We start from the raw sequence: 57164 nt of genomic DNA on the forward strand, positions 1-57164 counted from the left end.
ACCGCATCTGGACGCTGCTGCACGGCGAAGTGGAGCGTGCACAGGTAATCGAGAAGGAGGAAGCACATGTCTAGCGCACTCGCGTCACCGGAAGCTCCCGTCGCAATCGATCCACCCGGGACCTCGGCTCCGTCGCCCGCTTCCACCCCACCGCAGCCGGGTGCCGTCCAGCGTGCCGGCGCGGCACTGCGTCCGATCGCCTGGCGGATCCTCAAGCCGTCCGTCGCGATCGTCGCCTTCCTGGCACTCTGGGAGATCGCTCCCCGGGCCGGTCTCGTCGACGAGGTGTTCCTGCCCCCGTTCAGCACGGTGGTCGAGGCGTTCTTCGATCTGGTCAAGAGCGGTGAGCTGTGGCAGCACGTGTCCGCCAGCCTCTCCCGGGCCCTGATCGGGTTCTTCGTGGCGGTCGTGATCGCGATCCCGCTGGGCATCGCGATCGCCTGGTACCGGCCGGTGTCGGATTTCCTGAACCCGATCCTGGAGCTGTTCCGCAACACGGCGGCGCTGGCGTTGCTCCCCGTGTTCATCCTGATCCTCGGCATCGGTGAGGAGTCCAAGATCGCCCTGGTGATCTACGCGTGCACCTTCCCGATCCTGCTGAACACGATCTCCGGTGTGCGGACCGTCGATCCGCTGCTGATCAAGTCGGCGTCCTCGCTGGGACTGTCGCCCGTGCGCCTGTTCCAGAAAGTCGTGCTGCCCGCCGCCGTTCCAACCATCTTCACCGGCATCCGCATGGCGGCGGCGTCGTCGATCCTCGTGCTGATCGCCGCCGAGATGGTCGGGGCCAAGGCCGGCCTCGGCTACCTGATCACGGCCTCCCAGTTCAACTTCCAGATCCCCAACATGTATGCGGGCATCGTCGCCATCTCGGTTCTCGGGCTGACGCTCAACGCCGTTCTCGTACTGATCGAACGCAGGCTGTCCCGCTGGCGGGTCTAGTCACTTACCGGAAAAGAAACTCCACATGTCACAGGATTCCCAGTTCCACCTCAACGCGTTTCTCATGGGTGTGGGACATCACGAGGCGGCGTGGCGCCATCCTCGTACCGAGGCGCACCGCGTTCTGGACGTCGCCCACTTCCAGGAACTCGGCCGGATCGCGGAGCGGGGCAAGCTCGACTCGGTGTTCTTCGCCGACGGCCTCGCCGTCGGACCGCGGATCAAGCACAACACACAGGCGATCTTCGAGCCCGTCACGTTGCTGTCGGCGATCGCCGTCGCCACCGAACACGTGGGGCTGATCGCCACGGCGTCCACGAGTTACTCCGACCCGTACAACCTGGCACGCAAGTTCACGTCGCTCGACCACATCAGCGGCGGCCGGGCGGGGTGGAACATCGTGACCTCGGCCGGTGCGGACGAGGCTGCGAACTTCGGCGTCGACGGCATCCCCGCACACAGCGGACGGTACGAGCGCGCAGAGGAATTCGTCGACGTCACGCTCGCCCTGTGGGACAGCTGGGAGGACGGCGCGGTGGTGCTCGACCCGGAGACCGGCGTGTTCGCCGACCCCGGCAAGGTTCACACCATCGACCACGACGGACCACGGTTCCGGGTCAAGGGCCCGCTCAACTCGCCGCGCTCCGCCCAGGGGCGGCCGCTGCTGGTGCAGGCCGGATCGTCCGAGAGCGGCAAGGAGTTCGCCGCCCGGTACGCCGAGGCCGTGTTCACCGCGCAGCGCACCCTGGAACAGGGGCAGGAGTTCTACCGCGACCTCGAGGCGCGTGTCGTCAAGCACGGCCGCAATGCCGGCGACCTGAAGGTGCTGCCCGGCATCGTGCCGTTCATCGCGGACACCGAGGAGGAGGCGAAGGCGCTCGAGCAGTCGTTCACCGACCTGATCTCGCCCGAGTACTCGCTGCGGCAGCTGTCCACGATGCTCGGTGTCGACCTCACCAAGCATTCCCTGGATGCCCCGCTTCCGCCGCTTCCTCCGCTGGACGAGATCCAGGGCAACAAGAGCCGCTACCAGCTGGTGAAGGATCTCGCGGCGGACGGTTCGCTGACCGTCCGGCAACTGATCGGGCTGCTCGGCGGCGGACGCGGGCACCGCACGTTCGCCGGAACCCCCGAACAGGTGGCCGACGAGCTGCAGACGTGGTTCGAGCAGGGCGCGGCCGACGGTTTCAACATCATGCCGCCCTACCTGCCCGGCGGACTGGACGACTTCGTCGACCGTGTCGTCCCGATCCTGCAGCAGCGCGGACTGTTCCGGACGGAGTACACCGCGACCACCCTGCGCGGTCACTACGGTCTCACGGACGTCGGTAACCGGTTCGCGGGCGCGGTCGACGAAGCGAGCGCATGAGCGGCGAGACCGGTCTGAAACCTCTCGTCACCACCGTCTTCGTCCCCGCCGCGATCTTCGGCATCGGCCAGGGGGCCGCAGCCCCGGTCATGGCACTGACAGCCCGCGAACTGGGCGCGTCCGTGGCCGTGTCCGGGCTGATCGTCGCGGTCGTCGGGCTCGGCGCCGTCCTCGGCGACCTGCCCGCAGGCCGGATCGTCGCCAGGTTCGGGGAGCGGCGGTCCATCATCGGCGGCAGTACCGTCGGCGCCGCCGGAGTGCTGGTCTGTCTGCTCGCGCAGACACCCTGGATGCTGGGCGTGGGGGCACTGCTGACCGGGCTCGCGAACGCCGTGTGGGGGCTGGCCCGCCAGAGCTACCTGGCCGACGCCGTGCCGATCGGGCTGCGTGCCCGGGCGATGTCGTCGTTCGCGGCGATGTGGCGGCTCGGCTTCTTCGTGGGACCGCTGCTCGGCGCCGCCGTGATCCTGGTGGTCGGCGCCCGGGGCGGATTCATGGTGCAGTTCGTCGGCGTCGTGCTGTCCGGGTGGCTGATGTCGAGGGTCCCCGACCCGCCGAGGCGCCACGCAGGCACCGCCGGTACCCACGCGACGCTGCCGTCGATTCTGCGCCGGCACCGGAAGCTGCTGGCCACGCTCGGCGCCGGGTCGCTCCTCATGGGTGCGGCCCGCGCCTCGCGGGAGGCGGTGCTGCCGCTGTGGGCTGCCCACCTCGGACTCGACGCCGCCCAGGTCAGCCTCGTCTTCGGAGTCGGAGCGGCCGTCGATCTGCTGTGCTCGTATCCGGCCGGACACTTCATGGACCGGTACGGACGCCGGTTCATCGCGGTGCCCTCGCTTGTGGTGATCGGGGCGTCCTACCTGGCGTTGCCGTTCTCGCACGACCTCCTGTCGATCGGGGTCGTCGCCGTCGTGATGGGCATCGGCAACGGGCTCGGCAACGGCGTCATCATGACGCTCGGCGCCGACATCGCCCCACCGGCGACGCGCGCCGAATTCCTCGCTGCCTGGCGGCTCACCCACGACACCGGCATGTTCGCCGGACCCTTCGGCGTCGGCGCGCTCGCCGCGGTGGTCCCGCTCGGGGCTGCCGTCGCCGCGATCGGGGGAGCGGCGCTGGTCGGCGCAGGTCTCCTGTTCCGGTTCATCCCGGTCTATTCCCCGTGGCCACCGCCGACCGCGTCGGAGCCCGGGTCCTCACCGCTCGAAAAACAGGAAGCATAGGTACATTCGTTTCATGCGCTTCGGATTGTTCGTTCCTCAAGGTTGGCGTCTGGATCTCGTCGGAATCGATCCCTCGGATCAGTGGTCGGTGATGCGCGACTTCGCGTTGCGCGCCGATCAGGGTTCGTCCTGGGATTCGCTGTGGGTCTACGACCACTTCCACACCGTCCCGGCACCGACCGAGGAGGCCACGCACGAGGCGTGGACCCTCATGTCCGCGTTCGCGGCGGTCACCTCACGGGTGCGTCTCGGCCAGATGTGTACGGCGATGAGCTACCGCAACCCGGCCTACCTCGCGAAGGTCGCCGCCACCACCGACCTCATCTCGGGCGGACGCGTCGAGATGGGTATCGGCGGCGGCTGGTACGAGCACGAGTGGCAGGCGTACGGATACGGATTCCCCTCTGCCGGTGTGCGTCTCGGCCGCCTCGACGAGGGCGTGCAGATCATGCGTCAGGCCTGGACCAACGGCATCGCGACCCTCGAAGGCAAGCACTACCAGGTCGACGGGGCCATCGTCCGCCCACTTCCGTTGCAGGAAGGCGGCATCCCGCTGTGGATCGCCGGTGGCGGCGAGAAGGTGACGCTGAAGATCGCGGCAAAGTACGCGCAGTACACCAACTTCGACGGCACACCCGAGGGCTTCGCGCAGAAGTCCGAGATCCTGCGGAAGCACTGCGACACCGTCGGTACCGACTTCGACGCCATCACCCGCTCGGCCAACTACAACGTCGCGATCGGCACCACCGAGGCGGAGGTCGAGCAGCGGTTGCTCACCCTGAAGGACCGCCTCACCCCCCACGTCGGTGCCGACGCCGCCGAGGGTGCCCTGGGAGCCTTCCGCGGAATGCCCGGTGTGGGAACGCCGGAGCAGATCGTCGAGAAACTGTCGGGGCTGAAGGCGCAGGGCATGTCCTACGGCATCTTCTACTTCCCGGAAGCCGCGTACGACACGTCGGGCATCGAACTGTTCGAGAAGGAGGTTCTGCCCGCGCTGCGTTGATCAGCAGGCCGCCTCACCGGGCATAGAGTGGCGGGCATGTTCGTCGTCACCCTCGCCGCCGACACACTGTGGTTGAGCCCGCCGGTCGTCACCGACGTCGACGAGATCTGCGCGGCGTGCAGCGACGCGTCGATCGCCGAGTGGACGACGATGCCCGCGCCGTACACAAGCTCGGACGCCGAGCAGTTCGTGCGGCAGACGGTGCCCTCCGGGTGGGCCGATCGCAGTCCCACCTGGGCGCTGCGCGAACGCGAGGACGGTCCCGTGCTGGGGATGATCGGTCTGATGGCGCGGGACGTGACGGCGGCGGAGATCGGATACTGGCTGTCGCCGGCGGCACGGTCGCGGGGCCTCATGACGACCGCGGTGAACCTGGTGTGCGATTTCGCGTTTCGGCCGGACGGCATGGGGCTCGAACGCATCGAATGGCGCGCGTTCGTCGGCAACGTCGACTCGGCGGCGGTCGCCCGCCGGGTCGGCTTCCGGTTCGAGGGCGTCCAGCGCGCCGGACTCGTGCAGCGCGGCGTCCGGCGTGATTCCTGGGTGGCCGCCCTGCTCGCCGGCGACCCCCGGCAGCAGGCCGAAGGCTGGCCCTAGCGGCCGATCAGCGCAGGCCCTCCGGAAGGTCGTGCTCGGACACCGCGACCCGCTGGTCGGGGCTGGTCCGGATGTGCTCGGACTCGGGGATCCGGCTCTGCAGGAAATCCCACTCGACCTGATCGATGGCGTCCTCCGCGCGGGAACGCACCGTCGCGTCGCGGGTGCCCCACGCGATCGGCATCGGGCTGACCATCTCCCACATGTCGGCGTCGTTGTGGGTGCTGCGGTCGTTCAGGAGTGCGACGGACGGCACCCTGTCGCCCACCCGCTGATTCTGACCGGTCCGGATCGGAACGTTGCGGGTGACGAGGGCGTACGACGCCCGGCCCGCGGAGGGCTTCGCGACGTCGATCAGCGACAGCAGGGTGACCGCGCGGGGATGGACCTCCGAGACGACCGCAGGCACCAGCGGGCTCTTCGCGTACAACTCCTCGATGCTGCCGACTTTCTTCGGCACCCAGAACGCCACCCACACCGACGTCAGCGCGGCGATCGCCACGACGACACCGAGGATGATCGACCAGGGGTGGGCGAGCAGGATCAGACCGGCAGCGGCGGCCGCGAACAGCAGCGCCACCACGATCGCCGACACCTGCAGGCGTCGCATGTCGGCGAACGTCTGGTTGACAGACTTCGCGTAGGCCCGGTCGACGGTGAACTCGAAATGTCGCACGGCCCCAGCTTAGAGCTCCCGGTCCGGTGGCAGGCGGTCACCCGATGGCCGGGCCCAGCAGATCGTCCGCGTCGGTGATCCGGTACGCGTACCCCTGCTCGGCGAGGAAGCGCTGCCGGTGGGCGGCGTACTCGGCGTCGAGCGTGTCGCGTGCCACCACCGAGTAGAAGTGGGCCTGGCCGCCGTCGTGCTTGGGTCGCAGCAGGCGGCCCAGTCGCTGAGCCTCCTCCTGGCGGGAACCGAACGTGCCCGAAACCTGGACGGCGACAGACGCTTCCGGCAGGTCGATCGAGAAGTTCGCGACCTTGCTGACGACCAGCGTCTGGATCTCGCCCGCCCGGAAACGGTCGAACAGTTCCTCGCGCTCCTTGTTCTTGGTCGACCCCTTGATGACCGGGGCGTTCAACGCCTCACCCAGTTCGTCGAGCTGGTCGAGGTACGCGCCGATGATCAACGTCGGTGCGTCGGTATGCCGTTCCAGGATCGACTTCACCACCGCGATCTTGGTGTGCGCGGTGGAACACAGCTTGTACCGCTCGTCGGGTTCGGCGACGGCGTACGACATCCGTTCGGCGTCCGTCAGCGTCACCCGCACCTCGACGCAGTCGGCGGGCGCGATCCACCCCTGCGCCTCGATGTCCTTCCACGGTGCGTCGTACCGCTTGGGTCCGATCAGCGAGAACACGTCGCCCTCACGGCCGTCCTCGCGCACCAGGGTGGCGGTGAGGCCGAGGCGTCGACGGGACTGCAGGTCGGCGGTCATGCGGAACACCGGGGCGGGCAGGAGGTGCACCTCGTCGTAGATCACAAGACCCCAGTCGCGGGAATCGAAGAGCTCCAGATGCTTGTATTCGCCCTTGGTGCGCCGGGTGATCACCTGGTACGTGGCGATCGTGACCGGACGGATCTCCTTGCGCTCGCCCGAGTACTCGCCGATCTCCTCCTCGGTGAGCGACGTGCGCGCGATCAGCTCACGCTTCCACTGCCGTCCCGCGACCGTGTTCGTCACCAGGATCAACGTGGTGGCCTTCGCCTTGGCCATCGCCGCCGCACCGACCATCGTCTTACCCGCACCACAGGGCAGGACGACGACACCGGACCCGCCCGCCCAGAACGAGTCGGCGGCCATCTCCTGATAGTCGCGCAGGTGCCACGTGCCGTCCGCGGACCCGGGGGACGTGCCGTCGAAGTCCAGGTCGATGGCGTGCGCCTCGCCGTCCACGTACCCGGCGAGGTCCTCCGCCGGCCAGCCGACCTTGAGCAGCAACTGCTTGAGACGGCCGCGCTCGCTCGGGTGGACCACGACCGTGTCGTCGTCGACGCGCGCACCGAGCATCGGGGCGATCTTCTTGTGCCGGGTCACCTCGGTGAGGACCGCGCGGTCCAGGCTGACCAGCGTCAGACCATGGGCCGGGTTCTTCACCAGCTGCAGGCGCCCGTACCGGGCCATCGTGTCGACGATGTCGACCAGCAACGGCTGAGGCACCGCGTACCGGGAGAAGTTGACCAGCGCATCGACCACCTGCTCGGCGTCGTGTCCGGCGGCGCGCGCGTTCCACAGGGCCAGCGGGGTGATCCGGTAGGTGTGGACGTGTTCGGGCGCGCGCTCGAGTTCCGCGAACGGCGCGATCGCCTGGCGGGCGTCGTTCGCGCGTTCATGATCGACCTCCAACAGCAGGGTCTTGTCGGATTGGACGATCAACGGTCCGTCGGTCACGGAAGCCTCCTCGAAAATGCGGTGCCGGATGTAGCCAGCCTGTCCATTGTCCTGATCTGAGCGACACCGCGCCACGTCGCGGCCTCCGACGCGGCCCGATACCTGCACATCCGGGGCGGTCGGGGCCTAAATTGAGGGACAGCCGGATGGATCGACCCAGAGACGAGGCTCGCGATGACCCAGCCCCCCGACGACCCCAACCGTCCCGATCCGAACATCCCCGGCGAACCGCCGAACAACCCGCAGCAACCGTACCCGCAGGGCGGGCCGCAGCAGCCGTACCAGCAGGGCCAGTACCCCCAGCAGCCGTACCCGCAGGGGCAGTACGCCCAGCAACCCGGCCAGTACCCGCCCGGCCAGTACGGGCAGCAGCCCGGCCAGTACCCGCCGCCGAAGAAATCGCGGAAGGGGCTGTTCATCACTCTCGGCGTCGTCGCCGTCGTGATCCTCGCCGCTATCGCCGCGTTCGCTGTGTTCGCCGTGAAGAGCGCCGACAAGAATGCTCTCGACGTCGGCGACTGCCTCTTCTTCGAGTCCGCGTCGACGACCGCGGCCGACACCTCGCACGAGAAGCGGGACTGCTCCGACAGCGAGGCCACGTACGAGGTGGCGCAGAAGAACGACGGCGACGTCCAGTGCGCGGAGGACTACTTCTCGTACACCCTCGTGAGCGAGGACGAAGACGTGCAGACCACGCTCTGCCTCGTTCCGAACATGCTCGAGGACTCCTGCTACCTGCTCGAGGACGACGGCCGGATCGTGCCGTCCGACTGCACCGAGGCGCAGACCGTGAAGGTCGTCAGACGTGCGGACGGCGAGAACGACGAAACCCTGTGCAACGAGTTCGACAGCGCATTCCCCATCGCGTTCTCCGAACCCGAGCGCACGTACTGCATCGAGGTCAATCTGGGCGGCTAGCCCCAGTGAGTACTTATTAACCGCGGGACGTCAACAAGTACTCACGGGGAGTTAAATTCACGGGAATCGAGTCCGTTGAACTGCACGTTCCCCTTCGTTAGCGTTCGAGATCAATCGAAATCACTGCGCGCGGGGAAGGTGGGAACGATGGCGCGAACCCAGCCCGACACCCGGCGTGGTGCCGGCCGTTCCGGCGCCAGCGCGGGCACGGTGCTGCGCACCGTCCTCGACCGTGGGCCGATCGCGCGCAGCACGATCGCGCGGGGCACCGGGCTCTCACCCGCGACGGTGACCACCGCCAGTGCGCAACTCGTCGAACGCGGCCTGCTGCGGGAACTGCCGGAGATCTCGGGTCCCACCGGTCTGGGACGGCCACACGTCCCGGTGGACCTCGACGACACCCGCTTCGTCGTCTACGGCATCCACCTGGCGATGACCCACGTGACCACCGCGTTGCTCGACCTGCGTGGGCAGGTGGTGGCCCGATCCCGTGATCCACATTTCGGGCTCGGACCGGCCGAGATCCTGCGGAACGCCGTGACGACCCTCGAGGCGCTGGCCGCCCGGCACGGTGACGTGTCTGTCCCGATCGGCGTCGGTTTCGCGGCCGGCGGCTGGATCGACTCGGAATCGGGTGTGGTGCGTGAGCATCCGATCCCCGGGTGGAACGGATACCCGGTCCGGGCGGATCTCGAGCACCGCACGGGTCTGGACGTCCGGATGGATTCGCACGCGCGGGCCCTCATCGACGCGGAGGTGTTGTTCGGGGAGCCGAGGGCGCGAGACAGTGTGGTGCAGCTCTTCGTCGGGAACGTGGTGGACGCCGCGTTCGCGACCGGAGGCGTGGTCCACCACGGCCCGCGCGCGGCGGCAGGCGCGGTGGCGCACGTGCCCGTCGAGAACAGTGTCGAGGAGTGCGCCTGCGGGCGTACCGGATGCGTGCAGGCCACCCTGTCGGATCGGGTGCTGGTGCGCAGGGCGATGCAGCTCGGCACCATCGAGCGGCCGATCTTCGGCGACCTTCTCGACGCGGGTCGACGTCGGCAGCCGGCGGCACTGGCACTGTTCGAGGAACGGGCGCACGGCGTCGGGGTGGTGGCAGCCCGGCTGCTCGATCTGTTCAATCCGGAGGTCCTGATCGTCTGCGACCAAGGCGTGAGCCAGATTCCGGGTACTCTCGACACGGTTCGGCGAGCAGTCGGGGAGTCGTCGGCGACGTGTGACGACCCGTCGCAGTCGGTGTTGTCCACCAGTTTCCCCGGGCGGGCACTGCCGGTATCCGCCGGTTCCGTGATCCTCGCGGAGCTCTACCGGGCGCCTCTCACCAGCTTCGTGCGGCCGTTGGCCGGCATATCGTGACATGTATCACACATCCGGAGTTAATTCGGTGGGAAGCAATGTTGACGTCTATTACGCTGGATCGCAAGGATATTGGTGTGAACACCACCATGGCGGACAGTGTGCGTACAACCTCGTGTCGCTCCGAGTCCTGTTGTCGCCGCACGCGACCGGGTCGCATCTGACGTCTCCGCGCTGACTTCGGCGGACGCTCGAAATACCTTTCCGTTCTTCCTTTCTCGCTCCTCTGTGGCACTCGACGAACTGTCCGATGTGCCCGACCGGAGATCACATCCTTCGAAGGATCAATCATGTCCAGTTCACTCGTGTCTTCCGCCGGGTATCGGCGCCTCACGCGCGCCGCCTTCGCCGGCGTCGTGGCGCTCGGGCTCGCGTCCTGCTCGTCCGGTCCCTCCGGCGGGTTGTCTCTCGATGATGCTGTACCCGATCAGGTTCCGGACGGAACCTCGCTCAGCGTGTCGATAAAGACCACCCGGCTTCAACTCGAGGCGACCGACCAGCTCGCGGACCTCCCGTTCACCGTGTCGGACTGGCCGGACGTCAGTGCCGGTCCCGACGTGATCCAGGCCTTCCGGGGCAACGCGGTCGATCTGGCCACCAACGCCGCGATCCCGCCGATCCAGGCGCACGCCACCGGGCTCGACGCGAAGATCGTCGCGGTCCGGGAGAAGGAACAGCCGCAGTACCTGCTGGCCACCGCTCCCGGCTCGGACATCACGGAACTGCCGGACCTGCGGGGCAAAAAGATCGCGTTCTCACCCGGGCAGGCGCAGGGTGTCGTGATCCTGCGAACGCTGAAGGCACAGGGTCTGACCACCAAGGACGTCCAGCTCGTCGAGCTCCCCAGCCCGCAGTTCCTCACCGCGCTGCAGTCGAAGCAAGTGGACATCGCGCCGCTGTCGGAGCCGACGGTGACGAAGTACCTGAACCAGTACGGGCCGGACGGAGCCAAGGCGCTGGCTACCGACGCCGTGGACGCGCTCACCGTGCTCTGGGCACCGGTGGAAGTCCTCCAGGACCCGGCCAAGGCCGCGGCGATCAAGGCGTTCATTCCGTTCTGGGCTCGCGGGGAGGTCTGGGCGTGGGAGAACCAGGACGCCTGGATCCAGAAGTACTACGTGGAGAGCGAACAGGTATCGGCCGAGGACGGTAAGCGCATCGTCGCCTCCGTCGGGCAGCGTCCGGTCTACCCGGCCAACTGGGACGCCGCCGTCGAATGGACGCAGGACACCGTCCAATTGCTGTCCGATGCAGGGTACTTCAGTGAGTTCGATGCCGACGAGTTGTTCGACCGGCGATTCGAGACGATCGCCGCCGACGCTGTTCCGGCCGAGTACCGGGGCGGTGTGCAGCGATGACCAGCACTCTCTCCGCGCCCGCACCGGCACGCAGTGTCGCCCCCGAGGCCCCGAGGCTCGGCGTCGCCGATCGGCAGATCCGCCGACTCGGGCTGCGCAAGGCGTTTCCGTTCTCCCGGCTGGCCGGTGTCCTGCTCCTCCTCGCGGTGTGGGCAGTGGGAAGTCTCACCGGCTTCATCGACGCACGAAAGCTGTCCGCGCCGTGGACCGTGGTCACCACGGCCGTCGAGCTGATCTCCACCGGCATCCTGCAGGAACACGTCCTCGCGTCGTTGAGCCGTGCCGCCATCGGTTTCGCGTTCGGTGTGGTGATCGGGACGGCCCTGGCCGTCGTCGCCGGTCTGACGCGTTCCGGTGACGCCCTGATCGACGGGCCGATCCAGCTCAAACGCGCCATCCCGACGCTCGGCCTCATCCCGCTGCTGATCCTCTGGCTCGGCATCGGCGAGACGTTCAAGATCGTGATCATCGCGCTCGGTGTCGTCGTCCACATGTACATCCAGACGCACAATTCGTTGACGTCGATCGACAACCGGTACGTCGAACTCGCCGAGGTCCTCGGGTTGTCCCGGGCCACGTTCATCCGCAAGGTCGTACTGCCGGGTGCGATGCCGGGATTCTTTCTGGGACTGCGCCTCTCGGTCACCGGCGCCTGGCTCACCCTCATCGTCGTCGAGGGAATCAACGCGGTGACCGGTTTGGGAAAGATGATGTACAACGCGCAGAACTACGGACAGTCCGACGTGATTCTCGTGGGGCTCGCGGTCTACGGCATCTTCGGTCTCCTGTCCGACTCCGTCCTCCGCTACATCGAAAGGCGGTCCCTGTCATGGCGCAAGACGCTCGCCGGCTAGAACCCGCCGCCGTGCAGGTGCGATCCCTCGTCCGCGGATTCGGCGACAAGACCGTCCTCGACCGCCTGGACCTCGACATTCCCGAAGGCCAGTTCGTGGCCCTGCTCGGAAAGAGCGGGTCCGGCAAGAGCACGCTGCTCCGCGCGCTCGCCGGCCTCGACTACGACGTCGAGGGCCGCGGCGGAACCCTCACCGTGCCCGAGGAGGTGTCGGTGGCATTCCAGGACTCACGGCTGCTGCCGTGGCTGAAGGTGCTGGACAACGTGACGCTCGGACTGGGCCGCACCGGCACGAGCAGGGGAGCGGCGGCGCTCGCGGAGGTCGGGCTCGCGGGCCGGGAGAAGGCGTGGCCCAGCGAACTGTCCGGCGGTGAACAGCAACGGGTGGCGCTGGCCCGAGCGTTGGTCCGCGAGCCCCGACTGTTCCTGGCCGACGAGCCCTTCGGCGCTCTCGACGCGCTGACCCGGATCAAGATGCACGCCCTCCTACAGGAGTTGATCCGTCGCCACCGCCCGACCGTCCTGCTCGTCACACACGACGTCGACGAAGCGATCGCGCTCGCCGACCGGGTACTCGTTCTCGATCGCGGGCAGATCGTCGTCGACGAGATCATCGACATCCCGAAGCCGAGAGCGCTCGGCGACAGCAAGTTCCACGAGTTTCGCACCACGCTGCTCGGCGCCCTCGGCGTCGAGGTAGCGGCACAGTAAGGGAGTTTCACCATGAGTTCGTCACCCCAGCGCCGGCTGCATCTCAACGCATTCCTGATGGCGATCGGACACCACGAGGCCGCCTGGCGCCTACCCGAGAGCGATCCGAACGCCAATCTCGATATCAAGCACTACATTTCGTTGGCGCAGACCGCCGAACGCGGAAAGTTCGACTCGGTGTTCCTCGCCGACAGCCCGGTGCTGTTCAGCAATCCGGAACGCAGGCCGAGCGGCAAGCTGGAGCCGACGATCATCCTGACGGCGATCTCCGCGGCCACCGAGAAGATCGGCCTGATCGCGACCGCGTCGACCAGCTACAACGAGCCGTACAACCTGGCGCGGCGGTTCGCGTCCCTCGACTTCGTCAGCGGTGGACGCGCCGGCTGGAACATCGTCACCACGGCCGGCGCCGATGCGGCACAGAACTTCGGTCTCGACGACACCCCCGCGCACCGGAGCCGGTACGAGCGGGCAGCGGAATTCGTGGAGGTGTCCACCAAGCTGTGGGACAGCTGGGAGGACGACGCCATCGTCGCGGACAAGGACGTCGCGATCCATGCCGACTCCGCCAAGGTGCACGTCATCGAACACGAGGGCCGGTTCTTCAAGGTGCGGGGACCCCTCAACGTGCCGCGGTCGCCGCAGGGATATCCGCTGCTCGTGCAGGCCGGGTCGTCCGAGGACGGGAAGGATTTCGCCGCCAGGTACTCGGAGGCCATCTTCACCGCCCAACCCACCCTCGACGAGGGGAAGGCGTTCTACGCGGACGTCAAGGACCGTGTCGCGAAAGTGGGCCGGGACCCCGAGCAGGTGCTGATCCTGCCCGGCATCGTGCCGGTCATCGCTGACACCGAAGAGGAGGCCCGCGAACTCGAGGCGGAACTGGAGAGGTTGATCTCGCCGGAATACGCCCGCAAGCAGCTGGCGCAGCGGTTCAATCTCGAACCGGAGCAGCTCCCGCTCGACGAGGAACTTCCCGAGGACTTGCCGTCCGAGGACGAGATCGAGGGTGCGAAGAGCCGGTACACGCTGATCGTGGACCTCGCCCGCCGCGAGAAGCTCACCGTCCGGCAGCTGATCGGGCGACTCGGTGGTGGTCGCGGTCACCGCACGTTCGCGGGCACCCCGCTCCAGGTGGCCGACACGATCGAATACTGGTTCAAAAACGGCGCCGCCGACGGATTCAACATCATGCCCGCGGTCCTTCCGTCCGGGCTGGAGAAGTTCGTCGACTCCGTGGTTCCGATTCTGCAGGAACGCGGACTCTTCCGCACCGACTACACCGAGTCCACACTGCGCGGGCACTACGGATTGCCGCGGCCCGCCAATCAGTTTGCGGTCGAGAAGGATTCCACGCTGGTGTCTGCGCAGTGACGACGGAAGTTTCGGGGGAGAACGTCGGCTGGCTGCGGTACCTGTTCGGGTACTGTCTGCGCCAACGCCGCAATCTCGTTCTCGCGTACGGGGCGGCGGCGGTGGCGGCCGCCGCCACCGCCACCATCCCGCTGGCCGTCCGGCACGTGATCGACAACGCCGCGGTCGACACGAATCATGCACTGGCGCCGTGGATCGCGGTGCTCATCGCCCTCGCATCGCTCCGTTTCGCCGCCGCGTACACGCGTCGGTACCGCTCCGGGCAGCTGTCCCTCGGAGTGCAGTACGACCTGCGGGGCGACGCCTTCCGGTCCCTGCTGCGGCTGGACGGCGTCAAGCAGGACGGACTGCAGACCGGGCAGGTGGTCAGCCGGTCGATCTCGGATATCACGCTGATCCAGATGCTCCTGCAGTTACTGCCGCACATGGCAGGGAACCTGCTGATGTTCGCGATCTCCCTGGCCGTGATGGCCGTGCTGTCGCCGATCCTCACCCTGGTCGCTCTCGTCGTCCTGCCTGCGTTGTGGTTCATCTCGATGCGCAGCCGCGTCGACCTGTTCCCCGCCAACTGGCATGCCCAGGAACAGGCGGCGATCGTGGCCGGGGGAGTCGAAGCCGCCGTCACGGGGGTGCGCGTCGTCAAGGGATTCGGCCAGGAAGACCGCGAACTCGAAGACCTCGAGAAGCGGGCAGGGGACCTCTTCCGTTCCCGGCTGCGCGTCGCACGGCTGACCAGCCGGTACAACCCTGCACTGCAGGCGGTCCCGATGCTCGGGCAGGCGCTCGTCCTGGCACTCGGAGGATGGCTGGCGCTGCACGGCACGCTGTCGCTCGGCACGTTCGTCGCCTTCACCACGTATCTGGCGTCGTTCGCCTCGCCCGTGCGTCAGCTCGCCACGCTGCTGACCGTGAGCCAACAGGGCCGGGCCAGCGTCGAGCGTGTCCGCGAGGTGATCGACAACGCCCCGGCCGTCACGACCCCACCCGGCGCCGTGGACTTGCCGGGCGGGCCCCTCGAAGTGGTGTTCGACGACGTGGCGTTCGGATACGACCCGTCGAATCGCCTCCTCGACGGACTGTCCCTGCGGATCGCACCCGGGGAGACGGTGGCGGTGGTCGGCGCCGCCGGATCGGGGAAATCGACTCTGGCCATGCTCGTTCCGCGGTTGTACGACGTCGACGCGGGTGCGGTCACCGTCGGGGGGATCGACACCCGTCGGCTGTCGCTCGGCTCGCTGCGCTCCGCGCTCGGCGTCGTCTTCGAAGACAGCTACCTCATGTCCGAAACCATCCGCGCCAACGTGTCCTACGGCCGGCCGGATGCCGACGAGGCACTGGTGCGTGAGGCGCTCCGCGTGGTGCAGGCGGAGGAATTCGTCGACGCACTGCCGGACGGCCTCGACACCGTCGTGGGGGAGCAGGGGGTGACGTTGTCGGGTGGGCAGCGGCAGCGGATCGCCCTCGCCCGGGCATTGGTGACCGATCCGCGGATCCTGGTGCTCGACGACGCGACATCGGCGGTCGACGCCCGCGTCGAGGCCGCCATCCACCACGAACTGAGCGTCGCGACCAGCGAGCGGACCACGCTGATCATTGCGCATCGCCGGTCGACGCTCGCGTTGGCCGACCGCATCGCGGTCCTGGCGCACGGGCGCATCGTCGATGTGGGCACGAGTGCCGAACTCGACGAAAGGTGCCCCCTGTTCCGCGCCCTGCTGTCGAGCGCGGACGACGTGACCGCTCCGGACAGGTCGAACGAGCCGCCGGACGTCGACGGTGTCACCGCCGAACTGTGGCGCCGGGAAGACGGCGACGAGGCATCCGGGGTGTTCGATGCCAGAGCCGCAGCGGCTTTCGCGACCGCGGCCGCGGGTGCCAGTGGACCCTCACGCGGAGGCGCGTCGGGCGGAATCCTCTCGTCGGCGCCGCCCAGCCCCGAAGTCATGGCTCGGCTCGACGACCTGCCGCCACTCACGGGAGATCCCGACGTCGCCGCGGACGAGGCCCGGGCCGCCGACCCGGCGTTCGGACTCCGCTCACTGCTGCGGCCGCTCCTCCTGCCGCTGGTCGCCGGCTTGGCGCTCGTCGGGCTGGACGCCGTCGCGCAGATCGCGGTGCCGGTCCTCGTCCGTACCGGGGTGGATCGGGGAGTGCTGCAAGGCGCCCGCGACCTGCTGCTGCTCGCGGCGGCCGCGACCATTCTGGTGGTGCTGCTGGACTGGGCCGTCAACATCGCCCAGGCGCGGGTGACCGGGCGGACAGGCGAACGGCTGCTGTACACGTTGCGGGTCAAGACGTTCGCGCAGCTGCAGCGGCTCGGGTTGCAGTACTACGAGCGAGAACTGGCAGGCCGGATCATGACACGCATGACCACCGATGTCGACAGCCTGTCCAACTTCCTGCAGACAGGTCTGGCGACGGCGGTGGTGAGCGCGCTGACGATCTCCGGTGTGCTGGTGGCACTCCTGGTGATCGACGCGGAACTGGCCCTCGTGCTGGTCCTCGTGGTGCCCGTCCTCGTCGCGGCCACGGTGGTGTTCCGCCGAAAGTCCGTGCCCGCCTATGCCGAGGCCCGCGATCGCGTCGGGATCGTCAACGCCTACCTGCAGGAGAACGTGACGAATATCCGCGTCACCCAGGCATTTCGGCGCGAGAACTACAACGCGGCCCAGTTCGCCCGTCGGGCCTGGGACTTCCGTGAGTCGCGGCTACGGGCTCAGCGGTACATGGCCCTGTACTTTCCGTTCGTCGAGTTCCTGTCGGTGGTCGCGACCGGGCTGGTGCTCGCGGCAGGGACGGCGCGGATCCACGGCGGAACCCTCACCGTCGGCACCCTGATCGCCTTCGTGCTCTACGTCGAACTGTTCTTCGCTCCCGTACAACAGCTTTCACAGGTGTTCGACGGCTACCAGCAGGCCGTGATCGGACTCGGTCGACTGCGGGGGCTGATGAGGACGCCGACCACCACGCCGCAGGCAGGCGATCCGATCGTCCTCGACCGCCTCCAGGGCGGCATCGTGTTCGACGAGGTCCACTTCGCGTACGAATCCGGCAAGGGAGAGGCGCTGCGGGGAATCGCGCTTCGCATCGAACCGGGCGAGACGGTCGCCCTCGTCGGTCAGACCGGCGCGGGCAAGTCGACCGTGCTCAAGCTGCTCGCTCGGTTCTACGACCCCACGCAGGGTGCGGTACGCGTCGACGGCATCGACACCCGGTCGCTCGACCTCGCGTCGTTCCGGCAGCGACTCGGTGTCGTTCCGCAGGAGCCGCACCTGTTCGGCGCCACCGTCCGCGACGCCGTCGCCTACGGGCGCCCGGATGCGACCGACGCGGAGGTCGAGGCCGCCAGCCGTGCCGTCGGTGCCCACGAGATGGTGTCCGGGCTCGCCCTCGGATACCTGCAGCCGATCGGGGAGCACGGGCGCAACCTGTCGGCCGGACAACGCCAGTTGCTGGCACTCGCCCGCGCCGAACTGGTGGACCCCGACATCCTGTTGCTGGACGAGGCCACGGCGTCACTGGACCTGGCCACCGAGGACCGCGTCCGGCTCGCGACCGAGAACCTGTCCCGGCGGCGCACCACCGTCGTCGTGGCGCACCGATTGAGCACCGCGGCGCGAGCCGACCGGGTGGTGGTCCTCGACGGCGGGCAGGTCGCGGAAGTCGGAACACACGACGAGCTGCTCGACCGGGGTGGTGTCTACCGGGAACTCTGGTACGCCTATGCGGCTTCGCCGCCCGTGAGTACTTATCAACCGCCGGGGGGCTGTTTCAAATTTCCGGGTCGGGGTGTCCGCGTGCCGCGGCGCCCCGACCTGATGTTTCTTGGATAATGTGTTGGTGGCCAAGGGGTATCGACCGGTGAATCGTGATCAGCAGTTTTTGTTGCCACCGGACATGCGGGAGTGGGTGCCGCCCACGCATCCGGTGTGGACGGTGATCGAGATCGTCGACACCCATCTCGACACCAGCGCCTTTCACGGCTCTCGCCGCACCGGAGGCGCCGGGCGCGCCGGGTACGACCCGGACATGCTGGTGACCCTGCTGATCTGGGCGTGGTCGCGGGGGGTGCGGTCGTCGCGGCAGATCGAGCGGGCCTGCTCGGAGGTGGTGTCCTACCGGGTGATCTGCGCCGGCGACACCCCCGATCACGTGACGATCTCACGGTTCCGCAAGGACAACCACACCGCCTGCGAGGCCCTGTTCACGCAGGTCCTGATCCTGGCCGCACGGTTGGGTCTGGGCCGACTCGAGACGATCGCGTTGGACGGGGTGAAGATCGCCTCGAACGCATCGAAGGACGCCAACCGCACCGAGGACGGGCTGCGCCGGGCAGCCGAGGCCGAGGCCGCGCGGATCGCCGCCGCCGCGGTGGCCGCGCACGCCGCCACCGATGACGCCGAGGACGACCTCTACGGCGAGGACGATTCGGGCCCGGGACAGGTGCCGGCGGAGTTGGCCGATCCCAGCACCCGCTCGGCCCGGATCGCCGAGGCATTGGCCCAGCTCGACGCGGAGAAGGACGCCGAACAGTGCGAGCGGGAGGGGAAAGCACAGGACTATCTGGCCCGGCTCGACGCGGGCCAGACGGTGATGGGCCGGGTGCCGGTCGGGGCCGAGGTCGCCGCCGCCGAGCGGCGTCTGGCCGAGGCGGTCGCCGCCCAGCAGGCGGTGATCGAGCGGTTCCAGGGTGGCACCGCGGCCGGGGGCGGGGGCACCCGGTTCGCACCGAAGCCGGTCGACGAGCACCACCTGGTCCGGCGCCGGCGCACCGAACTCGACACCGCCCTCCGCAAACAGGGTGAGCGCGCCGCCGCCGCCGGGCAGCGGCGCCGCAACACCACCGACCCCGACTCGCGGTTGCAGCCGCTGCGCGGCGGCGGCTGGGTGCAGGGCTACAACTGCCAGGCCTTCACCAGCGAGGACGGGTTGATCCTGGCCACCGGGGTCGGGACCGGCCCGGCGGACTACGACTATTTCCCCGAGATGGTCGACAAGGCCGGGGCGGCCGCGCACCTGATCGACGCCACCCGACGTGGGAAGGAACCGACCGGCACGAGCCCGGAGGAGCTGATCGGGGTGATGCTCTTCGACGCCGGCTACTGCTCCCGCGAGAACCTCACCGCGCCGGGCCCGGACCGGTTGATCGCCACCGGCAAATCCCGTCACCTCGAGGCCGCCGCCACCGCTGATCCGGTCACCGGACCGCCACCGCCGCAAGCGGATCCGATCCAGGCCATGACCCACCGGCTGCGCACCGAGGCCGGTATCGCCACCTACCGCAAACGCTCACCCATCGCCGAAACCGTGTTCGGGCACGCCAAACACAACCTCGGATTCCGCCGCTTCACCAGCCGCGGCCTCGACCGCGCCCGCAGCGAATGGGCGTTCCACGCCACCGTGCACAACCTCGGCAAGATCCTCACCCACCTGACCGGAGGCACCCCGCTCCCGGCCACCCCCTGACCCGGCGGGGGCCACCCCGCACCGGCACCCACCGCGGCACGAGACACCCGCACCCGGACCGCCCTCACTCAATTCCGCAACAGCCCCCCGGACGTTAATAAGTACTCACGGGGCCGGAGGCCATGCTCAGGCGCCGATCGACGCCTTCATCATCGGCAGCATGGCCCACAGCTGGTCCTGCCAGTAGCCCCAGCTGTGGGTTCCCGTCGCCGGAAAGTCGTAGTGCGCGCCGATGCCGAGGGTGTCGAGCCGCACCTGGAAGGCACGGTTCTGGGCCAGCGCGATCGCCTCGAGGCCCATGCCGGTTCCGACGTTGAAGACGTCGATGGCGGACTGCGGCTGATCGTGCGGGCCGGGGAGGCCTGCGCCCGCCGAGATCCACATCGGAAGCCCGCGGAGCAGCGGGGCGGCGACGAACGGATCGTTGCGGAGCCACGCCGGATCCCACGGCGGACCCCACATGCAGTCGGAGTTGTAGCCGCCGGAGTCGAGCATCGCCAACCGAATCGCCTCACGCATGCCCGGCGCCGACAGGTTCAGATACCCCGACATCGACCCGGCGAACGTGAACTGGTTCCGGTGGTAGGCGGCGAGGATCAACGCCGCGTTGCCGCCCATCGACAGTCCGGCGATCGCGTTGCTGGTGCGGCTGATGCCGTAATTGTTCGCCAGGAAGTCGGGCAGGTTCTGGGTGAGGAACGACTCCCACTTGTACGTGTAGGGCTGACCGTTGGTGTTGCTGGGCGCGTACCAGTCCGTGTAGAAGCTGGACTGTCCGCCGACCGGTTCGACGACGGTGATCCCGTGGTCGGACAGCCACGCGGCGTTGGTCTCGTGCTCCCACCCGCTGACGTCGTTGGTCGCGCGGAGGCCGTCGAGGAGATAGAGGGCCTTGTTGCTGCCGTTGTTCGCGAGCCACATCCGCACCTTGATCTGCCCGACCCCGCCGGGTGCGTCGACCCAGTGCTCACGCAGACGGCTGTACGGGTCCGCGGAGGCCGTCCCGCCGCCGACGAGGACGAACGCCAGCGGCAGGATCACCACGGCAATCATGAGCCGGACGACGCCTTTTATCCAACTTTGTGACGGCTTCGTTGCTGTGACAATCACGGTTCTGCCTCCTGGTAGTCGTCCCCGGCCAGGTACATATCAGCATCACGTTATTGCGCGCCCCGAAATTCCTCGGCGTTTGCGCAGAATCGTTATCTGACCCGTGAGTAGTTGTTAACCGCCCGTGGTTAACAAGTACTCACGGGTCAGTCGACGCGGGCGACGGACGTGATGCGGTGAAGGGTGAACCGCCGGACCGCGCCGCTCGCCGGGTCGAACGCGTCGAGTTGACCGCCGCCGACGCTCACGGGATCGACGATGCGGTGCGTCGCCACGCCCTGCGCGTCGACATAACCGATGGTCACGCTGGTGCGTTCCCGCGCCGCCGCGTTGAGCAGGGCGATGGTCGCGGCGCTGCTGGCCCGCGACCCGTCGGAGCGGATGCTGCCGGATCCCCGGGCCGACGCGGCCAGGTCGCCCGCGCGGAGGGTCCGGACGACCGCGTCGAGTTGGGCGTCCGTGGCGACGGCCGGGGTGCGGCCGGCGGGAGCCTTGCGCCGGGTCACGACCCGGGCGCCGCGGGGACGCAGGTCGACCAGGGCTCCGGACGAGTCCTCGCCTGCGGGCGCGAAACCGGCCGCCCGCAGTTCGCCCAGAACTTCCCGCAGCGGTGCCTGCGACACCGCAACCGTCGGAGCCAACGCGCGCAGGGCCAAAGTTGCAGCCACCGGCGACGCCAGGACCTCCGCGAGCAGGGTGGGGTCCTCGCAGCGGACGAACGACGCCGCGACCCCCGCCCGGAGCCGCCCGTGCCGCCTCGCGACGTCGTCGATCAGATACGACAGCGACTGCGGGACGGGTGTGCGCGACCGGGTCGCGAAGAGGCTGTGCAGTTCGGCCGCCGTCATCCCGACGTCGAGGGCACGCCGGACGCTGTCCTCGCTGATCCGGTACATCGACGCCGCACCGGCGGACTCGATGTCCGCGACCAGGGTGATCTGCTCCAGCAGGTCCGGAGTCAGCGGGCCGGGGGCGACGACGGTGAGGTCGGCCTGGACGAGGACGTGGTCGACGGGTTCGGGCAGCGACGCGTGCATCTCGGCCTCGGCGTCGCCGCCGTGGAGCAGTGCGCGTCCGGGTGAGCTGAGCGCTCCGCGGGCGACGAGTCCGAGCGTCGCGGCCTCGTCGAGGGTGCGTTCGACCGCGTGGACCCGCAACCGGGCACCCCAGCGGGGGCGGCGCCACGCCAGCAGTCGGCTGACCTCCGCCGGATCCGCCGAGTGGCCGCTGCCCAGTTCCGCCAGCAGTCCCAGGATCGCCTGCCGGTCGCGCGGCGCGGACGGCGCGCGCACCTCCTCGGACAGCGCGGCGACCGGTTTGTCGTTGGCATCGCGCATGCCGATGAACCACGCCATGCGCGGAAGTTCCAGCCACGCGGCGGCCAGAGCGTGCCACCGCCGGGCGACCGGCGCGGTGAGCCAGTTGTCGACCGCGGTGGTCGGGGCCCAGTAGTTCTCCCCGCTGTCGGACGTCGGCGCCGGATCCGGGGTGCCGCTCGCGATCAGTCCCGCAGCGGAGAGCAGTTCGACGAGCAGGCTCAGCCGGTTCTCGTCGATGCCGGACGTCTTGGCGATCCGGCGCAGTTCGCGGACACCGAGCCCACCTGCCCGCAGGGCGGGCGCCGGGATCTCGCCGAGAGCCTTGACGACGTCCTCGCAGTGGCGAACCAGTTCCAGCGCCTCACCTGCCGCGGCGGCGTTGATGTCGGTCGGCTTGTGCTTGCGGCCCGTGACGGTGGGAGCGGCCAGCGACGTGGGGTCGAAGACGGCCTCCCCGCGCAGGACCTGCCGCACCTGATAGGGCAGTTCGACGGTTTCGTCGTCGATCCACCGCAGCAGCCCGGCGGCGAGGAGTCGCTGCACGGGACGGTCGGGGGGTGTTCCCGGGGCCGCGTCCCGGGTGCGTCCGATCGAACTCGACTTCGACAGGGTCTCCAGGATGTCCCGCTCGACGCTCTGCAGTCCGGCCAGCGCGGCCGTGATGCCGGGTTCGTCCAGCGTCTCGTCGGGTTCGGCGCTGCGTCCGACCCGCCACGGGATGGTGGCCACGACAGCGGGAACGATGCGCAGCGACGTCTTGTCCCCCCAGACGATCCCCACGGACCGCAGGCCGTCCAGCGTGGCGTCGACGGTCTTCTTCGTCGCCCGCGACCCCACTGCGTCCTGCAGCGTGGCCCGCGGCACGGCGACCTCGTCGGCCCGTTCGAGCGCCAGGAGTTCGAGGATGCCGAAGTCCAGCGACGTCAGGTTGTCGGCCGCGCGGGCCACCGATGCCCGCTGTTCGGCGCGGCCGGCGAGGACGACGATCGTGGCAGGCGGTGGAACCGCCAGGTCGGGGCGCTTGCGGAGCAGATCCGTCAGTTCGGCGTCGCTGCGCGCGGCCAGCCAGTCCGCGAGGGTCGCGGCTCCGCGCGGGGAGGCAGCGGTGCCGTTGGTGCTCGCGGTGGCGTCGTCGGTGTCGGTCATCGACTATCAGATTAGAGACCTGGGCTGTACGTCGCCGAATGCTCCTGTCAAAATGGCACCGTGGCTAACAATTCGAAGAAGCAGTACGTGGATCCAGGGTGGCCCGAAACCGCCGATGGAGATAGCGCCGTGACCGAACTGTCGTCGAGCCGTGCGGGCGGATTGTCCCCGTTCGGCGAGGACACCGAGTTCCCGCTGCCGGCGGACTCGCTGCCGTACGCGCATCCGCACACCGTGATCAACCGCTGACCCGACGACACAAGAGGGGCCCTGCACCGGATCGGTGCAGGGCCCTCTTCTGTGAGTCGCGGGGGATTACTGCGGGAGCAGTCCCTTGTTCGCGTCGATGAGCTGCAGGATCTGGGGATCGATCGCGATGCCCTGAGCCTTGACGGCCTCGATCGCGTTGTCGACGGCACCGGCGTACTGCGACGTGCCGTTGGTGCTGGGGACGCCGCCCGTGAGGTCGGGGAGTGCCGGCGCCGCGGGGGCCTCGGGCACGGTTGCGGGGGCGGTGCGCTGGGTGGGTGCGCTGCTCAGGCCGAGGCTCGAGGAGCAGGACGGCCATGCGCCCCAGCCCTGGGAGTCGAGGACCTTCTCGGCGACGACGATCTGCTCTTCACGCGAGGCCTGGTTGGCGGTGGCCGCGTACTGGGTTCCACCGTGTGCGTTCCAGGTGCTCGGGGAGAACTGGAGTCCGCCCTGGAAGCCGTTTCCGGTGTTGATTCCCCAGTTTCCGCCGGACTCGCACTGCGCGAGGCGGTCCCAGTCGGAGTCGGGTGCCGCGTTCGCGGTGCCCGAGAAGGCTGCTCCGGCGACGCCCATGATGGCGCCGGTGACGGCGACCTTGGCGACGGTGCGGCCGGTGTTGGTGGGCTTGCGATGGCGTCCGCTCATAGTGGTCGAGATCCTCTCCACACGCGCCTGCGAGGTCAGCTGTCGGGTTCGGGCTGAGAGGTCGCCCGGCCTCGCCTCTCCTGGCTGGAGAGGGTCTGGCTTCACCCCAAGATCCGAGTGTGCGAAGCACATTCGGGCCGGTGTCCGTCTGAGAACTTGCGTTCCCTGGAGGACTTTGGGTCCCCCGTCCTCGTCCCTGGAATGCTTCGTCGGGACTCCGGTACCCGCGGGACGAGGTTTGGCGCGGCGGGCCGGATGTGACCGATGTTTCCTCGGCCGGTGACGACGGTAACGGGCCGAGGCCGCAGTGTCACCATTTGATAACGCGGAGTGTCTTCGCCTGTTGCGGGGCCTCATTGGGCGCGCAGGGACTCTTCCCAGCTAGTGGCGACGAGACGTGCGTATCGCCGAGCCGTTGCCCTTCCGTTACCGGGCCGTTATGTGAGGAAGCTCACATCACTGGGGAGCGTCGACGATGTCCTTGCCGAGGGGCATGAGCGAGATGGGGATCATCTTGAGATTTGCGACCGCGAGCGGAATCCCGATGATCGTGATCGCCATGGCGATTGCCGTCACGACGTGCCCGATCGCGAGCCACAGACCGGCGATGACGAACCAGATGACGTTGCCGATCAGCGAGGCGACACCGGCCGTCGGCTTGTCGATGACGGTCTTCCCGAACGGCCACAGCGCGTAGACGCCGACCCGGAACGACGCGATGCCGAACGGGATCGTGATGATCAGGATGCAGCACAGGATTCCGGCGACGAAGTACCCCAGCGCCAGCCACAGACCGCCGAAGATCAGCCAGATGATGTTGAGCAGAATTCTCATGATCGTCCCATCGGTCGGTGGTCGGGTGTGTCAGCGCGAGCGTCTGCCCTGTCTGAGCGCCGCGACGATTCCGAGGAGGAAGCCGATCGGGCACGCGAGGGCGATGAGATAGAGAACGAGGCCCGGTTCGGAATCGGAGAGCACCGGGGTCAGGAAGATCGCCACGATCGCGACGAAGCCGATCGCGAAGAGGGCGAGTGCGACGCGCAGGAGTCCGTCGCTCCTCCGGGGTGTGTGAGGAGTGCTCGGAGGAGTCGGTTCGTGGGCCACACCAGCAACGATAGTGCCTGGAAACCCGGATGTCGGAGGGGGTCTCTGCAAGGTAGACTGTGGGCACTGCGCGTCCCGCACCAGAGGTGGGGCGCGCTGTTTTGCATACCAAGTGCAACCAACTGCACTCCAAGTGATGAGCGGGTGAACGCGGTGCCGACCGGCAAGGTGAAGTGGTACGACGTCGAAAAGGGCTTCGGCTTTCTGTCGCAGGAGGAGGGGGAGGACGTCTACGTGCGTTCGTCCGCTCTTCCCGAGGGCGTCGAGGGCCTCAAGGCCGGCCAGCGCGTCGAGTTCGGCATGGCCGCCGGTCGACGCGGCCCCCAGGCTCTGAGCCTGAAGGTGCTCGACCCGGCGCCGTCGCTGCGTCAAAACGCCGCGCGCAAGGAGCCGTCCGCCAAGAAGCACACGCCGGACGAACTCCACGGCATGGTCGAGGACATGATCACGCTGCTCGAGGCGAAGGTCCAGCCCGATCTGCGCAAGGGCAAGTACCCCGACCGCAAGACCGCCCAGCGCATCTCCGAGGTGGTCCGCGCCGTCGCGCGCGAGCTCGACAGCTGATTCGACGGACAACGAAAAGGCCCCTGCGCTCCGGCGCAGGGGCCTTCTTCGTGTGTCGTGCTAGGCGGTCTTGATCGACCAGGCTGCCCGGGCCTTCGTGAGCCCCTGCTCGTCGATGACGGCGGACGGCAGCTGGATCTCGACGCCTGCCAGCTGCAGGTCTTCCGAGGAGGGCACGGTCACGGCGCGGGTCTCACCGGCGCGGTGGGCCTGTTCCTGGACGACGACCTGTCCCGATGCGTCCTGGTAGACGACGAGCATGCGCCACGGCGCGTCGACGATCTCCTGCGGCAGCGACAGCTGCAGCGAGGAGCCGGGGGGCACGTCGAGCTCGGCGAGGTCACCGGTTGTGCAGTCCTCGAGATACAGGTTGCAGTACGCCAGCGGGGGGATCTGCTCGGCCCGGTTGTGGGCGAAGGCCGTGATCTCGGGCAGGCGGGGCGAGGAGTTGCGGACCAGTGCGTACAGGACTCCGACGAAGGCCACCAGGACCACCATCAGCCCCACTGCAATCAGTGCCAGGATCTTCTTGGTTCGCGCCTGCATTCTCACTTACGTCACATTTCCTGTCGATCGGTCGGCCCGGTGGGTCGAGTGGGGCTCGGTCACTTCTTGTTCGGCCAGGTCGGGACGTTTTCCGCCGAGCCCGGGCAGGAGGGTGCTCCCGCGGTAGGTGAGGACGGTCTGGACGAGCCCGATGGTCATGACGGCAGAGACCACGGAGAACCCGATCCAGTATTCGGTGGGCAGGAGGACGCCCAGCGCGCCGCCCACCACCCAGCTCAGCTGGAGGACCGTCTCCGACCTACCGAATCCGGACGCGATCGATTCCTCGGGCAGGTCGTGCTGCAGCGACGCGTCCAGCGACACCTTGGCCAGGGCGCTGGCCGCCGACGCGACGAGGGTGGCCAGGGCGGCGGTCAGCAGATTGTCGGTGATCGCGGCGAGGACGGCGATGATCCACACGGCACCCGTGCAGCGCAGCACGATGAGGGCGGGGCGGCCGAGTTTGATCCGGGCGCCCGCGGCGTTGCCTGCGAAGTTGCCGATACCGGCGGCCGCGCCGACCAGGCCGAGCATGGCGGCCTGCACCAGCGGCTCGTGGTCGGTCTTCGACTTCGCGACGAACGCGATGTACAGCGTGAGGAACCCGGTGAGCACGCGGATGGTGCTGTTTCCCCACAACCCGGTGATGACCGCGCGGCCCAGCGGCTGCCGGCGTCTACCGGATTTCGCGGTGGCCGCGGCTTCGGCCTGCAGCACCCGGGTGCGCCCCAGCGCCTCGGTCGGGTGCTCGTCGCCGTGGTACGTGAGGGTGGCGGGTACCTCGCCCTCGGTGACCTCGACCCACGACGGGATCCGCATGCTGAGGTACGCGCCCAGGGCGGTGATGACCGCCGCCAGCCACAGCGCGCCGACGGACCCGGTGGCCATGGCGAGACCACCCGCGAGGGCGCCTGCGCCGATGGTTCCGCCGAGAAGTCCGAACACGGTGAGCCGGGAGTTGACCCGCACCAGGTCGATCTCCGGTGGCAGCACACGTGGAGTGACCGCACTCTTGAGCACCGAGAACGACTTGCTGAGCACCATCATTCCGAGCGCGGCCGGATACAGCACCCAGCTGTCGAAGTTGAAGACGAGAACGATCGCCAGGATCGTCCGGAGACCGAACGACGTGGCCAGTGCGACGCGACGGCCGTGCTGAAGCCGGTCGAGCATCGGACCGATCAGCGGAGCGATGACGGCGAACGGGGCGATGGTGATCAAGAGGTACAGCGCGACCTTCGTCTTGTCCTCGCCCGTCGCGGCCGAGAAGAACAGGGTGTTCGCCAGGGCGACGGCGATGGCCGCGTCGGTCGCGTTGTTGGCCATCACCGCGTAGGTCAGTGCGGTGAGCCCCGACTTGTCCGCACCGTCCGCCTTGGCTGCGCGATGGAACGTCGCGATGCCCTTGTTGGTGAGTTCCCGGCTGCGCATCGCCGCGACCCGGGTGACGGTGAGCTTGCGCGGCATCGGCGGCGCCTTGGGGGCGTCGGCCCGTTCCTCGTCGGAACGGGGACGCTGCCCGCCGCCGACCGGATGGAGGGGAGGGAGCGGTGTGCGTCGACCTCCCGAGCGGGCGGCGGGCGGGTATTTGTCGTAGCCGGGATGAACGGGGGGCCCGGAATTCTCGTCAGGAGCCCGACCGCCGTCAGGCTCGTAGGGTTCGCGCGGTCCGGTCACTCCCTAATTCTGTCCTAGTCGGGAGACATGCGACCACAGCAACCCCGGCCAATGCTGGTCAGATCGGCCTGTCAGGGAACGAACCGCACCTCGAACATGCGCGGCCAGTACTTTCCGGTGACGAGGAAGTGGTCCGTTCCCGGGATCTGCGCGATGCCGTTGAGGACGTCGACGTCCCGCGGGCCGGGCGGGAGCGCGTCGCGGAGGACCGTGGCGTCGATCTCCGCGGTGACCCGCCCGTCCGAGGGATCGATGCGGACGAAGGTGTCGGTGGTCCAGACGTTCGCGTAGACCGCGCCGTCGTCCGCGCATTCGAGTTCGTTGAGGCGGCCCAGGGGGTTTCCGTCCCGCACCGCCTGCACGGTGCGCCGTGGTTCGAACGTGACCGGGTCGCGGAACGTGAGGGTGGGTGAGCCGTCGCTCGTGACCAGTGCGTCGGGCAATGCGCAGATGCCCCACCCTTCGCCGTCGAACGGGACCCGCCGCTGTTCGGCGAGTGTCGCGCGATCCCGGGCGACGGCGACCCCGTCGCGCCACGTCAGCTGCCAGACCGTGTCGCCGCTCACCGTGATGCCCTCGCCGAACAGGGGCGACGGCAGGTCCGCGCGCGCCCGGACGGTGCCGCTGGCGAGGTCGGTGGCCTGCACCCAGGACTCACCGGGGCGGCCGGTGCCCTCGAGCAACTCGGTGCCGTCGATCTCGAGTCCCTGGGTGAACGCATTCGGGTCGTGGTCGAGGGTGCGGAGGATCTCCACGCGAAGGTCCGCGCCGGACGCGCCCGCCGCCACGGGACTCTGCGGGGAGCACGCGGTGACCAGCCACGCCACCGCGAGCAGGGCTGGGACGAGGTGCCTCCGGCCGGTCATCGGACCAGCATGACAGCCCAGGTGGGCACGCACTTGCGGTGGTGCGGCAAACTGGTGGTGTGAGTGTTGCTTCTTCCGACGAGCGCGCAGTGGCGCGTCCCGTACTGACCGACGCCGTCGAGCTCGCCCGAACCGCCTTGGTCGAACTGCAGGAAGGGGGAGTCGGCGACTACCTGGGCGTCACGGCCGAGGACGCGTGCGCCGCGACTCACCGTTTCGTTGCGGACCTTCCGGGCTACCGGGGCTGGCAATGGGCGGTGGTGGTGGCTGCCGATCCCGAAGCGGACCATGCCACCGTCAGCGAACTCGCCCTCCTCCCCGGACCCGATGCGCTGGTCGCACCGGAGTGGATTCCGTGGGACCAGCGCATTCGCCCCGGCGATCTGTCCGCGGGCGATCTGCTGGCACCGCCGGCCGGTGACCCCCGCCTCGTCCCTGGCTATGTGGCGACGGGTGACCCCGAGATCGACGAGGTCGCCCTCGAACTCGGCTTGGGCCGCAAGCAGGTGATGAGCCTCGAAGGTCGCGTCGACGCTGCCGAACGCTGGCACGACGGCGACTACGGCCCCGATTCCGAGATGGCCAAGGCCGCGCCGTCGACGTGCGGGCTGTGCGGCTTCTACCTCCCGCTCGCCGGTTCGCTGCACGCGTCGTTCGGGGTGTGCGGCAACGAGATGGCCGCCGACGGGCATGTGGTCGACGCGACCTACGGTTGCGGCGCCCACTCCGACACCCTGCTGCCGACGGGTGCCGGTTCCCCGCGATTCGACGCCTACGACGACGGCGCCGTCGAGGTCGTCGAGCGGGCCGTCGCCGAAACGGAGAACGAACCCGAAGCTGCTGCCAAGGTCACCGAGGCCGAGGAATCCGCATCGACCAGCTAGCCGATCCTTTCGGCACCGCCGCCCTGAGGGATTCGACGCTTCTGGCGTGGCGAACGTCCCCGACCCGTCTGCGGGAGGATGCGGCGGCCGAATCCGATCTGGCCCGCGCCGGCTACCGCGACCGGCTCCTCACCGAGCTGGCGCAGAACGCGGCCGACGCCGCCGCCCGCGCCGAAGTGCCCGGCGAGCTGTCCGTGCAACTCGACGGCCGCGTGCTGAGCGTGTCCAACACGGGCACGCCGCTGGACGAGCCGGGAGTCCAGGCGCTGGTCGCGTTGCGGGCGTCGAACAAGTCCGGCACGACCGTCGGCCGCTACGGTGTCGGTTTCACGGCGGTGCTGTCGGTGAGCGACGAGGTCGAACTGCGGTCGACGTCCGGTTCGGTGCTGTTCTCCGCGGAACGGACGAGGTCGGAGCTGCGGGAACTCGACGGTGCAGACCCGGGAGCGGACGTGCCTGCCCTGCGGCTGGCGTGGCCGACGGACACCCGCCCGGCCGCAGGTGCGGCGTCGGAAGTCGTGTTGACGCTGCGCGAGGACGTGGACGGTGAATCGCTGCTCGCCTACATGGCCCGCGAGGCGCCCGACCTTCTGCTCGAACTGCCGGCGCTCGTCTCGATCACCGTGGGCGACAAGCAGTTCCGCCGCCGTGAGCGGCCACTCGATTCCGGATTGACCGAGGTCGCGATCGGCGACGACCGCTGGTGGCAGTACGAGTCCGGGCGCGCACGCTGGCTCGTCCCGGTCCGCGACGGCGTCGTCTCACCCGTGACGGAAGACGTCCTGCGCGCGCCCACCCGGTCGGACGAGGAACTGTCGATACCCGCGATCCTCGTCGCGGACATCGCCATGCAGCCCGACCGCAGGCGCATCCTGCCGGGCGCCGCGATCGCCGAGTTGGCATCCGGCTACGCCGAGTTCGTGGCCGCGGTGCCGCCCGAGCAGCGACTGACGCTGGTTCCCGTTCCCGCTTTCGCGCGCAGCGAGGTGGACTCGGCGTTGCGTGACCATCTCGTCACCCAACTCCGGGAGCAGCCCTGGCTGCCGACCGTCGGCGGCACGAACAAGGCCCCGGTTCGGGCGTCGGTGGTCCCCGGGCTCACCGACGAACTCGCCGAACTCCTCGCCGAGATCGTCGACGGCCTGGTCGTTCCGGATCTGTCCGGGCCACGCTGGGCGCCCGCCCTGGCCGCCGTCGACGCCCACCGCCTCGGCCTGGCGCGCCTCACCGAACTTCTCAGTGGCATCGAACGGACACCGTCCTGGTGGCAGCGCCTGTATGCGGCGCTCGAACCACTGGCCGTCGACGCCCTCGCGGCGGAGGAACTGGCGTCGATCCCGGTTCCGCTGTCCGACGGCCGCACGGTGACCGGTCCGCGAACGGTGTTGCTGGGCCACGACATCGACGGTGTCCTGGGGGTCGACTGGACGCGGCTCGTCCACCCGGATGCCGCGCACCCGCTGCTGTCACGGCTCGGTGCGAAGACCGCCACCGCCGTAGACCTGCTCTCGGATCCGGCGTTGCGGGCCGAGATCGAGGACCTCGACCCCGACGACGCGGCGGCGGCCGAAGAACTGTCGACCGCGGTGCTCGCACTCGCCGGGCGCGTCGACCCCGGCACCTTGCCGTCGTGGCTCGGACAGCTGCCCCTCCCGGATGTCGATGGGGAGTTGCGTGGTGCGGACGAATTGCTGTTGCCCGGTGCGCCTCTCGCCGACGTCCTGGTGGACGACTCACCGTTCACGTCCGTGGACGCCGCGTTCGCCGAGCGGGTGGGGGAGGACGCCCTCCGCGCCGTGGGCGTCGGCTGGGGTTTCACCGTGCTCCGCGCCGAACTCCCCACCGGTCCCGATCACGACCTCGACGACGAGGACCGCTGGTGGGACACACTCGACGACGACCCCGACGAGATCGGGGCGGTGCGCGACCTGGACCTGGTGGACGAGGACCGCTGGCCGCAGGCGCTGACGATGCTCGCCCGCGACCAGTCGACACGTCCGCTGCTCGCCGACCGCGCCGGGTACACGGCCTGGTGGCTGCGTCACAACGCAGAGTTGGACGGTCAGGTGCTCGGTCTGCTCCGCGATCCCGCCGACGCGACGTTCGCCGGACTCCTCGACCCCGTCGAGCACTCGGAGTCCGCCGTGTTCGCGGCGGCCCTCGCGCCGTCGACGGTCGACTCTCCCGAACTCGCACAGCTACTCCTGGATCGACTGGCCGACCCGGATCGCGAACCGAGCCCGGCGGTGATCGCGCGGGCACACAGCCTGCTCGCGGCCGCTGCGGCCGCACATCTTCTCGACCTCGAGGACCTTCACCTGCCCGAACACGTGCGCGGCCTGACGGGCGCCCTCGTCGATCCCGGCGACGCCCTCGTGCTGGACGCACCGTGGCTGGCCGCCGCGGTGCCGCGTGAGCGGCTGGTGGTCGGGAGCCTGGACACCGCCGAGGCTCTCGCCGATCTGCTGGACCTCCCCCTCGCGTCCGCGGCGATCCGCGGCACCGTCACCGGTTCCGGCCGTGAATCCTCATGGGATCGCGAACCTGCCGCGGTGCTCGCCTTCGCCGCACTCGGTCGCGACCTGCCGCACGGGCCCGTCGTCGTCCATCCCCGGCTCACGGTGAAGCTCACGGGCGCGGTCGACACCGAGATCGCGGTCCCGTGGTGGGTGGACGAGCAGGGGACCACCCATTGCTCCGAGTCGTGGGCCGAAGGCACGTGGGGCGCCGGTGTCGTTTGACCAGAGCGTTCTCGACAGCGCCGTCGGGGACCGCACACCGTGGTTGATCGACGTCGTCACCGTCGTCACGCAAAGCGGCGGAACGGTCGCGGCCTGGATCGTGTCCACCGTCCTGACAACGGCCCTCCTGCTCCAGGGCCGTCGGCGCGAGGCCGTCCTCGTGGCCGGCGCCATGCTGTCGGGTCTGGCCGTGATGACCACGCTCAAGAATCTGTTCGAGCGGCAGCGCCCGCCGCTGCCGGATCGGCTGGTGGAGATCTCGTCGTTCTCGTTCCCGTCCGGTCACGCGATGATGACCGCGATCCTCGCGAGCGTTCTCGTCGCCGTGACCCTCCGGGTGGTGCTGGTGGGGCACGTCCGGATCGCGCTGGTCTTCCTGTTGGTGCTGTACACGCTGGCAGTGGGGCTGTCGCGCGTCTACCTCGCCGCGCATTGGATGACCGACGTCCTCGCCGGGTGGGCGTTCGGTGCGCTGTGGGCGGCGTTCTGGATTCTGCTGACCCGCACCCGGCCCCGCCGCGCCGTGACCTCGAGCGAGATCTAGAGCTAGAGCAGTCCCTGCTGCATCACTAGAGCAGACCCTGCTGCATCACTAGAGCAGACCCTGCTGTGCCCCGCGGCTGCCGCGCCGGGCCGCCCGCCGCTGCAACGCGAACAGTCCGTAGCCCAGGAATCCGACGACGACCCCCGCTATACACGTCGGAAGCGCATCCGACCACCGGTCGCCCGTGACGATCACCACGACGATCGCGACCGCCCACGCCAGTGTTCCCAGTATCAGCGCAGGTCGCGGGTCGGCGAGGCGCTGAGTGAGGGGTGGGCGATCTGCGGATTCGTTCACCGAATGAACGCTACCCTCGCCGTGGTGCCCTAATCTCCAAGGGCGACGCGCGACTTCTGGCGATGGGGACTGAACAATGGGTGCTGCTCCGAAACTGCTCGACAACTACTTCAAGATCACCGAGCGTGGTTCGACGGTAGGCGCGGAGATCCGCGGCGGAGTGGTGACGTTCGTCGCAATGGCATACATCGTGGTGCTGAACCCGCTCATCCTCGGCAGCTTCTCCGCCGACGACGCCGTCGCGAAGACCGACGTCCTCGGCAACATCCTCCCCGTCAACCAGGTGGCGGCGGTCACAGCTCTGGTGGCGGGACTGATGAGCATCGTGTTCGGGGTCGTCGCGAACTATCCTTTCGCGATCGCGGCGGGCCTCGGCATCAACAGTCTTCTCGCCGTCACCATCGCACCGCAGGTCACCTGGCCCGAGGCGATGGGCCTCGTGGTGATCGACGGTGTCATCATCGTCGTGTTGGCGCTCACCGGTTTCCGGACGGCCGTCTTCAATGCCATTCCGGCCGAGCTCAAATCCGCCATCGCCGCCGGTATCGGCATGTTCATCGCGTTCATCGGTCTCGTCGACGCCGGGTTCGTGCGGCGCATCCCGGACGCCGCGGGCACCACCGTCCCCGTCGGCCTGGGCATCAACGGATCGATCTCCTCCTGGCCGACCGTGACGTTCGTGTTCGGTGTGCTGCTGATGGGTGTCCTGGTGGTGCGCAAGGTGCGCGGCGGTCTGCTGATCGGCATCGTCGTCACCACCGTGCTGGCCGCGATCATCGAGGCCGTCGCCGGTGTCGGACCGTCGCTGGGCGTGAACCCTCAGGGCTGGAACCTCAGCGTCCCGGCCGCTCCCGATGTGCTGGCGGAACTTCCGGATCTCAGCCTCGTCGGCGAGGTCAGCATCTTCGGCGCGTTCACCCGCATCGGCGTACTCGCCGCCAGCCTGCTGGTGTTCACGCTCGTACTCGCCAACTTCTTCGACGCCATGGGCACGATGACCGGGCTCGGCAAGGAGGCCGGTCTCACCGACGAGGACGGCAACCTGCCCAACATCGGACGGGCCCTGGTCGTCGAGGGCACCGGCGCCATCGTCGGTGGCGGCGCGTCGGCGTCGTCCAACACGGTGTTCGTGGAATCCGCTTCGGGTATCGCCGAGGGCGCCCGCACCGGACTCGCGAATGTGGTGACGGGACTGCTGTTCCTGGCCGCGATGTTCCTGACCCCGCTGTATTCGGTGGTGCCGATCGAGGCGGCCGCGCCGGCACTGGTCGTGGTGGGCGCGATGATGATCGGTCAGGTCCGCGACATCGATTTCACCCAGTTCTCGATCGCGCTGCCCGCGTTCCTCACCATCGCCGTCATGCCGTTCACGTACTCGATCGCCAACGGCATCGGCGTCGGATTCGTGTCGTGGGTCGTCCTCAATGCTGCGAGCGGTGGTATCAAGAAGATTCACCCGTTGATGTGGGTGGTGGCGCTTCTCTTCGTGGCCTACTTCGCGGTCGGTCCGATCACCGACGCAGTAACGTAAACGGCGGCCGACCGGTCCCGTATTGTCATTCCCGTGACCACGGATACGCGAGCACTCGCCAGTGACCTTTCTCTGGCTGTCGTGCGCCTCACGCGTCACCTGCGTGGGCGCCGCGTCGACGCCCAGGTATCGCTGACCCAGCTGTCGGCTCTGGCCACCCTTGCCCGCGACGGCGCCATGACGCCGGGCAATCTCGCCGCTCGGGAGAAGGTGCAGCCGCCGTCGATGACCCGGGTCATCGCGTCGCTGGTCGAACTGGGCCTGGTCGAGCGGGCACCGCATCCCACCGACGGACGGCAGATCATCGTCACGCTGTCGGATGCCGGTCACGCGCTGATCGCCGACGAGACCCACGCCCGCGAGGCATGGATGAACGAGCGGCTGTCCGGGCTCGACGAGGCTCAGCTGAAGACCCTCCGCGACGCGGTCGGCATCATCACGTCCATCGTCGCCGACTCGGAGTAGCCCGAAGGCTGCCTGCAGTCCCCACCCGTACAACGTCATTCGACTGCCCGCACCCCGAGGTGCAGGGAACCCGTTGCCGGAGAACGTAGCCGGCATCCGGAGTGATCTCTCCCCAGGGCCGGTCGATGGTGCGCCGGGTCCGGGAGCAAGATGGATGTGTGCCGCCCGAATCCGAGACCACCGCCTCAGCCCAGCCGAAGACCGGCATGTTCGCCGCTCTCCGCACCCGGAACTACCGGTTGTGGGCGTCGGGGCAGATCGTCTCCCTCGTCGGAACCTGGATGCAGCGGGTGGCGCAGGACTGGCTCGTCCTGACGTTGTCGAACGGCAACGCGCTCGCGGTCGGCATCGTGATGGCACTGCAGTTCGGTCCGACCCTGTTCCTGTCCGTGTGGGGCGGGGTGCTCGCCGACCGGTACGACAAGCGGCGCATCCTGATCGCGACGCAGGTGTCGATGGCGTTGTGCGCACTGGTGCTCGGGCTGCTGGACGTCGGCGGGCTGGTGGCCCTGTGGCACGTCTACCTCATCGCGTTTCTGCTCGGCTGCGCGTCGGCGATCGACGCGCCGGCGCGGCAGTCGTTCACGATCGAGATGGTCGGCAAGGAGTCGCTGCCCAATGCCATCGCCCTGAATTCCATGACGTTCAACACCGCTCGCATCATCGGTCCGGCGATCTCCGGTGTGCTGATCACCCTTATCGGTACGGGGTGGGTGTTCCTGCTCAACGTGGGCACGTTCACCGGCGTGCTGATCGCCCTGCTGATGATGAACACCCGCGAACTGTTCACGGCGCCCCAGGCGGAACGCGGGAAAGGGCAGGTCCGCGAGGGTTTCCGGTACGTGTGGGGACGCACCGATCTGCGGGTGCTGATGGTGGCGGTGTTCATGGTGTCGACGTTCGGGCTGAATTTCCCGATCAGTCTCGCCGTTCTCGCCCGCAACACGTTCGATCGCGGTGCGGACGCCTACGGACTGTTGTCGACCACCCTCGCCGTAGGCACGCTCGCCGGCGCCACGATCGCCGCGAGACGCAAGACCCCGCCGCGGCTGCGCACGTTCCTCGGGGCCGCGGCCGCATTCGGGGCCTTCGAGATCCTGGTGGGACTCATGCCCACCTACGTGCTGGTCGCGATCATGCTCGTCCCGACCGGCGCGCTGACGCTGACGTTCACGACGGCGGCGATGAACATCCTGCAGATGTCCGTGCCGTCCGAGATGCGCGGCCGGGTGATGGGCATCTACATGCTCTGTTTCCTCGGCGGCACCCCGCTGGGCAGTCCCGTTCTGGGATGGCTGGCCGACGTCCTCGACCCCCGCGCCCCGCTCGTGATCGGAGGCGCGATCTCGCTGGTGAGCGGGATCGGCGCGGCCCTGTACCTGATGCGGCACCAGCGCGTGCGGGTGACGGTGCGCAGACCGGATGCCGGCAACTATCTCCCGGTGATCGAACTGCACAACGTTCTCGAACCGCACCCCGTGGTGGTCTGCGACGCCACCGAGCAGGCCGTGGAAGCGAGCCGCGACCCGCGGCCCTGACGGCTGCCGGAACCGTTCAGACGCCGACCGCCGTCGCCACGGCCCGCCGGGTCAGCACTTTCGCGAGGTGGCTGCGGTACTCGGCGTCGGCGTTGCCGTCGGTGACCGGGTCGGTGCCCTCGGCGGCGTGCTCGGCCGCCGCCCGGATCAGCTCGGGATCGGCGGCATTGCCGACGAGCGCGTCCTCGACGCCGCGAGCCCGCACCGGCACGGCCCCCATGTTGGTCAGCGCCACCCGGGCCTGCCGGATGATGCCGCCGTCGACCTGGATCGTCGCGGCCACCCCCACGATCGACCACGCTTCCGCGACCGTGTTGAACTTCTCGTACCGCGCCTCCCAGCCGGTGTGCTTGGGAAACCGGACGTCCACGAGGATCTCGTCCGGGCGGAGCGTGGTCGTGTAGTAGCCCTCGAAGAAGTCCGCGACCGGGATGCTCCGCCTGCCCGCGGTACCCACGGCGGTCAGGGTGGCGTCGAGTGCCAGCGCGGGCGCGCACAGGTCACCGGCCGGATCGGCATGCGCCAGAGCACCACCCAGCGTGCCGCGGTGCCGGATCTGCGGATCGGCGACGGTGCGGGTGGCCTCGACGAGCAGCAGTGCGTGCTCGTGGACGAGCGGGTCGCGGATCACGTCGTAGTACGTGGTCATCGCACCGATCACGATGCTGTCCCCGTCGTCGCGGACCCCGCGCAACTCACCGATCCGGCCCAGGTCGACGAGGGTGCTCGGCGAAGACAACCGCAGCCGCAGCACCGGCAGCAGGCTCTGACCGCCCGCGAGTATCTTGGCGTCCTCCCCGGCCTCGGCGAGCGCGGCCACCGCCTGTTCGACGGAGGTCGGGGACACGTAGTCGAAGCTCGACGGAATCACTGGGCACCTCCCTGAGCGGTGTGGATGGCATGCCAGACCCGCATCGGCGTACACGGCATCTCGACGTCACGCACCCCGAACTGGCGAACGGCGTCGAGCACGGCATTGACGACGGCCGGGGTGGACGCGATCGTCCCCGCTTCACCGACCCCCTTGACGCCGAGCGGATTACCGGTGGCGGGAGTCTCGGTGCGGCCCGTGGTGAACGTCGGCAGATCCGCCGCCGACGGTACGTGATACTCGGCGAAGGAACCCGACAGGAGGGTGCCCGACTCGTCGTACAATGCCTCCTCGTACAGGGCCTGCGCGATGCCCTGGGCGAGTCCGCCGTGCACCTGACCCTCCACGATCAGCGGGTTGACCACGTGCCCGATGTCGTCGACACACACGTACGAGCGGATGCCCACCTTCCCGGTCTCGGTGTCCACCTCCACCGCGCACAGGTGCGTGCCGTGCGGGAACGAAAAGTTCTCCGGGTCGTACGCGGCCTCGGAGTCCAGATTCGGCTCCACACCCTCGGGCAGGTCGTGCGCGGCGAACACGGCGAGCGCGACGTCGGCGATCCCGACCGCCTTCTCGGTGCCCTTCACCCGGAACCGGCCCTCGGTGAACTCGAGATCGTCCTCGGCGCACTCCATCAGGTGCGCCGCGATGGGCCTGGCCTTCGCGATCACCTTCTCGGCGGCCTTCACCACCGCGATCGCCCCGACCGCCAGAGACCGGGAACCGTACGTGTCCATGCCCCGCGGCGACGTCTGGGTGTCGCCGTGCAGCACCTCGACGTCCTCGAACGGCACCCCGAGCTGATCCGCGACCACCTGGCTCCACGCGGTCTCGTGCCCCTGGCCGTGCGCCGAGGAACCGGTGACCACCTCGACCTTGCCGGTGGGCAGCATCCGGATCGCCGCGTGTTCCCACCCGCCGGCACCGTAGGCCAGGGCGCCGAGGGTGCGCGACGGCGCCAGACCGCACATCTCGGTGAACGTGGACACCCCGATGCCGAGTTGCACCGGGTCCTTCCGCTCGCGGCGCTCCGCCTGTTCGCGCCGGAGCCCGTCGTAGTCGAACAGCTCCCGCGCATGCGCGGTGGCGGCCTCGTAATTGCCGGAGTCGTACGTCAGGCCCGCGACGGTGTCGAACGGGAACTCCTCGTGGGTGATCCAGTTCTTCGCCCGCAATTCCAGCGGATCCAGCGACAGCTCGGTCGCGAGTTCGTCCATCATCCGCTCGATCGCGAACGTCGCCTCCGGGCGGCCCGCCCCGCGATACGCGTCGGTGGGCACCTTGTTGGTGAACACGTTGGTGCACGTGAAGTGATACGCCGGGAACTTGTAGATGCCGTTGAACATGAACGCGCCCAGGATCGGCACCCCCGAGGTGACCAGCCGCAGGTACGCGCCCATGTCGGCGAGCAGTTCCACCTTCATCCCGGTGACGGTGCCGTCGCGGCGGGCGGCCAGTGTCAGTTTCTGGATCTGGTCGCGTCCGTGATGCGCCGCGACCATCGATTCGCTGCGGGACTCGGTGTATTTGACGGGCTTGCCGAGTCGCCGCGCGACGAGCAGCGCGATGACTTCCTCCGGCGTCACCTGAAGCTTGCCGCCGAAACCGCCGCCGACGTCCGGGGCGACGACGCGCAGTTTGTGCTCCGGGATGCCGAGCGTCATCGCCAGCATCAGCCGCAGGATGTGGGGGATCTGCGTGGCCGACCACATCGTGATCTGGGCGCCGGTCGGGTCGACCACCACCGAGCGGGGTTCCATGAACGCCGGGATCAGCCGCTGCTGGCGGAAGGTGCGCTCGACGAGTACCTCGGCGTCGCGGATGGCCTGCTCGACGTCGCCGCCGGTGCCGGCCTCCGCGGAGTCGAAGGTCCAGGTGGCGCTGACGTTCGTCCCGAGATCCGGGTGCACGAGGTCGGCGCCGTCGGCAGCCGCGGCCGCGAGATCGAGCACGACCGGCAGGTCGTCGTACTCGACGTCGATCGCCTCGAGTGCGTCGTGCGCCTCGTAGGCGCTGCGCGCCACCACAACCGCGACGGCCTCGCCTGCAAAATTGACGGCGTCGACCGCGAGGGACGGGGCGGGCGGCGACTTCATGTCCGGTGTGATCGGCCAGGCACACGGCAGGCTGCCCTGCTCGTCGGCGAGATCGGCGCCGGTGAGGACCGCGACGACACCGGGCATCCCACGGGCGGCGGAGGCGTCGACACCGGTGATGCGGGCGTGCGCGAACGGGCTGCGCAGGATCGCCAGGTGCTGCATGCCCGGCAGCACCAGGTTGTCGGTCCAGCGGGTGCGGCCCGTGACCAGATGCTCGTCTTCCTTGCGCTTGCGGGCCTTCCCGATTTCCGGTTCCGCGGTGGCGGTCATCGCACACCTCCCTGCGCGGAGTCGGTCTTCGGTGCATCCGCCGTCGCCGGTGTTTCGGTGGTGCCGCCGCCGCGCAACCGCTGCGCCGCATCCTGCACCGCGCTGACGATGTTCTGGTACCCGGTACAGCGGCACAGGTTGCCTTCCAACCCCAGCCGCACCGTCCGCTCGTCCGGATCGGGTTCCTCGGCGAGCAGGTCGAGGGTCTGCATGATCATGCCGGGGGTGCAGTAACCGCACTGCAGGGCGTGGTTGTCGCGGAACGCCTGCTGCACGGGGTGCAACGTCCCATCCCGGGACAGGCCCTCGACGGTGAGGACGTCGCCGCCGTCGGCCTGCACGGCGAGCACCGAGCAGGACTTGACGCTGTGACCGTTCAGATGAACGGTGCACGCCCCGCAGTTTCCGGTGTCGCAGCCGATGACGGTGCCGACCTTGCCGAGCCGATCCCGAAGATAGTGGACGAGGAGTAGTCGCGGTTCCACCTCGTCCGTGTATGCCGTTCCGTCGACGGTGACAGTGATGCGCATTGCGCCTCCAAAGCCGGGAGCCTCAGGTGATACGTCCTACTCTGCGCCGACGGAGCGCGAACAACACCCGAAATCGTGGAACCGGTTCCGGATCGGTCACGTTCGGCGCGCAACCTCGAGCAGTTCCTGCAGTGTCGCGAGACTGTGGCCGGCGAGCAGACGATCGACGAACGGCAGGGCGGCCGCGATCCCCGACTGCACCGGCTCGTAGCCGTCGGCACCGGCGTGCGGGTTCACCCACAGCACGGTGCGCGCGAGCCGGCGCAGCTGAGCCATCTGGTCCGCGAGCAGGGCCGGGTCACCGCGCTCCCAGCCGTCGGAGAAGATCACCACGACCGCGCCGCGGGCCACACCGCGCCTGCCCCAGCGGTCCAGGAACGCGCGCAGCGTCTCGCCGAGGCGGGTGCCGCCCGCCCAGTCGGGCACGGCCCGGCCCGCGGCGGCGAGCGCCACTTCCGGGTCGCGGACCCGCAGCGCCCGGGAGAGCCGCGTCAGCCGGGTGCCCAGTGAGAACACCTCGGTGCCTGCGGGGTTGCCGCGGGCGACGACGTGCGCGAAGCGCAGCAGCGCGTCGGCGTACGGGCTCATCGACCCGGACACGTCGATCAGCAGCACCATCCGGCGCGGCCGGGTGGCCTTGCGGTGGTGGCTCGGCCGCACCGGTTCGCCGCCCGCCGCGAGCATGCCCCGCACCGTGCGCCGCGGGTCAACGGCACCCCGGCGGGCCGGCCGCATCCGAATGGCCGGGCGGGTCGGGGGCCGCGGGCGCAGGGCGGCGATCAGTTCGGCGAGGTGCGCGCGTTCGGCCGCGGTGAGGTCGGCGATGTCCCGGTGGCGCAACACCTCGGTGTCGTCCGCGGCGACCCGCAAATGCGGCGCGTCCCCACCGGTGTCGCCGCCGTCGGCCGTGGTCAGAGCGGCCGCCGTGGCGCGGCGAGGCTGTTCCCCGGACCGCGGCGTGCGCGCCGGGACGCTGCCGCCGAACCAGCCCGCGAACGCCGAGTCGTACCGCGAGATGTCGTCGGGACCACGGCACAGCGTCGCGCGACCCGCCCAGTACACCTGACTCGGATCGCCCACATCCACCTGGTGGAGGGCCCGCGTGAACGCGGCGACGGCGTCCGACGCGACCGACAGTCCCGCCGCCGCGAGGGCGTGCGCGAACCCGGCGATGCCCACGAGCGGGTCGCCGATGTCCGGGGTCGTGGACGTGCCTCTCATCTCGCCAGGAGCCGGTCCAGTCCGGCACGGGCCACCCGTTCGAGGTCCTCGCGGTACTTGAGGACCGCGCCGAGCGTCGCGGCGGCGGTCTCCGCGTCCAGCACGTCCCGATCGAGTTCCCGCAGTGCGCGGGCCCAGTCCAGCGACTCGGCCACTCCCGGCGGCTTGAGCAGTTCCATCTCACGCAGGGAGTGGACGGCCCGGGCGACCTGACCGGCGAGTTCGGCCCCGATGCCGGGGATGCGGCGGCGCAGGATCGCGACCTCCCGCGCCAGATCGGGGTGTTCGAGCCAGTGGTACAGGCAGCGGCGTTTGAGGGCGTCGTGCACCTCACGGGTGCGGTTGGAGGTGAGCACCACCAGCGGCGGTGTCGCCGCCCGCACCTCGCCGAGTTCGGGGATGGTGACGGCATTCTCGTCGAGCACCTGCAGCAGGAATGCCTCGAACTCGTCGTCGGCGCGGTCGATCTCGTCGACGAGCAGCACACACGGCGCTTCGGTGAGGGCCCGCAGCAAGGGGCGCGCCAGCAGGAACCGCTCGGTGTACAGCGAACGTTCGACCGTGTCGGCCTCGAGCAGGCCGTCGCTCGCCGCCTCCAGCGTCCGCAAGTGCAGCAACTGTCGCGGGAAGTCCCAGTCGTAGAGCGCCTGCGCGGCGTCGATGCCCTCATGGCATTGCAGGCGGATCAGCGGCAGTCCGAACGCCTCCGACAATGCGGCTGCGAGCGACGTCTTGCCGGTGCCGGGTTCGCCCTCGCAGAACAGCGGACGTCCCATACGTATGGCGAGGAACGCGGCCATCGCGACGCCGTCGTCGGCGAGGTATCCGGTGGCGTCGAGCGCCCGCGCCAGTTCCGCAGGCGAACCGACCGTCGGCGTGGAATCACTCACGCCCGCGAGCCTAGGTGAGTGCCCGGCCCCGGATACGCGACTCGGACAACCCCGCCTGTGGTCAACCCTCCGGCTCCACCCTGCCGCGGTCCTCGCTCAACCGCCGGAACATCGCGGTGGCACCGAATCTCGCGGCCGCCCGTTCGACGAGTCCCGGCGCGATCTGCGCCAGCGCGAGCAGCGGGCGGATCGGTGCTCCGCTCTCCACGATTTCGGGCCGGTCACGCTGGATTGCCCGGATCACGGCGGCCGCGACCTTGTCGGTGCTGGTCTCGCCCGTGATCCGGCCGGCCCTGATTCCGCGTTCCGTCATCCGCTGGTACATGCCGTCGCCCGCGATGAATCCGGGACACACGACGGAGAAGCCGACGGGCGAGCCCGCGTACTCCGCGCGCAGCGACTGGGTGAGACCGATCAGCCCGGCCTTCGTCGCCGCATACGGCGCGCAGTACGCCGGACCGATCTTCGCCGCCAGCGACGAGATGAACACCACGTGACCGCGACCGCGGCCCAGCATCCCGGGCACCACTCGGCGCGTGAGAAGCAGTGGCGCGGTGAGATTCACGTCGACCATCGCGGTGAGTTCGCCGGGCTCGAGTCGGGTGAAGGCCGAGACGTTCTCCACGCCGGCATTGTTCACGAGGAGGTCGAGGGGACCGACCGCCGCCTCGGCGCGTTCGACCAGCGAATCGAGCTCACCGAGTCGGTTCAGGTCCGCGGGCACGGCCTCGGCGCGCACACCGAGCGCACGCAATTCTCCGACGACTTCCGCGAGTCGGTCCTCACGCCGCCCGGACACCGCGACGGCGACGCCCTCCCGGGCGAGGGCCCGGGCGACGACGCGGCCGAGACCGCCGGAGGCGCCGGTCACCAGAGCCGTGCGTCCCTGCAGTTGCTTCATTCCTCCGAGCTTTCGCGCTCGGTGGAGGGGAGTCAACGCTGTGACGCCCCGCATACGGCACGATGGACCGGTGGTTCACGTCATCGACATAACAGATCCGGCCGACACCAGGCTGGACGACTTCCGCGATCTCAATTCCTCGGACCGGCGTCCCGACCTCCCCGAGGGCAAGGGCCTGGTGATCGCGGAAGGCGTGCTGGTGGCGCAGCGCCTGCTCACCTCCCGGTTCGACCCGATCGCGCTGCTCGGCGTCGATCGGCGGCTGGAGGAACTCACGGACGACCTCGCACACGTGGACGTGCCGTTCTACCGGACGACGGCGGATGTCATGGCCGAGGTCGTCGGGTTCCACCTCAATCGGGGCGTGCTCGCGGCGGCGCGTCGCCCCGCGCCGCTCGAACTGCCGGACGTGCTCGAGCACACCCGGACGGTCGCGGTGCTCGAGGGCGTCAACGATCACGAGAACCTGGGCTCGATGTTCCGTAACGCGGCAGGGCTCGGCGTCGACGCCGTGGTGTTCGGCAAGGGCTGCGCCGACCCGCTGTACCGCCGGGCGGTCCGGGTGTCGATGGGGCACGTGCTCCGGGTCCCGTTCGCGCACGTCACGAAGTGGCCACACGACCTGGACGCTCTGCGGGAGCGGGGTTTCCAGCTGATCTCGCTGACCCCGAACCCCGAGGCGGTGACGCTCGCCGAGGCGATGACAGGGGAGAAGGTGGCGTTGCTGCTGGGCGCGGAAGGCCCCGGACTCACCGAACACGCCATGCGCGCCACGGACATTCGTGCCCGCATCCCGATGGCACCCGGAACGGACTCGCTCAATGTCGCGACGGCGGCGGCGATGGCGTTCTACGAGCGCGTCCGCACGGGTCGGTGAGAATGCTGCACCCTCATTCCCCGTATCCGCAGCCGACGGGAACACCGTGGTTCACGGGACTTCTCGTGGCCGGGTTCGCCGCGGTAGTGGTGGCGGTCGCGATCATGGCCTTCGGCTCGCAGCTCGCCCGGATCCACCTCGCCCTGGCGGTGGTCCTCGAACTCGTCGTGGTCGCCGGGGTCGCACCGTCGGTGTGGCGACTGCGCCGGACGCCGGTCTGGCGGTGGCTGGTGTACGGGGCCGCCGCCGGAGTTGTCGCCGGCTGGACGGCGCTGCTCGTCGGCGTCGCCTGACTGCGCCTTGCTTCGGGCCGGAGTCGTCAGAACCCGAAGTAGCGGCGGAGGAGTCCGCCTTTGCGGGCCGTCGGCGGAGCGGGCGCGGCCACCGGGCCGGGTGCGGGGGCGGGTTGTTCCACCTCTGCTTGTTCCACCTCGGCGGGAGGCTCGACCTCGGGACCCTCGCCGGGCGGGTGAACGGTGAAGCCGAGCACGATGAGCGCCTTCGGGTCGGTCTCGGTGTCCTCGGGGGCGCCCGTGTACCGGAAGCCCAGCCATTCCCGGTTGGCGCCCTCGGCGAACTGCTGCGGGTGGAACGGCAGCGACTGCGGGTCGGGCAGGACACCCGCCGGATGTTTCAGCGGAAAGTCGCCCGCCCAGAACGGCCTCTCCCACACCAGGGGGAGGCCGAGGTCCTCGTGGATGTGAACCGGCGTCGCGCTGAACGACCGCGTCAGGTGCCCGTCCTCCCACATCGCGAACGAGCCCCACGCGATGTCCGGCTTGGACGCCACGTAGTACGTCTTTGCGAATTCGGTGGGCCGGACGCGTGTTTCGGGCAGAGTCGACGGCCGGGGGACGGCCAGATCGGGTCCGCATACGACGGTGACGCCGGGGTAGGAACCGATGTGCACGGTCCCGGCGGAGTCGAGCCGTGCGGCCTCGGCCAGCGGAACCGGGCCGGTGGGGGTGGCCACCAGGTCGGGATAGAGACGGGAGGCGAGTTGCTGCGCTGCGCCCGGATCAGGCTCCGGGTGGCCGCGCAGCACAGCCGCAGGGTCGGGGACGTCGACGTACCAGATCGTTGATACCTTGGCCCCCACGGTCATCCCTCTCTTCCGGTGTCTTCCTGAAAGAGTACGACCTCGACCGTGTTCCCGGCCTGCTCACCGCGCAAACGGTCAGCGTCCGCTGCTGCGGACACCGAGCAGGACGTCGTCCCAGGACGGGAGGGCGGGTTTGCCGCGCTTGTCCTTGTTGTTCGTCTGGTGCGGGGCGATCTTGGGTGCGGCGGGCTCTTCGGACGGGGCGGGCTCGTCCTCGGGTTCCTCGGTGACGTCGGCCTCGATGATCTCCTCGGGCTCGATTGTCGGCACCTCCACCTCGGTGGGGAACTCGGCGAGTTCGAGTTGCTCCGGCTCGTCGGACGCCACCGGCGCCAATCCGCGGAGCGGACGGCCGAAGTCGGGATCGATGAGGTCGAACGCGGTGTCGTCGAGCGCGACGATGGTGCCACCGTGCGCGTCCGGCTGGTACCGCCAGTGCGCCGCGTTGGTGGTCCGCCCGGCCTGCCACTGCAGCTGGGCGACCCAGTGATTGTCCTCGTCGCGCCACGCGTCCCAGGTGGCGTCGTCGATGTTGTGCCCCCGAGCGCGGAACGCCTGCGTGACGATCTCGGCGAGAGTGGGAACGGCGGGGCCGTTGTCGCGGACCGGGTGTCCGCCCTGCGCCATCTCGGCCGCACGGGAGCGTTCGAGCAGAACCGGATACGCGAAACGCTCCACCTTCGCCAGGGGGATGCCGGCCTCGTCGGCCACCTGTTCGACGGAGGCGCCGGCACGGATGCGGGCCTGGATTTCACGGGGCCTGAGCTGACTGTCCATTTCGATCTCAATCTGGCCGAGTCGAGCGATGTCCCCGCGGGATGCGGCGCGGAGTTTGTCATCGGCGGGAAGCCGGAATTTTTCGCCGGTACTGGCATCTGCGCACACGACGTGCGATCCATCTGGCTCGAGACCGATCACTCGAAGCTCTCGCACGTTGACCTCCTTATCGCGCCGGCTCGCGACTTTGCACCTGGGCAACTGTAATTCATTCGTGACAGCCCGCGCGGCAGGACACGCGCGGGTAAATCCCGTCCCGGCGTCGCGGCCGCGCTAGGCTTCGTCGTTTCGTGATCGGCCCTTCCTGCGGGGTGTGCGCTGCCTCGTGCGGGTGGCTTCGACCGGGTCGATCGCCGGTGCAGACCAGTGTTCGGCCAGCGCGAGGCTGGGTTCGCGGCCCGACGCGACGTGCCGGTACGCGATCTCGGCGGCGCGGTCGGCGTCGCCCGCAGCAATGGCCTCGTACAACTCGGCGTGCTCGTCACATTGCTGACCGGGATCGCGTTCCTTGGTGAGGTGGAACAACCACTGCACGCGCGTCGCGAGAGGTTGCAGCATCGACTGCAGCAGCGGACTGCCGGACATCTCCACGATGACGGCGTGGAATGCGGCGTTCGCGGCGGCGATGGCGGGCTTGTCGTCGCGCGCTGTGGCCGAACGCGCCGCGGTGAGTTGGTCGCGCAGTGACGTGAGGTGGGAGTCGTCCGCTCGCTGCGCGGCGAGCCGGGCCGCGAGCACCTCGAGGCTTTCGCGGACGTCGAAGAGGTCGCGGACCTCGTCGACGCCGAACGGGGCGACGATCGCTCCGCGCCGCGGGACGATCACGACGAGTCCGTCGGTCTGGAGCTGTTGCAGGGCCTCGCGCAGCGGGATCCGGGACACCTGCAGTTCCGCGGCGAGGTCGCGTTCGATCAGGCGCTGGCCCGGCGCGAGCTGCAGGTTGACGATGCGCCTGGCCAGTTCTTCGTACGCGGTCTCGCGCAGTGACTTCGGCGCCGACGCGTCGGTTGCACCGTTCACGTGGTCTCCTGTCGTCGTGGTGGCCACGTCAGCCACCGTAGAGCGCACAAGCGCGCCGCCCTCGGGTGGATGCGGGTCCTTACGTCTGTGTAACACGGCGGAAATGACGCGCCCCCAAGATTCAAATAACGGTATACCGCTAACTGTGGCGGTTCCTGAGTCAAGGAGTCCAGCGCGTGAACACGACCCTCTCCGCCCGAGCCCGAACCCTCGTCCCCGCGCTGTGCGCGGCCGCGACTCTCGCAGCTACCCTGACGGCCTGCGGGTCGTCGGACGCAGGCACCGCCTCCGGTGACACCCTCCGCGTCGGGGTGTTCTTCCCCGGCTCCGTCTCCGACACGGGCTTCATGGAATCGGGGTATCTCGGCTACCAGCGTCTCGAGGAAACCCTCGGTGACCGGGTGGAGCTGAGTTACGTCGAGCAGGTCGCCGCCGCCGACTACCAGCAGGCCCTGGTGCGCTTCGCGACGGCGAACGACCTCGTCGTCTCGCTCGGCGGTCAGACGGACGCCGACGTCCGCAAGGTCGCACCCCAGTTCCCCGACGTGAAATTCGTCGAGATCGGCGGACCCGCCGACGCGTCCCCGCTGCCGAATCTCGCCTACTACGACCCGCAGCAGGCGGAGGCCGAGTTCCTCAGCGGAGCGGTCGCGGCGACGGCGTCCAAGACCCCGTCCGTATCGTTCGTCGGCGGCGTCGAACTGCCCGCCATCGTGAACGCCGCGAAGGCCTTCGGCAACGGCGCCGAGTTCGCGCGGCCCGGCACCCAGGTGCTCACCCCGCAGTACCTGGGCGATTTCAACGACCCGGCCAAGGCGAAGCAGGCCGCGCTCGCCAACTACGGCGCCGGCGCGGGCGCGGTGGGGCAGATCGTGAACCTCGGCAAGTCCGGGCTGGAACAGGCCGCCGCGCAGTCGGGCGCGCTGATGGTGGGCGGCCCGATTCCCGGCGACTGCTCGAACCCCGCCTACGTCGGCTACGTGCACACCGACATCGGCAAGGAAGTGGAATACGCCGTCCAGTCCACCCTGGACGGAACGTGGAAGGCCGAGAACGTGGCGTTCGGCCTGACGTCACCGAACGGCGGCACCGACTTCGTGCTCTGCAGCGCCGACCCCGCCGTCGCCGACGCACTCGGCAAGGCGAAGACCGCCCTGGCCACCGGTGCCGTCGAGCCCTACCGAGCGGGCTGACATGAGCACACCAGCACTGCAGCTCAACGGAATCGGGAAGAGCTTCGGCGACGTCCGGGCCCTCCGCGGTGTCGACCTGTCGGTGCAACCCGGCACGGTGCACTGCATCCTCGGGGAAAACGGGGCCGGGAAGTCGACGCTCTGCAACGTGGTGTACGGCGGTCTGTGGCCGGACACCGGAACGATGACCCTGGCCGGTCGCCGATACGCGCCCGGTTCGCCCGCGGCCGCGATGGCGGACGGCGTGGCGATGGTGCACCAGCACTTCAGTCTCATCGGCACGATGACCGTCGCCGAGAACCTGCTGCTCACCGGACGGGGACTGCGACTGCGCCGCGCGGAACTACGGACCCGCCTCGATCGACTCGCCGACGACTATCACCTGAGGATCGATCCGGACGCGCTGGTCTCCGCCATGCCGATCGGTGCGCGGCAGAAGGTCGAGATCGTGAAGGCCCTGCTCGCCGACCCCGCGCTGATCCTGCTGGACGAGCCGACCGGGGTACTCGATCCCGGCGAGATCGATGCCCTGATCGAGACGTGCCAGGCGGTCGCGGCGGCGGGCAAGGCGGTCGTCCTCGTCACCCACAAACTCGGTGAGGTGGCCCGGGTCGCGGACGCCGCGACCGTGCTGCGCGGAGGTGAGGTCGCAGGTGGGGGCCGCATGTCGGAGCTGACGATCCCCCAGCTGACGATGGCGATGGTCGGAAGACCGGTGTCCGAACTCGGTCCGGCGCTCGCCGCGGGCGTCGGTACGGAGAGCGACAGCGGCGCGATGCCCGAGCGGCGGGCGACCGGCCCCGTCGTCCTCGGGCTCCGCGGCGTCCGCGCCACCCGGGTGGACGGCAGTGTCGCCCTGTCCGGCGTGGGGCTCGAGGTGCGGGCCGGCGAGATCGTCGGAATCGCGGGCGTCGAGGGGAACGGGCAGAGCGAACTGGTCGCCGTGCTCTCCGGTGCCACCCGACCCGAGTCGGGCACGGTCACGCTCGGCGACGCCGACATCACGTCGGCATCCCCGGCCGAACGCACCCGCCTCGGTCTCGGGGTGGTGCCGGAGGACCGCCACCGGGAGGCGATGGTGGCGGAACTGTCCCTGTCGGAGAACCTCTTCCTCGGCCGCCTGCACCGCTTCCGCCGGATGGGCCTGCTCGACCGAAGTCGGATGGATGCCGCGGCCCGCGACCTGATCGAGCAGTTCTCGGTACGGACACCCGGACCGGGAACCTCCATGGGTGCGCTGTCGGGAGGCAATCAGCAGAAGGTCGTCCTGGCCCGCGAACTGTCCACGGAGAAGCTGCAGTGTCTGGTCGCGGCGCAGCCCACCCGCGGACTCGACATCGGGGCGGTCGAGTACGTCCTGAACCAACTCCGCGGCTGCGCCTCCTCGGGAAACGCAGTCCTGGTCGTGTCCAGCGAGATCTCCGAACTGCTCGCGCTGTGCGACCGCATCTTCGTCAGCTACCGCGGGGCCCTGCTGGGGCCCGTCGACACGGCGGCGGCCTCTGCGGGGCAGCAGATCGGTGAACTGATGACGGGAACGGCGGCATGACTCGACTTCGAACCTGGGCACATCACCCACTTCCGGTGGCGATCGCCGCGATCGCCCTCGCGGGACTCGTCGGAGTGCTCCTCGCCGCGGCCGCGGGTGCCACCGTGACCGAGACCGCCGAAGCGCTGTCCGAGGGGATGTTCGGCAGCAGCTACGCGATCGGAGTCTCGCTCAACACTGCTGCGGTGCTGGCTCTCGTCGCGGCCGGATTCACCGTCGCGCACCGGGCCGGACTGGTGAACGTCGGCGGTGAGGGCCAGCTGTGCGTCGGGGGCATCGCCGCGACCGCGGTCGGCACCACGCTGGGGGCGGGCACTCCCGCGCCGATCGCCGTCACCGCGGTTCTCCTCGCCGCGGCCGGTGCCGGGTGGGCATGGGCTGCGATCGCCGCGTACCTGAGGGTCCGCCGGGGCACGAGCGAGATCATCACGACGCTGCTGCTGAACTTCGTCGGCCTCGCGCTGGTGCTGCTGATGGTGCACGAGCCCAGCCTCCTTCGTCAGCCCGTCACGTCCTCGGAGACACTGCCGCAGTCCGCGCCGCTGATCGAGTCCGCGCACCTGCCGTTGCTGGGGATCGAGCGTTCGCCGGGAACGATCGCGCTGTGGATCGCCGTGGTCGCGGTGCTGATCGTGGGCGTGGTCCTGCGCCGGACGGCGGTCGGCGTGCGACTGCGCTCGGTCGGCCTGAACCCGGACGCGTCGGCGCGGCTGGGACTGCAGGTCGGGCGGCTGCGCTTCCTCAGCCTGTCTTCGGCAGGCGCGTTCTCCGGGCTCGCGGGCGGGATCCTCGTCGCGACGGCACCGTTCGTGCTCGTTGAAGGATTCTCCTCCGGCTATGGGTTCTCCGGGCTGGTCGTCGGACTCCTGGCGCGCGGTTCCATGCTCGCCGTCGGCGCCGTGTCGCTGCTCCTCGGATTCCTCGTGTCCGGCGGAATCAATTTGCAACTCGCAGCCGGTGTTCCGGCATCGACCGTCTCGATCGTGGAATCGCTCATGATCATCCTGATCGCGGGAGCGGTGCTGTGGACCGCGACGGGCCGGAGATCGAGATCCGCGGCCGCGCCGACGGCGAAGACCCACGACGTCCCCGACCTGGCAGGAGCGAAGAAATGATCGACACGGTGTCGGACATCGCCGTCAGCGGCGTGGGATTCGCACTCCCGATCCTGGTGGCCGCGAGCGGGGAACTGGTGAGCGAGCGGGCAGGCGTGCTGAACCTCAGCCTCGAGGGCATGATGCTGACCGGGGCGTTCGCCAGCGTGCTCGGCGCCGTCACCACCGGATCCGCGGTGGGCGGTCTCGCGGCCGGACTGGCGGCCGGGTTGCTGTTCGGGCTGCTGCAGGCATTGCTGAGCGTCACGTTGCGGGCCGACCAGATCGTGGTGGGCATCGCGAGCAACGCCCTCGCGCTCGGTGTCACCACCTACGGCGCCCGGCTGCTGCTCGCGGACGGCAAGGGGCAGAACGCCCCGGGATTCGCGGCACTCGAGATCCCGCTGTTGCACCGGATCCCGATCCTCGGACCGGCTCTCTTCTCCCAGACGGCACTCGGCTACCTCTGCATCGCCGTGGTCGGGCTGCTGGCCGTCATCCTGTCGCGCCGGACGCGGACCGGTCTCGTCGTCGACGCGGTCGGGGAGGACGCCAAGTCGGCCGACTGGAGTGGACTGCCGGTGCGGAAGGTCCGCTACCTGTGCGTGCTCGTCGCGGGACTGGTGGCGGGCTTGGCCGGGGCGCAGCTCGCGCTGTCCGAGGTGCGGTCGTTCAGCGACAACATGACCGCCGGAATCGGATACCTGGCCGTCGTGGCCGTGATCGCGGGCAGGTGGCGCGCACTCGGCGTGATCTGCGCGTCCGTGTTCTTCGGGATCGCGCAGGCGCTCCAGTTCGCGTTGCCCGCCCTCGGTGTCAGCGTGCCGTTCGCCCTGCTCGTCATGTTGCCCTACGTGATCGCGATCGTCGCGGTCAGTGGATTCCTCCGCAACAGCCGCTCACCCGCAAACCTGACCGTCGCGTTCGCGCGCACGTCCTGATCGATCTCTCTGCGAGGAAACTCTTGTGACACTGATCCTTTCCCACTCCGACGTGGCCGGCCTCATCGACCGCGCCGAGGTGTTCGCCGCGGTGGAACGGGCGCACGCCGACCTGGCCGCGGGCAGGGCGTTTGCACCCGCCCCACCCGCTATGACCCTGCAGTCCGCGGCGTTCATCCCGATGGTCGCGGCGGCGACCTCGGCCGGCGCGGCCGCGGTGAAGATGCTCGTCGATCTTCCCGGCAACGCCGCCCGCGGTCTGCCCGTGCAACGTTCGGCCGTGCTCGTGACGTCCGCGGACACCGGCGAGTGCGAGGCGCTCCTCGACGGCCGCCTGATCACCGCCGTGCGCACCGCCGCCGCCAGCGCCGTGGCCACGCAACACCTCGCGCGCCGAGGCAGCCGGGTGCTGGGATTGGTGGGCGCCGGGACCCTCGCCGTCGAACACGCCCGGGCGATCACCCGGGTGTCGGACGTCGAGACGGTGCTGGTGTGGTCGCGCTCGGACGCAACGGTCGAGGAATTCCGCAGCCGGACAGAGGATCTCGGAATCTCGGTCAAGCCGATGGACTCGCCCGAGGCGGTCACCCGGTCTTCCGACGTTCTCTGCACACTCACACCGTCGAGGGACCCGATCGTGCGGGGAGCCTGGTTCGGCGAAGGCTTGCACGTCAACGCCGTGGGCGCGCCGCCGCGCGCGGACCACCGGGAGGTCGACGGCGAGGGCATGCGGCGTGCCCGCGTGGTCGTCGACTCGGTGGCCACCACGATGACCAAATCGGGGGAGACGCTGCTGGCGCTCGCCGAGGGCGCGATCATCGAGGACGACGTCGCCGTGGAGTTGGGCGACGTCATCGCGGGCCGCACCGTCGCCCGCACATCCGATCGGGACATCACGCTGTACAACTCCGTCGGGATCGGCCTCCAGGACCTCGCCGCGGCGCGCATACTGATCGACAGAGCCCGGGAACGGGGCGTCGGAACAGAAGTGGATCTGAGTCGATGAGCCAAAGCGATGTCGACGACGTGGACCTAGCGCACCTGCGGCGAGCCATCGAACTCGCCGACGAGACGGGCGACGCGGGCAACAGACCGTTCGGTGCGGTGGCGGTCGGGGCCGACGGTCACGTGATCAGCGAGGGCGCCAACTCCGTCGCGACGTCCGCCGACGTCACCGAGCATGCGGAACTCGACGCGATCACCACCGCCTGCGGTGAGGGACGAACCGGCGACCTCGTCGGCGCCACCATGTACGCCAGCGGCGAGCCGTGCCCGATGTGCAGTGCGGCGATGGTGTGGGCCGGCATCACGCGGGTGGTCTACGCGGCGTCGTCCGCGGACTTCTCCCGGATACTCCCGGACGGTCCACGGTTCACTCTGGGCTGCTCCGACGTACTCGAATCCGCGAGCGTCGAGATCGAGGTCAGCGGACCGCATCTCGGCGACGAGGCGCTCGCACCGTTCCACCGCTTCCTCGACACGGACTGACCCTCGAACGCCGTCAGCCCCCGGCACGGAGGTGCCGGGGGCTGACGGACGTGTGTGCCGGGACTCAGCCGAGCTGCGAGACGACCCAGTCGATGCTCTTGGTGAGCTGCGAGACGTCCTCGGGATCGATCGCCGGGAACATGCCGACACGCAGCTGGTTGCGGCCCAGCTTGCGGTACGGCTCGGTGTCGACGACGCCGTTGGCGCGCAGGATCTTCGCCACCTGGGCCGCGTCGATCTTGTCGTCGAAGTCGATGGTGCCGACCACCTGCGAGCGGTGAGCGGGATCGGTGACGAACGGGGTGGCGTATTCGCTGGCCTCGGCCCACTGGTACAGGCGCGAGGACGAATCGGCGGTACGCGAGGTGGCCCAGTCGAGGCCGCCCTTGCCGTTCAGCCAGTCGATCTGGTTGGCGAGCAGCAGCAGCGTCGCGAGCGCCGGGGTGTTGTACGTCTGGTCCTTGGAGCTGTTGTCCACGGCGATGGGCAGCGACAGGAAGTCGGGGGTCCAGCGACCCGAGTCCTTGATCTCCGCGACGCGCTCGAGCGCCTTCGGGCTCATCAGTGCGATCCACAGGCCACCGTCGGCGGCGAAGCACTTCTGCGGGGCGAAGTAGTACACGTCGGCGTCGGCGACGTTCACCGGCAGGCCGCCGGCGCCGGACGTGGCGTCGATGGCGATGAGCGCATTCTCCGAGCCCGCGGGACGCGAGACGGGGATCGCGACACCGGTGGACGTCTCGTTGTGCGCCCAGCCGATGAGGTCGACGGACGGATCGGAGACCGGCTCGGGCGCACTGCCCGGGTCGGCGGAGACGACGATCGGGTCGCCGATGAACGGGTTGTTCTTCGCGACCGACGCGAACTTGGAGCTGAACTCACCGTTCGTGAGGTGCAGCGACTTCTCCCGGATCAGGCCGAACGCGGCCGCATCCCAGAACGCGGTGGTGCCGCCGTTGCCGAGCACCACCTCGTAGCCCTCGGGCAGGGAGAACAGATCGGCGAGGCCGGACCGCACGCTGGCGACGACGTCCTTGACAGGCTTCTGGCGGTGGCTGGTGCCGAACACCGAGGAGCCCACCTCGACCAGCGACTGCAGCTGTTCGGGCCGAACCTTGGACGGTCCGCAGCCGAAGCGTCCGTCGGCGGGCAGGAGGTCTGCGGGGATGATCGGTGTGGAGGTCATCGCTACTTTCTGTTCCTTACTGGTTCTGGCGGGGGAGACGGTCAGCTGGTGTGGGCGATCTGGTCCCAGCCCTCGACGGACTCGGGGGTGCGGGGCGCGGGTCCGGTGTAGATGGCGGCGGGGCGGACGAGCTTGCCGAGACGTTTCTGCTCGAGGATGTGGGCGCACCAGCCGGCGGTGCGGCCGCAGGTGAACATCGCGGGCATCATGTGCGCGGGGACCTCGGCGAAGTCGAGGATGACCGCGGCCCAGAATTCGACGTTGGTTTCGATGGCCCGGTCGGGGCGGCGCTCGCGCAGTTCGGCGAGGGCGGCCTGTTCGAGGGCGGCGGCCGCCTCGTAGCGGGGGGCGTTCAGCCGTTTCGCGGTGGCGCGGAGCACCCGGGCGCGGGGGTCTTCGGCGCGGTAGACGCGGTGCCCGAAGCCCATCAGCTTTTCCTTGCGGTCGAGGATGCCCTTGACCAGGGCGCGGGCGTCGCCGGTCTTTTCGGTGTCCTCGATCATCGGTAGGACGCGGGCGGGGGCGCCGCCGTGCAGTGGGCCGGACATCGCGCCGATCGCCCCGGACAGGGACGCGGCGACGTCGGCGCCGGTGGAAGCGATGACGCGGGCGGTGAAGGTGGAGGCGTTCATGCCGTGTTCGGCGGCGGAGACCCAGTAGGCGTCGATGGCGGCGACGTGGGCGGGGTCGGGGTCGCCCTTCCAGCGGACCATGAACCGTTCGGTGACCGTTTTCGCTTCGTCGATCCGTTTCTGCGGGACGGCGGGCTGGTAGATGCCGCGGGCGGATTGGGCGACGTAGGACAGGGCCATGACGGAGGCGCGGGCGAGTTGTTCGCGGGCGGTGTCGTCGTCGATGTCGAGGAGGGGCTGGTATCCCCAGATGGGGGCGAGCATGGCGAGGCCGGCCTGGACGTCGACGCGGACGTCACCGGTGTGCACGGGCAGGGGGAACGGTTCGGCCGGGGGCAGTCCGGGGCCGAAGCGGCCGTCGACGAGCAGGGCCCACACGTTGCCGAACGTGACGTGCTTGGAGACCAGTTCTTCGATGTCGACGCCGCGGTAGCGCAGGGCGCCGCCGTCCTTGTCGGGTTCGGCGATGTCGCTGGTGAACGCGACCACGCCTTCCAGTCCGCTGACGAAATCGTCCGGTATTGCCGCGCTAGCTGACATAGCTCGTGGACTCTCCTCGTTCGAGTGCCCCCGGTCAGAGCGGCACTGTCTCGGCGTTCGACAATTGCGCTGGGCGTGCATGCGGGATGGGCAGGCACCTTCGTCCGCGCAATCGACTTCCCTTCCCCGGGCATCGCACGATCGCGGCTGCAATCCGAGGGGACGGGTTCGGTCCCCAAAACTTTAGCCGGTGTCACCGGAGAGTTGATCAGTGCATACCCGGGAGTAGCGTTCTCGGCTGTGTCTCCAGATGCAGAACAGCCGAAAACGGTGAACAAGGACCTCGCGGCCATGCGCGTCGGGTACGCACACCAGGGCGCTGACGGTCGGTACGTCGACTCCGATCTGGACGCCGACCAGCTGATCGGCGGCTGGCTTCCCCTGATGCGCCTGTGGCTCGAGGACGCCGTCGAGGCCGGGGTTCCCGAACCCAACGCGATGACGCTCGGAACCGTCGACGAGCACGGACATCCGTGCACCCGCACCGTCCTCTGCAAGGGATTGAGTACCGACGGTGTGCTGTTCTTCACCAACTACGACTCGGACAAGGGCCGCCAGCTGGAGGCGGTGCCCTACGCGTCGGTGACGTTCACCTGGGTGCCCGTCGCCCGGCAGATCACCGTCCGCGGTCCCGTCGAGCGCGTGAGTGCCGAGGTCACGGACGAGTACTGGCACAGCAGGCCCCGCGGATCCCGGCTGGGGGCATGGGCCTCCGAGCAGTCGAAGCCGATCGGTTCGCGGGCCGAATTGGACGCCGCGCTGCTGCACGCGGCGGAGCGCTTTCCCGTCGACGTCGACATCCCGGTCCGGCCGGACTGGGGCGGAATCCTGATTCGCCCCGCGGTCGTGGAGTTCTGGCAGGGCCGCGCGAACCGGATGCACAACCGCATCCGGACGTCGCTGGTCGACGGCTCGTGGACGGTGGAGCGACTGCAGCCGTGACTGCCGGGGAATAGTGAGCATGGGAAACGAGCTAAGGGAAAAATGAGCGACACCGTCACCGAGAAGAAGAAGCGGCGGCTGCTCGCCGACACGGCGCCGCTGCAGAACCGGGACTACCGCCGACTGTGGGCGGCCGGGATCGTGACGGTGATCGGCGGGCAGCTCAGTGTCGTCGCGGTGCCGCAGCAGGTGTACGAGATCACCCGAAGCTCGGCGTACGTGGGTCTGACCGGTGTCTTCGCG

At 69.2% G+C, this 57164-nt stretch carries 54 protein-coding genes and 1 riboswitch (2 of these 55 running past the window's edge); of the genes, 32 read left to right on the plus strand and 22 right to left on the minus strand.

The window, feature by feature from the left end; all coding sequences use genetic code 11:
- The 6 genes in view from RHA1_RS24160 to RHA1_RS24185 are tightly spaced (at most 36 nt apart) and all read left to right on the plus strand, a layout consistent with a single transcriptional unit that may run on beyond the window.
- Nucleotides 1-74, plus strand: partial view of an ABC transporter ATP-binding protein gene (locus RHA1_RS24160; RefSeq protein ID WP_011597229.1) — the 3' end only. 763 nt of this gene lie to the left of the window's left edge; only the last 74 of its 837 coding nucleotides appear in the window; its start codon lies beyond the left edge, outside the window; its stop codon occupies nt 72-74.
- Nucleotides 67-942, plus strand: a complete 876-nt coding sequence (locus RHA1_RS24165) for an ABC transporter permease (RefSeq protein ID WP_009477993.1) — start codon at nt 67-69, stop codon at nt 940-942. Before RHA1_RS24160 ends, RHA1_RS24165 begins: the two co-directional genes overlap by 8 nt.
- Nucleotides 943-967: 25 nt before the next feature.
- Nucleotides 968-2311 carry an LLM class flavin-dependent oxidoreductase gene (locus RHA1_RS24170; RefSeq protein WP_005561798.1) on the plus strand — a complete coding sequence of 448 codons (1344 nt, stop codon included), beginning with the start codon at nt 968-970 and terminating at the stop codon, nt 2309-2311.
- A complete protein-coding gene (locus RHA1_RS24175; RefSeq protein WP_016883866.1) occupies nt 2308-3534 on the plus strand; it encodes an MFS transporter in 1227 nt (408 codons plus the stop codon). The genes RHA1_RS24170 and RHA1_RS24175 overlap by 4 nt, the downstream gene beginning before the upstream one ends.
- Nucleotides 3535-3547: 13 nt before the next feature.
- Nucleotides 3548-4537 carry an LLM class F420-dependent oxidoreductase gene (locus RHA1_RS24180; RefSeq protein ID WP_011597231.1) on the plus strand — a complete coding sequence of 330 codons (990 nt, stop codon included), beginning with the start codon at nt 3548-3550 and terminating at the stop codon, nt 4535-4537.
- Between the two features lie 36 nt (nt 4538-4573).
- Entirely contained in the window at nt 4574-5134 is a 561-nt protein-coding gene (locus RHA1_RS24185) for a GNAT family N-acetyltransferase (protein ID WP_011597232.1), read from the plus strand.
- 7 nt (nt 5135-5141) lie between these two features.
- Here the strand turns inward: RHA1_RS24185 and RHA1_RS24190 are convergent, their stop codons facing one another.
- Both RHA1_RS24190 and RHA1_RS24195 read right to left on the minus strand, forming a co-directional pair.
- Nucleotides 5142-5810, minus strand: a complete 669-nt coding sequence (locus RHA1_RS24190; protein ID WP_011597233.1) for a DUF3239 domain-containing protein — start codon at nt 5808-5810, stop codon at nt 5142-5144.
- A gap of 37 nt (nt 5811-5847) precedes the next feature.
- Nucleotides 5848-7527 carry a DNA repair helicase XPB gene (locus RHA1_RS24195; RefSeq protein ID WP_009477999.1) on the minus strand — a complete coding sequence of 560 codons (1680 nt, stop codon included), beginning with the start codon at nt 7525-7527 and terminating at the stop codon, nt 5848-5850.
- Between the two features lie 174 nt (nt 7528-7701).
- Between RHA1_RS24195 and RHA1_RS24200 the strand changes: the two genes are divergently transcribed.
- The 8 genes from RHA1_RS24200 (at nt 7702) to RHA1_RS24235 (ending at nt 19566) form a co-directional block, all read left to right on the plus strand.
- A complete protein-coding gene (locus RHA1_RS24200) occupies nt 7702-8445 on the plus strand; it encodes an LppU/SCO3897 family protein (RefSeq protein WP_011597235.1) in 744 nt (247 codons plus the stop codon).
- Between the two features lie 147 nt (nt 8446-8592).
- Entirely contained in the window at nt 8593-9804 is a 1212-nt protein-coding gene (locus tag RHA1_RS24205; protein ID WP_050787369.1) for an ROK family transcriptional regulator, read from the plus strand.
- A 290-nt stretch (nt 9805-10094) separates the two neighbouring features.
- Complete coding sequence (locus RHA1_RS24210) at nt 10095-11162, plus strand: ABC transporter substrate-binding protein (RefSeq protein ID WP_009478002.1); 1068 nt, start codon at nt 10095-10097, stop codon at nt 11160-11162.
- Nucleotides 11159-12016, plus strand: coding sequence for an ABC transporter permease (locus tag RHA1_RS24215; RefSeq protein WP_009478003.1), 858 nt, complete (start codon nt 11159-11161; stop codon nt 12014-12016). The genes RHA1_RS24210 and RHA1_RS24215 overlap by 4 nt, the downstream gene beginning before the upstream one ends.
- Entirely contained in the window at nt 11992-12726 is a 735-nt protein-coding gene (locus tag RHA1_RS24220) for an ABC transporter ATP-binding protein (protein ID WP_011597237.1), read from the plus strand. Before RHA1_RS24215 ends, RHA1_RS24220 begins: the two co-directional genes overlap by 25 nt.
- A 12-nt stretch (nt 12727-12738) precedes the next feature.
- On the plus strand, nt 12739-14100 hold the full coding sequence (locus RHA1_RS24225) for an LLM class flavin-dependent oxidoreductase (RefSeq protein ID WP_009478005.1): 1362 nt from the start codon (nt 12739-12741) through the stop codon (nt 14098-14100).
- Nucleotides 14097-17933, plus strand: coding sequence for an ABC transporter ATP-binding protein (locus RHA1_RS24230; protein WP_011597238.1), 3837 nt, complete (start codon nt 14097-14099; stop codon nt 17931-17933). Before RHA1_RS24225 ends, RHA1_RS24230 begins: the two co-directional genes overlap by 4 nt.
- Nucleotide 17934: 1 nt before the next feature.
- On the plus strand, nt 17935-19566 hold the full coding sequence (locus RHA1_RS24235; protein ID WP_011596515.1) for a transposase: 1632 nt from the start codon (nt 17935-17937) through the stop codon (nt 19564-19566).
- Nucleotides 19567-19692: 126 nt separating this feature from the next.
- Here the strand turns inward: RHA1_RS24235 and RHA1_RS24240 are convergent, their stop codons facing one another.
- Nucleotides 19693-20676, minus strand: a complete 984-nt coding sequence (locus RHA1_RS24240) for an alpha/beta hydrolase (RefSeq protein ID WP_011597239.1) — start codon at nt 20674-20676, stop codon at nt 19693-19695.
- A gap of 146 nt (nt 20677-20822) precedes the next feature.
- Entirely contained in the window at nt 20823-23141 is a 2319-nt protein-coding gene (locus tag RHA1_RS24245; protein WP_011597240.1) for a helicase-associated domain-containing protein, read from the minus strand.
- A 60-nt stretch (nt 23142-23201) separates the two neighbouring features.
- On the opposite strand from RHA1_RS24245, the gene RHA1_RS24250 reads away from it, so the two are divergent.
- The gene (locus RHA1_RS24250; protein WP_025431899.1) at nt 23202-23390 is read left to right on the plus strand and encodes a hypothetical protein; all 189 of its coding nucleotides are present in this window, start codon (nt 23202-23204) and stop codon (nt 23388-23390) included.
- Between the two features lie 66 nt (nt 23391-23456).
- On the opposite strand, the gene RHA1_RS24255 is transcribed toward RHA1_RS24250, so the two are convergent.
- The 3 genes from RHA1_RS24255 to RHA1_RS24265 form a co-directional block, all read right to left on the minus strand.
- Complete coding sequence (locus tag RHA1_RS24255; RefSeq protein WP_009478009.1) at nt 23457-24038, minus strand: transglycosylase family protein; 582 nt, start codon at nt 24036-24038, stop codon at nt 23457-23459.
- 8 nt (nt 24039-24046) lie between these two features.
- A riboswitch (cyclic di-AMP (ydaO/yuaA leader) is annotated at nt 24047-24260 on the minus strand.
- Nucleotides 24261-24494: 234 nt separating this feature from the next.
- Complete coding sequence (locus tag RHA1_RS24260) at nt 24495-24872, minus strand: YccF domain-containing protein (protein ID WP_009478010.1); 378 nt, start codon at nt 24870-24872, stop codon at nt 24495-24497.
- Nucleotides 24873-24902: 30 nt separating this feature from the next.
- Nucleotides 24903-25142: a hypothetical protein gene (locus RHA1_RS24265; protein WP_009478011.1), complete on the minus strand. Its 240-nt coding sequence runs from the start codon at nt 25140-25142 to the stop codon at nt 24903-24905.
- Nucleotides 25143-25295: 153 nt separating this feature from the next.
- On the opposite strand from RHA1_RS24265, the gene RHA1_RS24270 reads away from it, so the two are divergent.
- Nucleotides 25296-25706: a cold-shock protein gene (locus tag RHA1_RS24270; RefSeq protein ID WP_005255275.1), complete on the plus strand. Its 411-nt coding sequence runs from the start codon at nt 25296-25298 to the stop codon at nt 25704-25706.
- 60 nt (nt 25707-25766) lie between these two features.
- On the opposite strand, the gene RHA1_RS24275 is transcribed toward RHA1_RS24270, so the two are convergent.
- The 3 genes from RHA1_RS24275 to RHA1_RS24285 form a co-directional block, all read right to left on the minus strand.
- The gene (locus RHA1_RS24275) at nt 25767-26252 is read right to left on the minus strand and encodes a DUF2771 domain-containing protein (protein WP_011597241.1); all 486 of its coding nucleotides are present in this window, start codon (nt 26250-26252) and stop codon (nt 25767-25769) included.
- A 6-nt stretch (nt 26253-26258) separates the two neighbouring features.
- Nucleotides 26259-27929 (minus strand): MFS transporter, encoded by a 1671-nt coding sequence (locus RHA1_RS24280; RefSeq protein WP_011597242.1) that lies wholly within the window; start codon nt 27927-27929, stop codon nt 26259-26261.
- A gap of 71 nt (nt 27930-28000) precedes the next feature.
- The gene (locus RHA1_RS24285; protein WP_011597243.1) at nt 28001-28795 is read right to left on the minus strand and encodes a glutaminyl-peptide cyclotransferase; all 795 of its coding nucleotides are present in this window, start codon (nt 28793-28795) and stop codon (nt 28001-28003) included.
- A gap of 38 nt (nt 28796-28833) precedes the next feature.
- Here RHA1_RS24285 and RHA1_RS24290 point away from each other — a divergent pair, with 38 nt between their 5' ends.
- The 3 genes from RHA1_RS24290 (at nt 28834) to RHA1_RS24305 (ending at nt 32964) form a co-directional block, all read left to right on the plus strand.
- Nucleotides 28834-29679 carry a DUF3027 domain-containing protein gene (locus RHA1_RS24290; protein WP_011597244.1) on the plus strand — a complete coding sequence of 282 codons (846 nt, stop codon included), beginning with the start codon at nt 28834-28836 and terminating at the stop codon, nt 29677-29679.
- Between the two features lie 176 nt (nt 29680-29855).
- Nucleotides 29856-32420, plus strand: coding sequence for a hypothetical protein (locus RHA1_RS24300; RefSeq protein ID WP_011597245.1), 2565 nt, complete (start codon nt 29856-29858; stop codon nt 32418-32420).
- Entirely contained in the window at nt 32410-32964 is a 555-nt protein-coding gene (locus RHA1_RS24305; protein ID WP_011597246.1) for a phosphatase PAP2 family protein, read from the plus strand. Before RHA1_RS24300 ends, RHA1_RS24305 begins: the two co-directional genes overlap by 11 nt.
- A 48-nt stretch (nt 32965-33012) precedes the next feature.
- On the opposite strand, the gene RHA1_RS24310 is transcribed toward RHA1_RS24305, so the two are convergent.
- Nucleotides 33013-33261 carry a DUF2530 domain-containing protein gene (locus RHA1_RS24310; RefSeq protein ID WP_009478020.1) on the minus strand — a complete coding sequence of 83 codons (249 nt, stop codon included), beginning with the start codon at nt 33259-33261 and terminating at the stop codon, nt 33013-33015.
- A gap of 76 nt (nt 33262-33337) precedes the next feature.
- On the opposite strand from RHA1_RS24310, the gene RHA1_RS24315 reads away from it, so the two are divergent.
- The 3 genes from RHA1_RS24315 to RHA1_RS24325 all read left to right on the plus strand — a co-directional run bounded on the left by RHA1_RS24315 (nt 33338) and on the right by RHA1_RS24325 (nt 36795).
- Nucleotides 33338-34792, plus strand: coding sequence for an NCS2 family permease (locus RHA1_RS24315; protein ID WP_011597247.1), 1455 nt, complete (start codon nt 33338-33340; stop codon nt 34790-34792).
- A gap of 33 nt (nt 34793-34825) precedes the next feature.
- Nucleotides 34826-35257, plus strand: a complete 432-nt coding sequence (locus RHA1_RS24320; protein ID WP_005244136.1) for an Rv0880 family HTH-type transcriptional regulator — start codon at nt 34826-34828, stop codon at nt 35255-35257.
- Between the two features lie 206 nt (nt 35258-35463).
- Nucleotides 35464-36795, plus strand: a complete 1332-nt coding sequence (locus tag RHA1_RS24325) for an MFS transporter (protein ID WP_029539580.1) — start codon at nt 35464-35466, stop codon at nt 36793-36795.
- Nucleotides 36796-36811: 16 nt separating this feature from the next.
- On the opposite strand, the gene RHA1_RS24330 is transcribed toward RHA1_RS24325, so the two are convergent.
- The 6 genes from RHA1_RS24330 to RHA1_RS24355 all read right to left on the minus strand — a co-directional run bounded on the left by RHA1_RS24330 (nt 36812) and on the right by RHA1_RS24355 (nt 43580).
- Complete coding sequence (locus tag RHA1_RS24330) at nt 36812-37666, minus strand: FAD binding domain-containing protein (protein WP_011597249.1); 855 nt, start codon at nt 37664-37666, stop codon at nt 36812-36814.
- The gene (locus RHA1_RS24335; RefSeq protein WP_011597250.1) at nt 37663-40038 is read right to left on the minus strand and encodes a xanthine dehydrogenase family protein molybdopterin-binding subunit; all 2376 of its coding nucleotides are present in this window, start codon (nt 40036-40038) and stop codon (nt 37663-37665) included. Before RHA1_RS24335 ends, RHA1_RS24330 begins: the two co-directional genes overlap by 4 nt.
- Nucleotides 40035-40568: a (2Fe-2S)-binding protein gene (locus RHA1_RS24340; RefSeq protein ID WP_011597251.1), complete on the minus strand. Its 534-nt coding sequence runs from the start codon at nt 40566-40568 to the stop codon at nt 40035-40037. Before RHA1_RS24340 ends, RHA1_RS24335 begins: the two co-directional genes overlap by 4 nt.
- A gap of 96 nt (nt 40569-40664) precedes the next feature.
- Nucleotides 40665-41789, minus strand: coding sequence for a vWA domain-containing protein (locus tag RHA1_RS24345; protein WP_011597252.1), 1125 nt, complete (start codon nt 41787-41789; stop codon nt 40665-40667).
- Nucleotides 41786-42679 carry an AAA family ATPase gene (locus tag RHA1_RS24350; protein WP_011597253.1) on the minus strand — a complete coding sequence of 298 codons (894 nt, stop codon included), beginning with the start codon at nt 42677-42679 and terminating at the stop codon, nt 41786-41788. The genes RHA1_RS24345 and RHA1_RS24350 overlap by 4 nt, the downstream gene beginning before the upstream one ends.
- Nucleotides 42680-42740: 61 nt before the next feature.
- A complete protein-coding gene (locus tag RHA1_RS24355; RefSeq protein ID WP_041811949.1) occupies nt 42741-43580 on the minus strand; it encodes an SDR family NAD(P)-dependent oxidoreductase in 840 nt (279 codons plus the stop codon).
- Nucleotides 43581-43650: 70 nt separating this feature from the next.
- Here RHA1_RS24355 and RHA1_RS24360 point away from each other — a divergent pair, with 70 nt between their 5' ends.
- Nucleotides 43651-44457, plus strand: a complete 807-nt coding sequence (locus RHA1_RS24360; RefSeq protein WP_041811952.1) for a TrmH family RNA methyltransferase — start codon at nt 43651-43653, stop codon at nt 44455-44457.
- A gap of 2 nt (nt 44458-44459) precedes the next feature.
- Nucleotides 44460-44750 (plus strand): DUF2537 domain-containing protein, encoded by a 291-nt coding sequence (locus RHA1_RS24365; RefSeq protein ID WP_011597256.1) that lies wholly within the window; start codon nt 44460-44462, stop codon nt 44748-44750.
- Nucleotides 44751-44776: 26 nt separating this feature from the next.
- Here the strand turns inward: RHA1_RS24365 and RHA1_RS24370 are convergent, their stop codons facing one another.
- The 3 genes from RHA1_RS24370 to RHA1_RS24380 form a co-directional block, all read right to left on the minus strand.
- On the minus strand, nt 44777-45562 hold the full coding sequence (locus RHA1_RS24370) for a DUF6928 family protein (protein ID WP_050787370.1): 786 nt from the start codon (nt 45560-45562) through the stop codon (nt 44777-44779).
- A gap of 72 nt (nt 45563-45634) precedes the next feature.
- A complete protein-coding gene (sepH, locus tag RHA1_RS24375; protein ID WP_009478031.1) occupies nt 45635-46492 on the minus strand; it encodes a septation protein SepH in 858 nt (285 codons plus the stop codon).
- A 117-nt stretch (nt 46493-46609) separates the two neighbouring features.
- On the minus strand, nt 46610-47356 hold the full coding sequence (locus RHA1_RS24380) for a GntR family transcriptional regulator (RefSeq protein WP_011597258.1): 747 nt from the start codon (nt 47354-47356) through the stop codon (nt 46610-46612).
- 176 nt (nt 47357-47532) lie between these two features.
- Between RHA1_RS24380 and RHA1_RS24385 the strand changes: the two genes are divergently transcribed.
- From RHA1_RS24385 to RHA1_RS24410, 6 genes are read left to right on the plus strand one after another with little or no spacing between them, the layout of a single operon-like run.
- Nucleotides 47533-48549 (plus strand): BMP family protein, encoded by a 1017-nt coding sequence (locus RHA1_RS24385; protein WP_011597259.1) that lies wholly within the window; start codon nt 47533-47535, stop codon nt 48547-48549.
- A 1-nt stretch (nt 48550) separates the two neighbouring features.
- A complete protein-coding gene (locus RHA1_RS24390; protein WP_011597260.1) occupies nt 48551-50098 on the plus strand; it encodes an ABC transporter ATP-binding protein in 1548 nt (515 codons plus the stop codon).
- Nucleotides 50095-51213 (plus strand): ABC transporter permease, encoded by a 1119-nt coding sequence (locus RHA1_RS24395; protein WP_011597261.1) that lies wholly within the window; start codon nt 50095-50097, stop codon nt 51211-51213. Before RHA1_RS24390 ends, RHA1_RS24395 begins: the two co-directional genes overlap by 4 nt.
- Nucleotides 51210-52133, plus strand: a complete 924-nt coding sequence (locus tag RHA1_RS24400) for an ABC transporter permease (protein ID WP_011597262.1) — start codon at nt 51210-51212, stop codon at nt 52131-52133. Before RHA1_RS24395 ends, RHA1_RS24400 begins: the two co-directional genes overlap by 4 nt.
- Before the next feature lie 25 nt (nt 52134-52158).
- Nucleotides 52159-53139, plus strand: coding sequence for an ornithine cyclodeaminase family protein (locus RHA1_RS24405; protein ID WP_009478035.1), 981 nt, complete (start codon nt 52159-52161; stop codon nt 53137-53139).
- Nucleotides 53136-53621 carry a nucleoside deaminase gene (locus RHA1_RS24410; RefSeq protein WP_005255312.1) on the plus strand — a complete coding sequence of 162 codons (486 nt, stop codon included), beginning with the start codon at nt 53136-53138 and terminating at the stop codon, nt 53619-53621. Before RHA1_RS24405 ends, RHA1_RS24410 begins: the two co-directional genes overlap by 4 nt.
- 64 nt (nt 53622-53685) lie before the next feature.
- On the opposite strand, the gene serC is transcribed toward RHA1_RS24410, so the two are convergent.
- Nucleotides 53686-54807, minus strand: a complete 1122-nt coding sequence (serC, locus tag RHA1_RS24415) for a phosphoserine transaminase (RefSeq protein ID WP_009478036.1) — start codon at nt 54805-54807, stop codon at nt 53686-53688.
- Between the two features lie 41 nt (nt 54808-54848).
- Nucleotides 54849-55979, minus strand: coding sequence for a citrate synthase 2 (locus RHA1_RS24420; RefSeq protein WP_011597263.1), 1131 nt, complete (start codon nt 55977-55979; stop codon nt 54849-54851).
- Nucleotides 55980-56249: 270 nt separating this feature from the next.
- Here RHA1_RS24420 and pdxH point away from each other — a divergent pair, with 270 nt between their 5' ends.
- Nucleotides 56250-56921, plus strand: a complete 672-nt coding sequence (gene pdxH / locus RHA1_RS24425) for a pyridoxamine 5'-phosphate oxidase (RefSeq protein ID WP_081437464.1) — start codon at nt 56250-56252, stop codon at nt 56919-56921.
- A gap of 42 nt (nt 56922-56963) precedes the next feature.
- A protein-coding gene (locus RHA1_RS24430; protein WP_009478039.1) for an MFS transporter crosses the window boundary here: on the plus strand, nt 56964-57164 show its 5' end (the start). It continues 1086 nt past the right edge of the window; the window shows 201 of its 1287 coding nt (coding positions 1-201); its start codon is at nt 56964-56966; the stop codon falls past the right edge of the window.

The organism is Rhodococcus jostii RHA1 (assembly GCF_000014565.1).
In the GTDB taxonomy this organism is placed as follows: Bacteria; Actinomycetota; Actinomycetes; order Mycobacteriales; family Mycobacteriaceae; genus Rhodococcus_F; species Rhodococcus_F jostii_A.

What these genes read in the sequence shown, in the direction of transcription:
- RHA1_RS24165 (WP_009477993.1), top strand. Translation starts at nt 67, where the DNA reads ATGTCTAGCGCACTCGCGTCACCGGAAGCTCCCGTCGCAATCGATCCA.
- RHA1_RS24170 (WP_005561798.1), top strand. Translation starts at nt 968, where the DNA reads ATGTCACAGGATTCCCAGTTCCACCTCAACGCGTTTCTCATGGGTGTG.
- RHA1_RS24175 (WP_016883866.1), top strand. Translation starts at nt 2,308, where the DNA reads ATGAGCGGCGAGACCGGTCTGAAACCTCTCGTCACCACCGTCTTCGTC.
- RHA1_RS24180 (WP_011597231.1), top strand. Translation starts at nt 3,548, where the DNA reads ATGCGCTTCGGATTGTTCGTTCCTCAAGGTTGGCGTCTGGATCTCGTC.
- RHA1_RS24185 (WP_011597232.1), top strand. Translation starts at nt 4,574, where the DNA reads ATGTTCGTCGTCACCCTCGCCGCCGACACACTGTGGTTGAGCCCGCCG.
- RHA1_RS24200 (WP_011597235.1), top strand. Translation starts at nt 7,702, where the DNA reads ATGACCCAGCCCCCCGACGACCCCAACCGTCCCGATCCGAACATCCCC.
- RHA1_RS24205 (WP_050787369.1), top strand. Translation starts at nt 8,593, where the DNA reads ATGGCGCGAACCCAGCCCGACACCCGGCGTGGTGCCGGCCGTTCCGGC.
- RHA1_RS24210 (WP_009478002.1), top strand. Translation starts at nt 10,095, where the DNA reads ATGTCCAGTTCACTCGTGTCTTCCGCCGGGTATCGGCGCCTCACGCGC.
- RHA1_RS24215 (WP_009478003.1), top strand. Translation starts at nt 11,159, where the DNA reads ATGACCAGCACTCTCTCCGCGCCCGCACCGGCACGCAGTGTCGCCCCC.
- RHA1_RS24220 (WP_011597237.1), top strand. Translation starts at nt 11,992, where the DNA reads ATGGCGCAAGACGCTCGCCGGCTAGAACCCGCCGCCGTGCAGGTGCGA.
- RHA1_RS24225 (WP_009478005.1), top strand. Translation starts at nt 12,739, where the DNA reads ATGAGTTCGTCACCCCAGCGCCGGCTGCATCTCAACGCATTCCTGATG.
- RHA1_RS24245 (WP_011597240.1), bottom strand. Translation starts at nt 23,141, where the DNA reads ATGACCGACACCGACGACGCCACCGCGAGCACCAACGGCACCGCTGCC.
- RHA1_RS24255 (WP_009478009.1), bottom strand. Translation starts at nt 24,038, where the DNA reads ATGAGCGGACGCCATCGCAAGCCCACCAACACCGGCCGCACCGTCGCC.
- RHA1_RS24260 (WP_009478010.1), bottom strand. Translation starts at nt 24,872, where the DNA reads ATGAGAATTCTGCTCAACATCATCTGGCTGATCTTCGGCGGTCTGTGG.
- RHA1_RS24275 (WP_011597241.1), bottom strand. Translation starts at nt 26,252, where the DNA reads ATGCAGGCGCGAACCAAGAAGATCCTGGCACTGATTGCAGTGGGGCTG.
- RHA1_RS24285 (WP_011597243.1), bottom strand. Translation starts at nt 28,795, where the DNA reads ATGACCGGCCGGAGGCACCTCGTCCCAGCCCTGCTCGCGGTGGCGTGG.
- RHA1_RS24315 (WP_011597247.1), top strand. Translation starts at nt 33,338, where the DNA reads ATGGGTGCTGCTCCGAAACTGCTCGACAACTACTTCAAGATCACCGAG.
- RHA1_RS24325 (WP_029539580.1), top strand. Translation starts at nt 35,464, where the DNA reads ATGTTCGCCGCTCTCCGCACCCGGAACTACCGGTTGTGGGCGTCGGGG.
- RHA1_RS24335 (WP_011597250.1), bottom strand. Translation starts at nt 40,038, where the DNA reads ATGACCGCCACCGCGGAACCGGAAATCGGGAAGGCCCGCAAGCGCAAG.
- RHA1_RS24340 (WP_011597251.1), bottom strand. Translation starts at nt 40,568, where the DNA reads ATGCGCATCACTGTCACCGTCGACGGAACGGCATACACGGACGAGGTG.
- RHA1_RS24345 (WP_011597252.1), bottom strand. Translation starts at nt 41,789, where the DNA reads ATGAGAGGCACGTCCACGACCCCGGACATCGGCGACCCGCTCGTGGGC.
- RHA1_RS24355 (WP_041811949.1), bottom strand. Translation starts at nt 43,580, where the DNA reads ATGAAGCAACTGCAGGGACGCACGGCTCTGGTGACCGGCGCCTCCGGC.
- RHA1_RS24365 (WP_011597256.1), top strand. Translation starts at nt 44,460, where the DNA reads ATGCTGCACCCTCATTCCCCGTATCCGCAGCCGACGGGAACACCGTGG.
- RHA1_RS24370 (WP_050787370.1), bottom strand. Translation starts at nt 45,562, where the DNA reads ATGACCGTGGGGGCCAAGGTATCAACGATCTGGTACGTCGACGTCCCC.
- RHA1_RS24390 (WP_011597260.1), top strand. Translation starts at nt 48,551, where the DNA reads ATGAGCACACCAGCACTGCAGCTCAACGGAATCGGGAAGAGCTTCGGC.
- RHA1_RS24395 (WP_011597261.1), top strand. Translation starts at nt 50,095, where the DNA reads ATGACTCGACTTCGAACCTGGGCACATCACCCACTTCCGGTGGCGATC.
- RHA1_RS24400 (WP_011597262.1), top strand. Translation starts at nt 51,210, where the DNA reads ATGATCGACACGGTGTCGGACATCGCCGTCAGCGGCGTGGGATTCGCA.
- RHA1_RS24410 (WP_005255312.1), top strand. Translation starts at nt 53,136, where the DNA reads ATGAGCCAAAGCGATGTCGACGACGTGGACCTAGCGCACCTGCGGCGA.
- serC (WP_009478036.1), bottom strand. Translation starts at nt 54,807, where the DNA reads ATGACCTCCACACCGATCATCCCCGCAGACCTCCTGCCCGCCGACGGA.
- RHA1_RS24420 (WP_011597263.1), bottom strand. Translation starts at nt 55,979, where the DNA reads ATGTCAGCTAGCGCGGCAATACCGGACGATTTCGTCAGCGGACTGGAA.